Annotated in this window: 48 protein-coding genes (1 of these 48 cut by a window edge); 24 read left to right on the top strand and 24 right to left on the bottom strand. The window is 73.2% G+C overall.

Features of this window, described 5'->3' with window-relative positions; translation table 11 throughout:
- Positions 1-93 precede the first annotated feature (93 nt).
- Positions 94-1194 carry an NADH:flavin oxidoreductase/NADH oxidase gene (locus ACFRU2_RS06305; protein ID WP_382968288.1) on the bottom strand — a complete coding sequence of 367 codons (1101 nt, stop codon included), beginning with the start codon at positions 1192-1194 and terminating at the stop codon, positions 94-96.
- Between the two features lie 202 nt (positions 1195-1396).
- Between ACFRU2_RS06305 and ACFRU2_RS06300 the strand changes: the two genes are divergently transcribed.
- On the top strand, positions 1397-2488 hold the full coding sequence (locus ACFRU2_RS06300) for a WD40/YVTN/BNR-like repeat-containing protein (RefSeq protein WP_382968285.1): 1092 nt from the start codon (positions 1397-1399) through the stop codon (positions 2486-2488).
- A 23-nt stretch (positions 2489-2511) separates the two neighbouring features.
- On the opposite strand, the gene ACFRU2_RS06295 is transcribed toward ACFRU2_RS06300, so the two are convergent.
- Positions 2512-4137, bottom strand: a complete 1626-nt coding sequence (locus tag ACFRU2_RS06295) for a von Willebrand factor type A domain-containing protein (RefSeq protein ID WP_382968283.1) — start codon at positions 4135-4137, stop codon at positions 2512-2514.
- A gap of 334 nt (positions 4138-4471) precedes the next feature.
- On the opposite strand from ACFRU2_RS06295, the gene ACFRU2_RS06290 reads away from it, so the two are divergent.
- The 3 genes from ACFRU2_RS06290 to ACFRU2_RS06280 all read left to right on the top strand — a co-directional run bounded on the left by ACFRU2_RS06290 (position 4472) and on the right by ACFRU2_RS06280 (position 6849).
- Positions 4472-5035, top strand: coding sequence for a TIGR03086 family metal-binding protein (locus ACFRU2_RS06290; RefSeq protein ID WP_382968281.1), 564 nt, complete (start codon positions 4472-4474; stop codon positions 5033-5035).
- Between the two features lie 80 nt (positions 5036-5115).
- The gene (locus tag ACFRU2_RS06285; RefSeq protein WP_254381347.1) at positions 5116-5802 is read left to right on the top strand and encodes a uracil-DNA glycosylase; all 687 of its coding nucleotides are present in this window, start codon (positions 5116-5118) and stop codon (positions 5800-5802) included.
- 132 nt (positions 5803-5934) lie between these two features.
- The gene (locus ACFRU2_RS06280) at positions 5935-6849 is read left to right on the top strand and encodes a sirohydrochlorin chelatase (RefSeq protein ID WP_382968279.1); all 915 of its coding nucleotides are present in this window, start codon (positions 5935-5937) and stop codon (positions 6847-6849) included.
- A gap of 104 nt (positions 6850-6953) precedes the next feature.
- On the opposite strand, the gene ACFRU2_RS06275 is transcribed toward ACFRU2_RS06280, so the two are convergent.
- From ACFRU2_RS06275 to ACFRU2_RS06265, 3 genes are all read right to left on the bottom strand, one after another.
- Entirely contained in the window at positions 6954-8042 is a 1089-nt protein-coding gene (locus tag ACFRU2_RS06275; protein ID WP_382968276.1) for a lactonase family protein, read from the bottom strand.
- Positions 8043-8122: 80 nt separating this feature from the next.
- Positions 8123-9280, bottom strand: a complete 1158-nt coding sequence (locus tag ACFRU2_RS06270) for a nitric oxide synthase oxygenase (protein WP_382968274.1) — start codon at positions 9278-9280, stop codon at positions 8123-8125.
- A gap of 227 nt (positions 9281-9507) precedes the next feature.
- The gene (locus ACFRU2_RS06265; RefSeq protein WP_382968272.1) at positions 9508-9801 is read right to left on the bottom strand and encodes a hypothetical protein; all 294 of its coding nucleotides are present in this window, start codon (positions 9799-9801) and stop codon (positions 9508-9510) included.
- 136 nt (positions 9802-9937) lie between these two features.
- On the opposite strand from ACFRU2_RS06265, the gene ACFRU2_RS06260 reads away from it, so the two are divergent.
- The gene (locus ACFRU2_RS06260; protein ID WP_382968269.1) at positions 9938-10963 is read left to right on the top strand and encodes a LuxR C-terminal-related transcriptional regulator; all 1026 of its coding nucleotides are present in this window, start codon (positions 9938-9940) and stop codon (positions 10961-10963) included.
- Here the strand turns inward: ACFRU2_RS06260 and ACFRU2_RS06255 are convergent.
- The 4 genes from ACFRU2_RS06255 to ACFRU2_RS06240 all read right to left on the bottom strand — a co-directional run bounded on the left by ACFRU2_RS06255 (position 10937) and on the right by ACFRU2_RS06240 (position 15513).
- A complete protein-coding gene (locus ACFRU2_RS06255; RefSeq protein WP_250745087.1) occupies positions 10937-12448 on the bottom strand; it encodes an FUSC family protein in 1512 nt (503 codons plus the stop codon). The genes ACFRU2_RS06260 and ACFRU2_RS06255 overlap by 27 nt on opposite strands.
- A 313-nt stretch (positions 12449-12761) precedes the next feature.
- The gene (locus ACFRU2_RS06250; RefSeq protein WP_382968266.1) at positions 12762-13190 is read right to left on the bottom strand and encodes a universal stress protein; all 429 of its coding nucleotides are present in this window, start codon (positions 13188-13190) and stop codon (positions 12762-12764) included.
- 70 nt (positions 13191-13260) lie between these two features.
- Positions 13261-14859: an APC family permease gene (locus ACFRU2_RS06245; RefSeq protein WP_382968263.1), complete on the bottom strand. Its 1599-nt coding sequence runs from the start codon at positions 14857-14859 to the stop codon at positions 13261-13263.
- Between the two features lie 60 nt (positions 14860-14919).
- Positions 14920-15513, bottom strand: coding sequence for a histidine phosphatase family protein (locus tag ACFRU2_RS06240; RefSeq protein WP_382968261.1), 594 nt, complete (start codon positions 15511-15513; stop codon positions 14920-14922).
- A gap of 70 nt (positions 15514-15583) precedes the next feature.
- Between ACFRU2_RS06240 and ACFRU2_RS06235 the strand changes: the two genes are divergently transcribed.
- Positions 15584-16309 (top strand): YoaK family protein, encoded by a 726-nt coding sequence (locus tag ACFRU2_RS06235; protein WP_382968258.1) that lies wholly within the window; start codon positions 15584-15586, stop codon positions 16307-16309.
- Positions 16310-16367: 58 nt separating this feature from the next.
- Positions 16368-16967, top strand: coding sequence for an RNA polymerase sigma factor (locus ACFRU2_RS06230; protein WP_382968255.1), 600 nt, complete (start codon positions 16368-16370; stop codon positions 16965-16967).
- Here ACFRU2_RS06230 and ACFRU2_RS06225 read toward each other — a convergent pair.
- Entirely contained in the window at positions 16855-17913 is a 1059-nt protein-coding gene (locus tag ACFRU2_RS06225; RefSeq protein WP_382968252.1) for a MerR family transcriptional regulator, read from the bottom strand. The genes ACFRU2_RS06230 and ACFRU2_RS06225 overlap by 113 nt on opposite strands.
- Positions 17914-17948: 35 nt before the next feature.
- The gene (locus tag ACFRU2_RS06220) at positions 17949-19433 is read right to left on the bottom strand and encodes a cryptochrome/photolyase family protein (RefSeq protein WP_382968250.1); all 1485 of its coding nucleotides are present in this window, start codon (positions 19431-19433) and stop codon (positions 17949-17951) included.
- A gap of 300 nt (positions 19434-19733) precedes the next feature.
- On the opposite strand from ACFRU2_RS06220, the gene ACFRU2_RS06215 reads away from it, so the two are divergent.
- The gene (locus ACFRU2_RS06215; RefSeq protein ID WP_382968247.1) at positions 19734-20357 is read left to right on the top strand and encodes a hypothetical protein; all 624 of its coding nucleotides are present in this window, start codon (positions 19734-19736) and stop codon (positions 20355-20357) included.
- A 16-nt stretch (positions 20358-20373) separates the two neighbouring features.
- Here ACFRU2_RS06215 and ACFRU2_RS06210 read toward each other — a convergent pair whose 3' ends face one another.
- Positions 20374-21879, bottom strand: a complete 1506-nt coding sequence (locus ACFRU2_RS06210) for an SDR family oxidoreductase (RefSeq protein ID WP_382968245.1) — start codon at positions 21877-21879, stop codon at positions 20374-20376.
- A 177-nt stretch (positions 21880-22056) separates the two neighbouring features.
- Here ACFRU2_RS06210 and ACFRU2_RS06205 point away from each other — a divergent pair, with 177 nt between their 5' ends.
- The 8 genes from ACFRU2_RS06205 to ACFRU2_RS06170 all read left to right on the top strand — a co-directional run bounded on the left by ACFRU2_RS06205 (position 22057) and on the right by ACFRU2_RS06170 (position 30105).
- Positions 22057-23376, top strand: a complete 1320-nt coding sequence (locus ACFRU2_RS06205; RefSeq protein WP_382968242.1) for an NAD(P)/FAD-dependent oxidoreductase — start codon at positions 22057-22059, stop codon at positions 23374-23376.
- On the top strand, positions 23373-24164 hold the full coding sequence (locus ACFRU2_RS06200; RefSeq protein WP_382968239.1) for a DUF1365 domain-containing protein: 792 nt from the start codon (positions 23373-23375) through the stop codon (positions 24162-24164). Before ACFRU2_RS06205 ends, ACFRU2_RS06200 begins: the two co-directional genes overlap by 4 nt.
- On the top strand, positions 24161-25423 hold the full coding sequence (locus ACFRU2_RS06195; RefSeq protein WP_382968236.1) for a class I SAM-dependent methyltransferase: 1263 nt from the start codon (positions 24161-24163) through the stop codon (positions 25421-25423). Before ACFRU2_RS06200 ends, ACFRU2_RS06195 begins: the two co-directional genes overlap by 4 nt.
- Positions 25424-25479: 56 nt before the next feature.
- Positions 25480-26226 (top strand): DUF1295 domain-containing protein, encoded by a 747-nt coding sequence (locus ACFRU2_RS06190; protein ID WP_382969567.1) that lies wholly within the window; start codon positions 25480-25482, stop codon positions 26224-26226.
- 37 nt (positions 26227-26263) lie between these two features.
- The gene (locus ACFRU2_RS06185; protein ID WP_249764881.1) at positions 26264-26743 is read left to right on the top strand and encodes an Lrp/AsnC family transcriptional regulator; all 480 of its coding nucleotides are present in this window, start codon (positions 26264-26266) and stop codon (positions 26741-26743) included.
- A gap of 60 nt (positions 26744-26803) precedes the next feature.
- Positions 26804-27481 carry an HAD family hydrolase gene (locus tag ACFRU2_RS06180; protein ID WP_382968232.1) on the top strand — a complete coding sequence of 226 codons (678 nt, stop codon included), beginning with the start codon at positions 26804-26806 and terminating at the stop codon, positions 27479-27481.
- Between the two features lie 112 nt (positions 27482-27593).
- The gene (locus ACFRU2_RS06175; RefSeq protein ID WP_382968229.1) at positions 27594-28961 is read left to right on the top strand and encodes a cytochrome P450; all 1368 of its coding nucleotides are present in this window, start codon (positions 27594-27596) and stop codon (positions 28959-28961) included.
- 64 nt (positions 28962-29025) lie between these two features.
- Complete coding sequence (locus ACFRU2_RS06170; RefSeq protein WP_382968226.1) at positions 29026-30105, top strand: FAD-dependent oxidoreductase; 1080 nt, start codon at positions 29026-29028, stop codon at positions 30103-30105.
- Between the two features lie 291 nt (positions 30106-30396).
- Here ACFRU2_RS06170 and mltG read toward each other — a convergent pair whose 3' ends face one another.
- Both mltG and ACFRU2_RS06160 read right to left on the bottom strand, forming a co-directional pair.
- A complete protein-coding gene (gene mltG / locus ACFRU2_RS06165; RefSeq protein ID WP_382968223.1) occupies positions 30397-31236 on the bottom strand; it encodes an endolytic transglycosylase MltG in 840 nt (279 codons plus the stop codon).
- 63 nt (positions 31237-31299) lie between these two features.
- Positions 31300-33249: an ABC transporter ATP-binding protein gene (locus ACFRU2_RS06160; RefSeq protein ID WP_382968220.1), complete on the bottom strand. Its 1950-nt coding sequence runs from the start codon at positions 33247-33249 to the stop codon at positions 31300-31302.
- Positions 33250-33356: 107 nt separating this feature from the next.
- Between ACFRU2_RS06160 and ACFRU2_RS06155 the strand changes: the two genes are divergently transcribed.
- Together ACFRU2_RS06155 and ACFRU2_RS06150 are read left to right on the top strand one after the other, a co-directional pair.
- A complete protein-coding gene (locus ACFRU2_RS06155) occupies positions 33357-33854 on the top strand; it encodes a MarR family winged helix-turn-helix transcriptional regulator (protein ID WP_382968218.1) in 498 nt (165 codons plus the stop codon).
- A 116-nt stretch (positions 33855-33970) separates the two neighbouring features.
- The gene (locus ACFRU2_RS06150) at positions 33971-36907 is read left to right on the top strand and encodes an FAD-binding and (Fe-S)-binding domain-containing protein (protein ID WP_382968216.1); all 2937 of its coding nucleotides are present in this window, start codon (positions 33971-33973) and stop codon (positions 36905-36907) included.
- 19 nt (positions 36908-36926) lie between these two features.
- Here the strand turns inward: ACFRU2_RS06150 and ACFRU2_RS06145 are convergent, their stop codons facing one another.
- Positions 36927-38210: a sulfite oxidase gene (locus ACFRU2_RS06145; RefSeq protein ID WP_382968213.1), complete on the bottom strand. Its 1284-nt coding sequence runs from the start codon at positions 38208-38210 to the stop codon at positions 36927-36929.
- A 123-nt stretch (positions 38211-38333) separates the two neighbouring features.
- A complete protein-coding gene (locus ACFRU2_RS06140) occupies positions 38334-39590 on the bottom strand; it encodes a tryptophan 2,3-dioxygenase family protein (protein WP_382968210.1) in 1257 nt (418 codons plus the stop codon).
- Positions 39591-39852: 262 nt separating this feature from the next.
- On the opposite strand from ACFRU2_RS06140, the gene ACFRU2_RS06135 reads away from it, so the two are divergent.
- Both ACFRU2_RS06135 and ACFRU2_RS06130 read left to right on the top strand, forming a co-directional pair.
- Positions 39853-41715, top strand: coding sequence for an ABC transporter ATP-binding protein (locus ACFRU2_RS06135; RefSeq protein ID WP_382968208.1), 1863 nt, complete (start codon positions 39853-39855; stop codon positions 41713-41715).
- A complete protein-coding gene (locus tag ACFRU2_RS06130) occupies positions 41712-43493 on the top strand; it encodes an ABC transporter ATP-binding protein (protein ID WP_382968205.1) in 1782 nt (593 codons plus the stop codon). The genes ACFRU2_RS06135 and ACFRU2_RS06130 overlap by 4 nt, the downstream gene beginning before the upstream one ends.
- Positions 43494-43564: 71 nt before the next feature.
- Here the strand turns inward: ACFRU2_RS06130 and ACFRU2_RS06125 are convergent, their stop codons facing one another.
- Positions 43565-44260 (bottom strand): hypothetical protein, encoded by a 696-nt coding sequence (locus ACFRU2_RS06125; RefSeq protein WP_382968202.1) that lies wholly within the window; start codon positions 44258-44260, stop codon positions 43565-43567.
- Between the two features lie 61 nt (positions 44261-44321).
- Positions 44322-45113 carry a metal-dependent hydrolase gene (locus ACFRU2_RS06120; RefSeq protein ID WP_250745039.1) on the bottom strand — a complete coding sequence of 264 codons (792 nt, stop codon included), beginning with the start codon at positions 45111-45113 and terminating at the stop codon, positions 44322-44324.
- Between the two features lie 145 nt (positions 45114-45258).
- Between ACFRU2_RS06120 and ACFRU2_RS06115 the strand changes: the two genes are divergently transcribed.
- From ACFRU2_RS06115 to ACFRU2_RS06105, 3 genes are all read left to right on the top strand, one after another.
- Entirely contained in the window at positions 45259-47781 is a 2523-nt protein-coding gene (locus ACFRU2_RS06115; protein ID WP_382968199.1) for a DEAD/DEAH box helicase, read from the top strand.
- 106 nt (positions 47782-47887) lie between these two features.
- On the top strand, positions 47888-48790 hold the full coding sequence (locus ACFRU2_RS06110) for an acyl-CoA thioesterase (RefSeq protein WP_382968196.1): 903 nt from the start codon (positions 47888-47890) through the stop codon (positions 48788-48790).
- A 32-nt stretch (positions 48791-48822) separates the two neighbouring features.
- A complete protein-coding gene (locus ACFRU2_RS06105) occupies positions 48823-49236 on the top strand; it encodes a YchJ family protein (RefSeq protein WP_382968194.1) in 414 nt (137 codons plus the stop codon).
- Here ACFRU2_RS06105 and ACFRU2_RS06100 read toward each other — a convergent pair.
- Together ACFRU2_RS06100 and ACFRU2_RS06095 are read right to left on the bottom strand one after the other, a co-directional pair.
- Positions 49200-50060, bottom strand: coding sequence for a DUF6397 family protein (locus ACFRU2_RS06100; protein ID WP_382968191.1), 861 nt, complete (start codon positions 50058-50060; stop codon positions 49200-49202). The genes ACFRU2_RS06105 and ACFRU2_RS06100 overlap by 37 nt on opposite strands.
- 123 nt (positions 50061-50183) lie before the next feature.
- The gene (locus tag ACFRU2_RS06095) at positions 50184-50582 is read right to left on the bottom strand and encodes a roadblock/LC7 domain-containing protein (RefSeq protein ID WP_243340556.1); all 399 of its coding nucleotides are present in this window, start codon (positions 50580-50582) and stop codon (positions 50184-50186) included.
- A gap of 106 nt (positions 50583-50688) precedes the next feature.
- Here ACFRU2_RS06095 and ACFRU2_RS06090 point away from each other — a divergent pair, with 106 nt between their 5' ends.
- Positions 50689-51117, top strand: a complete 429-nt coding sequence (locus ACFRU2_RS06090; RefSeq protein WP_250745034.1) for a PPOX class F420-dependent oxidoreductase — start codon at positions 50689-50691, stop codon at positions 51115-51117.
- Positions 51118-51179: 62 nt separating this feature from the next.
- On the opposite strand, the gene ACFRU2_RS06085 is transcribed toward ACFRU2_RS06090, so the two are convergent.
- The 4 genes in view from ACFRU2_RS06085 to ACFRU2_RS06070 are tightly spaced (at most 11 nt apart) and all read right to left on the bottom strand, a layout consistent with a single transcriptional unit that may run on beyond the window.
- Positions 51180-51818 (bottom strand): ATP/GTP-binding protein, encoded by a 639-nt coding sequence (locus ACFRU2_RS06085; RefSeq protein WP_382968188.1) that lies wholly within the window; start codon positions 51816-51818, stop codon positions 51180-51182.
- A complete protein-coding gene (locus tag ACFRU2_RS06080; RefSeq protein WP_382968186.1) occupies positions 51818-52204 on the bottom strand; it encodes a DUF742 domain-containing protein in 387 nt (128 codons plus the stop codon). The genes ACFRU2_RS06085 and ACFRU2_RS06080 overlap by 1 nt, the downstream gene beginning before the upstream one ends.
- 11 nt (positions 52205-52215) lie before the next feature.
- Entirely contained in the window at positions 52216-52659 is a 444-nt protein-coding gene (locus tag ACFRU2_RS06075; RefSeq protein WP_243340590.1) for a roadblock/LC7 domain-containing protein, read from the bottom strand.
- Positions 52659-55359, bottom strand: the 3' portion of a protein-coding gene (locus ACFRU2_RS06070) for a nitrate- and nitrite sensing domain-containing protein (protein WP_382968184.1). 29 nt of this gene lie beyond the right edge of the window; 2701 of the gene's 2730 nt are visible here — the last part of the coding sequence; the start codon falls outside the window, past its right edge — the gene reads right to left on this strand; its stop codon occupies positions 52659-52661. The genes ACFRU2_RS06075 and ACFRU2_RS06070 overlap by 1 nt, the downstream gene beginning before the upstream one ends.

Here is a 55359-nt window from a genome sequence, read left to right as displayed (position 1 = left end):
GGCTGGATGAGCTTCCGTTGGATGGGAACCAGCGGAGGAGCGGGGCAGAATGGCGGGTGCGGCGTGGGACCCCCGTCCCCGCGCCGCACCGGTTCACCAGGAGCGGTGGTACTGCTCGGGCGTACGGATCTGCGCACCGAGCTCGGCGGCCGCGCGGCGGGCCCAGAACGGGTCGCGCAGCAGCTCCCGGCCCAGCAGCACGGCGTCCGCCTCGCCGTTGGCCAGGATCTTCTCGGCCTGCTCCGGCTCGGTGATCAGACCCACGGCGGCGACCGGGAGGGTGGTCTCGGCCTTGACCCGGGCCGCGAAGGGCACCTGGTAGCCGGGGCCGACCGGGATCGTCACTCCGGGGGCGAGGCCGCCGGTGGAGACGTCGAGGAGGTCCACGCCGTGCTGCTCGAGCAGCACGGCCAGCCGGACGGTCTCGTCCGCGGTCCAGCCGTCCTCTTCCAGCCAGTCGGTGGCGGAGATCCGGAAGAACAGCGGCAGGTCCTCGGGCCACACCGCCCGTACGGCGTCGACCACTTCGAGGGCGAGGCGGGTGCGGTTCTCGAAGGAGCCGCCGTACTCGTCGGTGCGCTTGTTGCTGTGCGGGGAGAGGAACTCGCCGATCAGGTATCCGTGGGCGCCGTGGATCTCGACGACCTGGTAGCCGGCGGCGAGCGAGCGCCGGGCGGCGGCCGCGAACTGCTCGACGACGTCCCGGATCTCACCGGCCGTCAGCTCGTGCGGGACCGGGTGGTCCGCGGAGAACGGCACGGGGCTCGGGGCGCTGGGCAGCCAGCCGTGCGCCTCGGGGCCGACGGGCTGTCCGCCCTTCCAGGTGCGGTCGGTGGAGGCCTTGCGGCCGGCATGGGCGATCTGGATGCCGGGGACCGCGCCCTGACCCTTGAGGAAGGAGGTGATCCGGCGCAGCGCCTCGACCTGGGTGTCGTTCCAGATGCCGAGGTCGTACGGGGAGATCCGCCCCTCGGGGGAGACGGCCGTGGCCTCCTGGATGATCAGTCCGGTGCCGCCGGTGGCGCGGGCCGCGTAGTGCGCGAAGTGCCAGTCGTTGGCCACGCCCGTGTCCAGACCGGTCGGCTCGGCGCTGTACTGGCACATCGCGGCCATCCACACCCGGTTCGGCACGGTGACCGAGCGGATGGTCCACGGCTGGAACAGCGCGGCGAAGGATACGGGGGCAGCACTCATGTGGGTCTCCAGAGGCGACTGGAAGCGCACCGGGGAACCGGCCGCTAAGTACGAGATTCACCGTACTACGAAATCTCTCGTAGTACGAGACCCTTCGTATGACCGGGCGGGCTCGCGCGCGGCACCCGGCCGCTGTCAGTGGCCGGGTGCAGACTGGCCGAGAAGCTGCCGTGCAGGACAAAGACGTCCGGAGGTGTCGGCCATGACCGACGTGGTACTGCTCGCGGGGACCCGCAAGGGACTGTTCATCGGCCGCCGGGACTCCGGGGGCACCTGGGAGTTCGGGGAGCCCCAGTTCAACGCCCAGGCGGTCTCCGCCGTCGCCATCGACCGGCGCGGCGCCGCGCCCCGGCTCCTGGTCGCCGGGGACAGCACGCACTGGGGGCCGTCCGTCTTCAGCTCCGACGACCTGGGCGCGACCTGGCGGGAGCCCGCCGCGGCCGCCGTGAAGTTCCCCGAGGACACCGGAGCCTCCCTGGAGCGGGTCTGGCAGCTCCATCCGGCCGGCCCCGAGGCCCCCGGCGTGGTCTACGCCGGGACCGAGCCGGCCGCACTGTTCCGCTCCACCGACCGCGGCGAGTCCTTCGAGCTGGTCCGCCCCCTGTGGGAGCACCCGACCCGGGACAAGTGGGTCCCGGGGGGCGGCGGCGAGGGCCTGCACACGGTGATCACCGACCCGGGCGACCCGGACCTGGTCACGGTGGCGGTCTCCACGGCCGGGGTGTTCCGGACCAGGGACGGCGGGGCGAGCTGGGCCCCGTCCAACCACGGGGTCTCGGCGGTGTTCCTGCCCGAGCCGGACCCCGAGTTCGGCCAGTGCGTGCACAAGATCGCCCAGGACGCCGGGGACACCGACCGGCTGTACCTGCAGAACCACTGGGGCGTCTACCGCAGCGACGACGCCGGGACCCGCTGGACGGACATCGGCGCCGGCCTGCCCTCCGACTTCGGCTTCGCGGTCGCCGCCCACCCGCACCGGCCCGACACCGCCTACGTCTTCCCGCTCAACGCCGACATCGACCGCGTCCCCGCGGAGCACCGCTGCCGGGTCTTCCGGACGCAGGACGCGGGCGCGACCTGGGAGCCCCTGACGAAGGGCCTCCCGGCCGGGGACCACTACGGCACGGTGCTGCGCGACGCGCTCTGCACGGACGACGCGGACCCGGCCGGGATCTACTTCGGCAACCGCAACGGCGAGCTGTACGCCAGCCACGACGACGGGGACAGCTGGCAGTTGCTGGCCGAGCACCTCCCCGACGTCCTGTGCGTACGGGCCGCCGTGCTGCACGGCTAGGCCCGTACCCGGGTGTGGGGCCCTCAGCCGGTGAGGCCGCGGGCCTGACGCACGGCCTGCGCCAGTTGGCGCACGGCCGGATCCTCGGTGCTCCCGGCCAGCCGGTCCGCATGCCCGGCCAGGCTCCCCAGCGGGACGGCGCCCGGCACCCGCTCCCAGCCGCCGTCGCGCTCGCGCAGGGCGGAGGCGAAGTAGGCGGCCACCGCGGTGACCTGGAAGCGCGTGGACGCCGCGGTCCACACGTCGCCGGACAGGGCCGCCGCCTCGATCTTGCCGGACTCCTCGTGCGGAGCGCGGGTGCGCGGGTCCAGCCAGCGCACCGTCGCCGTCGCCAGGTGTCCGGTGGCGCCGGGGCGCAGCCGTACCGCGTACAGGGCGGTCACGGAGTGGCCCGAGCCGACCTCTCCCCCGTCCACGGCGTCGTTCCTGAAGTCTCCGTCGGCGACGCGGCGGTCGTCGTAGCCGATCAGCCGGAACCGTTCGACGGTCTGCGGATCGAAGGCCACCTGCGCCTTCGCATCGCGGGCCCGCAGCTGCACCTGCGCCGGGAGGTCCTCGCAGAACACCTTGCGTGCGCCCTCCTTGTCGGAGACGTAGGCGGTGTGCCCGTCGCCCCGGTCGGCGAGCTGTTCCATGAAGGCGTCGTTGTACTCGCTGCCCACGCCCACGCCGAACAGGGTGATCCCGTGCTTGGTCCGGGCCTCGCCGATCCGCTTCAGGATGGTGTCGGCCGAAGTGGCGCCGGTGTTGGCCAGGGCGTCGGAGAGCAGGACGACGCGGTTGGTGGCCCCGGGCCGCAGCGACTCGACCGCGACCTCGTACCCGCGGGTGACACCGGCCTCCACGTTCGTCGAGTCGGCGGTGCGCAGCGCGCCGACCACCTCCTGGATCCGGTCACGGTTGCCCTCGACGCGGGTCATGGGCAGCCGGGTCTCGGCCTTGCCGCTGAAGGTGACGACGGCCACCGAGTCGTCCTCGCGGAGCTCGTCGGTCATCAGCTTCATGGACGTGCGGACGAGGTCGAGGCGGCCCGGCTCGGCCATGGAGCCGGAGACGTCCACGACGAAGGTGAGCGCCGCGGGCGGCCGGGCCTCGGCGCCGTCCGCCCCGCCGTTGCCGACCCGGGTGGCGAGGCCGACACGGACCAGCGACCAGTTCGCCTCGGCGGTTCGGGCCCCGTCCACGGTGACGGAGAAGCCGTCGCCGTCGGGTTCCTGGTAGTCCTGCCGGAAGCTGTTGACGAACTCCTCGGGGCGCACGGTGGCGGGGTCGGGCAGCTTGCCGTCCGCGAGGGTGCGGCGGGCGTACCCGTAGCTGGCGGTGTCCACGTCGAGCGCGAAGGTGGAGAGGTAGTCGGCGGGCGGTCCGGTGGGGCGCCGCCCGTCGCTCTCCCCTTCCGTGCTTTCTCCCCCGGGCCGGGTGGCGGACGGCCGCGGCTTGGAGTCGCCGCCCTTCCACTCCCCGTCGGCGCTGCGGTTCGAGCCGCCGCCTCCGCAGCCGGTCAGCAGGAGACCGCCGGCGAGGAGCGCGGCGGTCAGTCTGCCGTGGGTTCTGCGCCGACCCGGTCGGGCCCTGCGGGATGCGCCGGAGGCGCTGGGCGTGCGGAGCGTACTGGGCGTGCCGGGCGTGCGGTCCTCGTGGGGCTCCATACCGTCTCCCTCGAACGTCATCGGTGATGAATGTGACGTCCGGGACGGGGAGTTGGAGCAATCGAACCAGTTGCGAACAGGTATCGAAGCGACAACGGACGACCGGTGAGGCACGCGGGTGAGACCTGACGCCGCACGTCGCTCTATGCGGCCTGGCGAACGGCCTCGAGTCGGCTCCGCTGTTCCATTGCGGACAGAAGCTGTCCGCAAGTGCGTGCACTCTGGAGTGGCCGGTGCGGCTCCCCGGGATTCGACTGGGTGCCGGGGCCGACCGGCGAGCCCTGCGGTCGCGTGGTCGGCCGGGCTCTTCGCTCCCCCGAGGAAAGGTGCAACCGTGTCCCAGATCATGCTGCTGGAGAAGGCTCTGAACCACACCGCCGGGCTGCTGGGCAACGTCACGCCCGAGCAGTACGGCCGGCCCACCCCGTGTGAGGACTTCGACGTGCGGGCCCTGGCCAACCACCTGGTCGCCGGCAACCCCTACTACGTCACCCTCGCCCAGGGCGGCGGCCCCGACTTCTCCCTCTTCGCCCGCGACCAGATCGGCGACCGGCAGCCCGGTGACGTCTACGCGCAGGGCGCCGAGGAAGTCCTCGCCGCCTGGCGGAGCGAGGGCGCGCCGGCGCGGCAGATGCCGCTGCCCGGCGGCGGCACGGGTCCCCGGATCGTGGACCTGCACCTCCTGGAGGCCGTCCTGCACGGTTGGGACCTGGCCACCGCCACCGGCCAGGACCGCACCGGCGACCCCGCCGCCGTCCAGGCCGCCTTCGCCGGCTGGTACGGGAACTTCCCCGACGAAGTCCGCGCCGCCACCGGCATGTTCGGCCCCTCCAAGCCCGCCGCCGCCGACGCCCCGGCGGCCGACCGGCTCGCCGCGTACTTCGGCCGCACCGTCTGACCCGCCCGCCCGCCCCGGCACCCGGCGCCCGCCCGGGGTGTGGCGCCGGACGGCGGGCTGGGCCAGTAGAGTGATCGACCGTGGCAGCACGACCGTTGAACGAGATCGTCGAGCCGGGCTGGGCCCGGGCTCTGGAGCCGGTGGCGGCGCAGATCGCCGCGATGGGCGACTTCCTGCGCGCGGAGATCGCGGCGGGCAGGACCTACGTCCCCGCGGGCGCGAACGTGCTGCGCGCGTTCCAGCAGCCCTTCGACGAGGTGAAGGTGCTGATCGTCGGGCAGGATCCGTACCCGACGCCGGGGCACGCGATCGGCCTCTCCTTCTCCGTGGCCCCCGAAGTCAGCCCGTGGCCGCCGAGCCTGGACAACATCTTCCGCGAACTGCACGCCGATCTCGGCACGGGCCGGCCCCGGAACGGGGATCTGACCCCGTGGACCCGGCAGGGCGTCCTGCTGCTGAACCGGTCGCTCACCACCGCCCCGCGCAAGCCCAACGCCCATCGCGGCAAGGGCTGGGAGGCGGTGACCGAGCAGGCCATCCGCGCGCTCGCGGCCCGCGGCAAGCCCCTGGTGTCGGTGTTGTGGGGGCGCGAGGCGCGCAACCTCCGCCCGCTGCTGGGCGATCTGCCGGCCGTGGAGTCGGTGCACCCCTCCCCGATGTCCGCGGACAACGGGTTCTTCGGTTCCAGGCCGTTCAGCAGGACCAACGACCTGCTGGTCCGCCAGGGCGCGCAGCCCGTGGACTGGCGGCTTCCCGCCGCGGGGTGACCCCTTCCGCCAACCCGGGGTGACCGGAGGGCCGAACGGTATCTGACATTCCATGGATAAATACGGACAGATGCCGCCGGAGAAGGCCCTGCCCGAACACCCGGTTTCGATAAACCAGTAGCATGCGGCGCCATGAGCTCCCCCACTGGGCCCGCAAATGGCCTGCCCGTACGAATGCCGCGACCCCGCCAGACCGGACGGCACCGCCGGCCCGAGCCCGCGGTGGCGCCCGAGGGCGCGCCCGCGCTGGTGCTCGCCGTGCCCGGTGCCCCCTCCGCCGCCTCGCGTGGGATCGCGGAAGAGATCATCAGCATCGGCCGCTCCGAGCTGCCCGGCCTGGACGCCCGGGTCGGTTTCCTCGACGGTGACGACGCCACCGAGTTCCCGTCCCTGTCCGGCGTGCTGACCGCCGTCGCCCGCGACCGCGCCGCGCGCGCGGAGGCCGCCCGCGCCGCCGGGCAGGAGGTCCCCGCGCCGACCGGCCCGGACGCCGTGGTCGTTCCCCTGCTGGCCGGCCCCGACGGGGATCTGCTGCGCCGCATGCGCCAGGCCCTGATGGACTCCTCGGCCGCCGCCGAACTCGCCGACCCGCTCGGTCCGCACCCGCTGCTCGCCGAGGGGCTGCACGTGCGGCTGTCCGAGGCCGGTCTCGCCCGCGCCGACCGGGCCAGGCTCTTCAGCGTGACCACGGCCGCCGACGGCATCGTCCTGGCCACCACCGGTGGCGAGGAGGCCGTGCAGGCCGCGGGCATCACCGGCATGCTGCTGGCCGCCCGCCTCGCGGTGCCGGTGATGGCCGCCGCGCTGGACGAGGAGGGTTCGGTGGCCGCGATCGCCGACCAGCTCCGCCGCGAGGGTTCGACCCAGCTCGCACTGGCCCCGTACCTGGTCGGCCCGGAGGCCGCCGAGGGGCTCCTCGACACCGCCTGCAAGGAGGCCGGCTGCAGCGCCGCCGAGGTGCTCGGCGCGTACCCCGCGCTCGGCAAGCTGGCCGTCGCGCAGTACTCCGCCGCCCTCGGAATCACCCTGGGCGCCGCCGCCCACTGACCTCCCCGGCTCATGCCGTACGTACGAGGGCCCGCGCCCCGGACCGTTCCGAATCGAACGAGCCGGGGCGCGGGCCCTCGCGCGTACGGCGGTACGGCCCCGGTCTAGCCGAAGACCACGCAGGTGGCGGCGGGCACGGCCACCGAGCCGGCCCGGCGCGGCTCGCCCGTCACCCGGTCCACGTCGAACCAGGTGACGTCGCCGGAACGCTCGTTGGCCGCGTACAGCCGGCGCCCCGAGGGGTCGGCGGCGAGATCGCGCGGCCAAGTGCCCCCGCACGGCACGGTGCTCGTGAGCAGCGGCTTCTCCGCGCCGTCGGCGAGGGAGAAGGTGGCGATGGTGTCGGCCCCGCGGACGGCCGCCCAGACGAATCGGCCGTCCGGCGAGGTCACGACCGCCGAGGGATAGGCCGCGGCGGCCCCTGGAGCGCCCGTGGAAGCGACCGGAACCTCGTCGACCGGTTGGAGCTCACCCGATTCCCCGTTCCAGCGGCAGACGGTCAGCTGCGGCTCCAGCTCGTGCAGGACGTAGACCACCTCGCCGGAGGGGTGGAAGGCGAGGTGCCGGGGGCCGGTCCCGGCGCGCAGCGCGATCTCGGCGTGGAGCACCGGGGTTCCGGTGGCGGGGTCGAGCGCGCAGACCCGTACCGAGTCGGTGCCGAGGTCGACGCTGAGCACCCAGCGGCCGCCGGGGGCGGGCAGCACCTGGTGGGCGTGCGGGCCCTTCTGCCGGCCGGCGTCGGGGCCGGAGCCCTGGTGGAGGAGGACGGCGGCGGGTTCCCCGATCGAGCCGTCGGCGGCGAGCGGGAGGCTGCTGACGCTGCCCGAGGTGTAGTTGGCGGTCAGCAGCCGGCGTCCGGCCACGCTGAGGTGGGTGGGGCCGGAGCCGCCGACGGGGACGACCGCGCCGAGGGGAACGAGCCCCGCCGCGGCGGCCCGGAAGGCGCCCACGGCGCCCTCTGCACCCTCGCTCACGGCGTACAGCACGCCGGTGGCGGGGTCGTGGGCCAGGTACGAGGGGTCCGCGACGGCGTCCGTGGCCGAGAGCGGGGTCAGCGCTCCGGTGGCCGGATCCACGGCCGCGGTGGTGACACCGCGGCCGCCCCCCGAGGTGAACGAGCCGATCCAGGCCCGGTGTCCGCCGCCGTCGGCCGTACGGTCCGTACCGCCCACACCACTGTCCGCGTCGCCCACGGGAAGCCCCTCTCAGCCGTTCCGGATCCTCCCCCAGCTATTGCCGGGAGGTCCCCCTGTGAGCGACGGTACCAGGAGGTCTAGACCAAGTCCCGCCCTTGGGCCCGTTCCTGGGCACCGGGGTGGTGGACGTAGGCGGTCGAGCTCGGCCGGTCCTCGTAGGTGCGGTGGAAGACCGGGGTCGCGGACCCGGAGATGGGCGGCACGATCCAGGACCAGTCGGCGCCCACGTCACGGCCCTTGCGCTCCTCCTTCTCCAGGTGGGTCATGAAGCGCCGGGACTCCGTGTGGTGGTCGGCGATGGTCACCTTGGCCCGGTCGAAGGAGTGCAGCACCGCCCGGTTGAGCTCGACGAGGGCGCGGTCCTTCCAGAGGGAACGGTCGCTGGCGGTGTCGAGGCCCATGCGGCGGGCGACCGCGGGCAGCAGGTTGTAGCGGTCGGTGTCGGCGAGGTTGCGTGCGCCGATCTCGGTGCCCATGTACCAGCCGTTGAAGGGCGCCGCCGGGTAGTGGATGCCGCCGATCTCCAGGCACATGTTGGAGATCGCGGGTACGGCGTGCCAGCGCAGGCCCCAGTCCGACCAGCCGTCACCGCCCGCCGCTCCGTCGGGGTGCTCGATGGGCACCTCCAGCACGGCGTCCTGCGGGACGTCGAACCAGCGGGGTTTGTCGTCGACCCCCTGCACGACCAGCGGGAGGAGGTCGAAGGGGGTGCCGGGGCCGCGGGACCAGCCGAGGGCGAGCAGGGCGCTCGTGAGTTCGGCGTTGCGGGCGTCGCCGACGGTTATCGAGGGGTGGTCGCCGTAGCCGGCGTACCGGACCAGCTGTTCGCTCCAGATGACCGGGCCGGGACGGTCCGGGGTGTCGGGGGCGAAGACCGTGATGGTGGGCCGGACCCGGCCGCCGTTGGTCGCCTCGCGCAGGTGCTCGAAGCACTCTTCGGCGATCCCGTCGGCGTCGGTGATCCCGCGGCGGTCGCGGACGCGCAGCGAGTTCCAGTACAGCCTGCCTATACAGCGGTTGCTGTTGCGCCACGCGACGCGGGCGCCGTGCTCCAGCTCCTCGGGAGTGTGCCGGTACGTGCCCGTCTCGGCGAGCTCGGCCCGTACGGCGGCGAGCCGCTCGCGCGGATCACCCGCGTCCGCACTGCCGGCGTGCTCCCTGTGGAACAGTCGGATGAACTCCTCGGCCGCTTCCCACACCTGAGCGGTGCCGGAGCACTCTTGAAGTATTTCCATTCCGGGCGGTTACCCCCTGTCCGACCAGGTCCACCCCGCGCGCCATGGAGAGGCGCCATGCCGGATGAATGTGCAATGAACAATCACCCGTTGTACACGCCGCAGGTCAGCGGCGTACGGAAGGCGCGCCCGGAACACTCCTCCGTGTGATCTTCATCGATCGGCCTGCGGACGGGACCGGGACGGACGTACCATCCGCGGCATCGCCGGACGCTCGGACCGGAGGCTCAGAGGCGGTCGGCGCGGTCGGCGTCGTGGATCACGCGGACCGCTGCGGTGGCGGCGACCACCGCGGAGCGGGCGGAGCCCAGCGCCTCGCGGGCCGCGTCCAGGCCGCCTTCACGGGAGAGCAGGGCCGAGGCGTCGGCGGCGCAGTCGATCAAGTGCAAGGCCACCCTGGCGAGTTGCTCGTCGGATCCGTACGCCTCGTCCACGGCCTTGCGCGCCCGGGCCAGCATGTCCAGCGCCTCGGTCGGCCCCGTCGGCGGAATCCTGCGTTCGGAACGAATGTTTTGGTTCACCGTCGCCACTCCCGCCACCGGTCATGTGGGTCATTTCGCGATTACCAGGCAGGAAGGATCCTGCCGTTCCCCTCCCCCGCCGCCAACGGGCCGGGGCATCCTGATCTTGCATTGCCGGAACAAGAAGGGGGTCCAGATGAACACCAACACCGCACATCCCGACATGGACGGCTGCACGTCGGTCTGCGGCGACTGCGCGGCCGCCTACCGAAGGGCATTACGCGAGGGCGGCTTATCGGGGACCGTTCCGAGCTGCCTGATCGCTTTCGGGCTGCTGCGGAAACTGGAGGGCTCCCCCGAACACCTCCCGGTACCGCCCTCGGTCGCCGCGATCACCCTCGCGCGGCCGATCAAACGGGCCATCCTGGACCAGCGGGCAGCCCTCGACACCCTGATCGCCTCCCTCTCCCCGCTGGACGCCGTCTACCGGCACGAACGTCAGCGCCACAGGGCCCACGCACAGCCCCTGATCGGCCGCGAGGTCATCGACACCGCCGTCCAGGGAGCCCTGGAGACCTGTACGGAGGAACTGCTCAGTGCCCATCCCGAGGGCGGCCGGCCCTCCGGGGCGCTGGCCGACGCACTGCCCCGCGATCTCGCCCTGGCCGGCCGGGGAGTCCGCCAGCGCACGATCTACGGCCACACCGTCCGCGCGCACGGCCCGACCCTCGCCCACATCGAACGGGTCACCCAGGAGGGCGCCGAAGTGCGGACGGTGGGCGAGAGGTTCGAGCGGCTGATCGTGTGCGACCGGTCGGCCGCCTTCATCGCGGTCCTCGCCGAGAGCGGAACGGAGGCGTACGCCCTGGAAATCCGCGAACCCGGCCTGATCCAATACCTCACGAAAACCTTCGAGGCCGTGTGGGAACGGGCCGTCCCCGTCGAGTTCGACACGACGGGACAACGCCCTCCCCGGCTCACCGACGAAATCCAGCGCGCGATTCTCGACCTCATGGTGAAGGGGCATACGGACGAGGCCATTTCCAAACGGCTCGGCCTGAGCACCCGCACCATCGGCGCACACATCAAACGCGCTTCGACCCGCTTCGGAAGCCGCAGCAGGGCCGAACTCGGCTTCAGTCTCGCGAAGGCCGGAGTCCTCGACGCCGGCCGGGACGCGCCCGGCATCCCGGGGTCAGGCGCCCACCAGCGGGGAGCGTGACGCACTGCGCAGGGGTCCGTCGAGCTGGGCGAGGAGCCGCTCCAGACCGTGCAGGTGCGCCAGCGCGGGCCCCGAGGCGGGCCGCGCGGGGTTCACGGCCGCTCCGGCCGGCCGGAGCTCCGCCTCCGCTGCGCGTTCCGCTTCCGGCGTCAGCAGGGCTTCCACCGCGGCCTCCACGCGCCAGCACGCCGCAGCGAGCCGAGCGTCGTGGCTCGCGTCCGGGTCCGCCGCCACCGAGACCAGCCCGCGGACCTCCACGGCGCACTCGTCGAGCAGCGCCAGCACCCGGCGGGCCCTGGCCTTGCGGCCCCGGTAGGGGCTCAGCGGGTGCACGAGCGGAGCCAGGGAGAGCCGTACCCGGCCCAGGAACAGTTCCAGCTCCGCGGCGTGCGGCGCGGGGTCGGCCACCGGGGAGCCGGCGAGCCGGGCCGCGGCCTCGGCCGTGCAGGTGCGCACGCAGCGCAGGGCGCGCTGGATCCACATGTCGTTCGTCGCGTGGGTGGTCACCGGGAGCACCAGGATCACGGCCAGCCCGGCGCACACCGCGCCGACGGCCGTCTGCTCCAGGCGCAGCACGAGCAGACCCGGATCGAGTACGCCCAGCAGTCCGTAGAGCAGGCCGGCCATCACCGTGACGGCCAGCATCATCCAGCTGTAGGACACGGCGGCGGTGTAGAAGATCCCGAAGACGCAGAGCGCCACCAGGGCGGCCGTGGGCGCCGGCGCCCCGTTCAGCGGGATGGCGATCAGCAGGCCCGCCCCGATCCCGAACACCGTGCCCACGACCCGGCGGAAGCCGCGGACCAGGGTCTCGCCGCGCGAGGTGGTGTTGACGAAGATCCACCAGGTGGTGCCGACGGCCCAGTACCAGCGGTCCTCCGACAGGGCCTGGCCGATGCCCAGCGCGACCGCACAGGCTGCGGTGGCCTGGAAGGCCTGGCGGGTGGTCGGCCGGGCCAGCCCGGTCCCGGGCGGCGCGGGCGGTACGGCGGCGGGCGGGACCCGGCGCTCGATCGGCCACAGCACGAACCGCACGGCGCCGGCCGACAGGAGGGCCAGCGCGACGGCCGCGTAGAGCTCGGGCAGCTGCCCGGGCCGGGCGTGCAGGAACTGCGTGATGAAGAAGTTCATGAACGCGAAGATCCCGAGGGCGTGGCCGCGCGCCCCCCACCTGCGGGCGTAGACCCCGGCGAACACCACGGCGACGAACACCGCGTCGCGGGCCAGGGGGACGCCGTGCAGGGTGGTGGCCAGGGCTAGCACGGGGAAGCCGGCGGCCGGCAGCAGGGCGGTGGTCACCCGCTGGGCGCGCACGGTCGAGTCGGTCACGGTGAAGAGGGCGAGCAGGGCGGCCAGTCCGCCGGTGATCGACGCGACGAGCGAGAGCCCGCAGAGCTCGGCCACGGCCACGGCGAGAGCGACGCCGATGACGGCGCGGGACGCGTTCCTGAGTCTTGCGCGCCCCGGATCCGGAGCCACGAACATCCTCTTCACGGCGGTGTGCCGCCCCCCTTGCGATGGAGCACGCCGGGCCCGCGTCCGCCCGGGGGTGGTGGGCGGTGGACGGGCACGGCGAAGGCGCCCCGGTCCGGAGCGGCTTCGTTGCCGTCCGGCGCTGCGTGGCGCCGTAGATACATGGATACGACACAGATAAGCATTCGCGGGGGCAATGGCTCAACTCAGCCTGCTCCCACTGGGCCAATGGCACAGGAACCGACGGCGATCTTCGGCCATGGGAAGACCAACGGACCCGCCCGGCGGCGTACCGCGGTTCGCGTCCCGGAAGCGGAGCGGCGGGTCAGTCCCCGGAAGCGTGCTCGGTCGGGACGCACAGGACCGGGACCGGGGAGAGGTGCAGGAGCTTGTGCGGGGTGGATCCGAGCAGGGCGCCGCGGATCGGGCTGTCGCCCCAGCTCCCCACGATGATCACCCGGGCGTCGTGCCGTTCGGCGGCGTCGAGCAGCGCCTGGGCCGGCTTCGCGTCGGCCACCTCGACCGTGGACGGTACTCCCGCCTCGTCGGCGGCCTCCACGGCCCGGGCGAGCGCGCTGCGGCCGGCCTCCCGGACGGCCTCCTGGTGCGCGCGGTACTCCTCACCGGTGAGGCCCGGGGCGGCGGCCCCGTAGACGAGGACGAGCGGCTCGCCGAAGGCGGTGGCCACCTCCAGGGCCACGCGCAGGGCGCGCTCGGCGCCGGGCGACTCGTCGTACCCGAGGACGACGGACATCGGGGCTCCTCTCCGGCTTCCGGCCGGTGCTGCGGGGCTGTGGGGCGGTGGGGCCGTCGGGCTGTGGCGTTCAGGGCTTCGGGGCGGCCGGGCTCCGGGACTTCTTGGGCGCGTGGACGAGGGCCGGGTCGGCGACGCCGCGCCGCTCCTGCCAGAAGCGGCCGTCCCTGATCCGCCAGAAGCACATGACGAGGACGCCGACGACGGCGATGCCGATCCCGATGACCAGCGGCGGGCCGAGCCCGAACCAGGAGACGCCGCTCGCGGAGTTCTCCGGGTCGGACATGTCGTTGACCGACTGCACGAGCAGCCAGATCAGCAGGCCGGCGCCGAGCACCGGGCCGAGGCCGATCAGCAGGAAGTTGTGCATGCTCTCCAGGAGGTGACGGCGGTAGTAGACGGCGCAGGCCAGGCCGGTGAGCGCGTAGTAGAAGGAGATCAGCAGGGAGAGCGCGGTCAGCGAGTCCAGGAGGGCGTTCTCGCTGATCTGGTTGACGGCGAGGTACCAGGCGATGGCGATGCCGGCCACCCACCAGGTGCTCACGTCCGGGGTCCGGAACCGGGGGTGGATGTGCGAGAGCTTCGGCGGCAGCGCGTGCCGGCGGGCCATGGACAGGGCGGTGCGGGAGGCGGGGATGATCGTGGTCTGGGTGGAGGCGAGGGCCGAGGTGCAGACGGCGAGCAGGACCATCCAGTCCCAGCCGCCCATGACCTCGTGCGCGAGGACCGCGAAGACGGCCTCCTCCTCGCCGGCGTTCTCGGCGAGGAACTTCGTCCCGGCGTAGCCGACGACCGCGAAGCCGACGGACAGGTACGTCACCAGCAGGACGACGGTGGACCAGATGCCGGCCTTGCCGGGTGCGGTGGCCGAGTTCTCCACCTCTTCGGTGAGGTTGACCGCCGACTCCCAGCCCCAGTAGATGAACACGCCGAGCAGCAGGCCGCCGGTGAGGGCGGCGCCGCCGGCGCCGAAGGGGTTGAGCCACTCGAGCGCGGGTCTGGTGCCGTCGAGGCTGCTGGTGCCGGCGTAGACGCGGTAGAGGGCGACAACGGCGAAGACCAGCAGGAAGAAGACCTGGGCGAGGATCAGGACGTCCTGGAGCCGGGCCGACATCTCGGTGCCGATGACGCAGACCGCGGTCATGGCCAGGATCACGACGACGGTCAGGCTCTGGCGCAGTGCCTCGTTCGCGGCCCAGCTGTCGAGTCCGGCGGCGAGCAGGCCGAAGTGGACGGCCACGTCGGCCAGCGAGCCGATGACGAGGACGCCGGTCATCGCGATGGCCCAGCCGCCGAGCCAGCCCGCCCAGGGGCCCATGGCGCGCGTCACCCACGAGAAGGTGGTCCCGCAGTCCTGGTCGACCTTGTTGAGGTAGTAGAAGGCGGCGGCGATCAGCAGCATCGGGACGAAGGAGGCCAGCATGACGCCGGGTGCGTAGATGCCGGCGAGCGCGACGATCGGCCCGATGACCGCGGCCAGGGAGTAGGCGGGCGAGGTCGAGTTCAGGCCGATGACGAGCGCGTCGAGGAAGCCGATGGCGTTGGCCTTGAGCCCCGGTTCCGCGACGGCGGAGTCGCCGGCGGCGGGGTCCGTGACAGCCCTCGCTCCCGGTTCCGGCGCCGGTTCCGGGGGCTCAGGGGGCACGCCGTCCGAGCCATGGTGGGCCATGTACGCATCGTCACGCAGACGGGGCCCGCGCGCGAGGCGGGAGCGCCAGGGGCGGGAGCGTCAGGGGCGGGTGTTCCAGCCCGCGATCACGGGCAGGCCGTGCTCCGTGGACAGCATGCTGAAGGTGCCCGTACGGAGCAGGAAGAGGCGTCCCGCCTCCGGAGGCAGTCCGAGGTAGCGGGCGGTCAGCACCCGCAGCAGGTGCGCGTGGGCCACCAGGACGACGTTGCCCCGGTCGGCGCGCAGCACCTCGCCCGCCCGGGCGAGCACCCGGTCCGCGCGGGCGCCGACCTGGGCGGCGTTCTCGCCGGGGTGCTCCTCGTCGCCGGGCGGCACCCCGTCGGTCCACAGGGACCAGTCGGGGCGCTCGCGCAGGATCTCGGGGGTGGTGATGCCCTCGTAGCCGCCGTAGTCCCACTCGTACAGGTCGGGGTCGGCGACCGCGCCGGTCAGCCCGGCGAGCTGTGCGGTGGCGGCGGCCCTGCGCAGCGGGCTGGTCAGGACCAGGGCGGGCTTGCGGTCGCGGAAGTACGGGAAGAGCGAGATCGCCTCCTCGACCCCGCGCGGGGCCAGCGGGATGTCCGTGCGTCCGGTGTGCCGTCCGGACGCGCTCCAGGCCGTCTCGCCGTGCCGCACCAGCAGAAGATCGCTCACCCTTCGGACCCTAATCCCTGCGGCATGTCGGCGCCGGACGAGCGGGCCGGACCTGTCAATGTCGGGGCTCATGAGCCCGGGTTTCCGTACGAAGCGACCTCCGCTGACCCTCCTGCTGCTGGTGCTGACCGCGGTGACCGGACTGATCGAGGCGGTCAGCCTGCTGGCGCTCGGGCCCGTCTTCACGGCCATGCAGACGGGCAACGTGCTGTTCCTGGCCTTCGGCGTGGCCCATGCGGGCCCGGTGCCCGCGCTGGCGCCCGCCGTCTCGCTGTGCGCGTTCGCCCTGGGGGCGGCGTGCGGGGCCCGGCTGGAGGCCTTCGTGGAGGGCCGGGGCCGGCGCTGGTTCGTGACCGGGCTGTCGGCCGAGGCGGTGCTGGTCCTGGCGGCCGCAGCCGCCGGATGGGGGGTGGCGCCCCGCTTCGGAGCTCCCGACGCCCGACAGCTGGTGGTCTCGGCGACCCTGTCGATGGCGATGGGGATCCGGAACGTGACGAGCCTGCGGGTGAACCTGGCCGGGGTGCCGACCACCCTGGTGACCCGTTCGCTGACCTCCTTCCTCGGCGGCTCGGTCTTCGGGCAGGACCGGGCCTTCGGGTACGGGACCGCGGCCTGGGTGCGGCGGGCCTCGTCGGTCGGCGCGATGTTCGCGGGCGGGCTGGCCGGGGCGCTGCTCGTACGGACCGGCTGGTCGGTGGGGTGGCTGCTGCTGCCGGCCGCCGTACTGGTCCTGGCGGTGGCGCTGGTGTACCTGACCCAGCCGCTGATGCATCCCGGCGGGGAGGCCTCGGTCTAGAAACGATGCGGAAACGGTGCAAGTTGGCCGCGGATGCCGTTCTCGCGAGGCTCGGGGCATGGACGACCAGGACGACACCCGGCTGGCTGCGGGGTTCGCGGCGGGCGACGAGCAATGCGTGGCGGCGGTCTACCGGCGCTGGCGGCCGCTGGTGCACGGGCTCGCCGTGCGCTCGCTCGGCGACGAGCGGGAGGCCGAGGACGTGACCCAGCAGGTCTTCCTCGCCGCGTGGCGGGGCCGCGGCGGGTACCGGCCCGGGCCGGGCGGTCTCGGGGCCTGGCTGACCGGCATCACCCGGCACAAGGTGGCCGACGCCCTGGAGGCCCGCACCCGGCGGGCCCGGGTGGTCCGGGCCGCCGCGCGCGTCTGCGCGCAGGCCCGGCCGGAGCCGGAGCCGGGCCCGGAGCGGGCCGTGGAACGGGTGCTGCTGCTCGGCGAGCTGGCCCGGCTGCCCTCGGCGCAGCAGCGGGTCCTGCGGCTGGCCTTCTACGCGGACCTGACCCAGTCGCAGATCGCGGACCGCACCGGGCTCCCGCTGGGCACCGTCAAGAGCCACATGCGGCGGGCGCTGCACGTCCTGCGGCAGTCCCTCGCGCCGTCCCTCGAACGGTCCCTTGACCAGTCCCTTGAACGCCGGGTGCCACAACCGATTCGATGACGGCCAGCCCCGAGCGGAGCCCGAAGAGCCGCTCGGCGCGGGCGGGCGGGGCCGCGGCCGCGGCGCCCCAGCCGGGCCCGGCGAGCAGCAGCGCCGAGTGGCCGCGGGCGCCGCGCGGGCCCCACTCGATGCCCGCCACCGACCTGGCGAGCGAGGCGTCCGCGGTCGTACGGGACTGCGCCCACAGGACGACGGCCCGCGGACCCGTCCGCCGGACGGCCTCGCACAGGGCGTCTGCCGGCAGGGCCGCCCCGAACATCCGCACCGGCAGGGCGCGTTCGCCGAGGGCGGCGGCCAACGCTTCCATCGGCAGGCTGTGTTGCTCCCCGGGCGTGCAGGCCAGCAGCACGGGCGGGGCCGGGATCGGCTCCGGGGCGGGCCGGATCCGGTGCAGGGCCGCGGAGACGTACCAGGACAGCAGGTGCTCGACCTCGACGTAACGCTCCCCCGCCGTGGCCCACTTGCGGCCCACGGCGTGCAGGGTCGGCGCGATGACCTCCTCCCAGGCCGTGACCGGGCCCAGCTCCGCGAGCACGGCCGCCAGCAGGTCCTCCACGGCCGGCGCGTCCAGTCGTACGGCGGCCCGCGCGAGCCCCCTGCATTCCGGTCGGACGTCCCCGAGGCGCAGCGCGCGGGGCCCGCCGGGGGCCGGGGCGGCGGGATCGGCGGCGGGCGGGTCCTCCGGGGTGACTCCCCGGGCCACCCGGGCGGCTTCGGACGGGGGTGCGCCCTGGGCGGTGAGGCGGCACATCAGTTCCAGCCGGGCGATGTCCTCGGGGGTCCAGCGCCGGTGCCGGCCCGCTTCGCGGCGGTCCGGGCCGATGGCGTAGCGGCGCTCCCAGGAGCGCAGCGTGGTCGGGGAGACACCGAGGCGACGGGCGACGGCCCCGGTGCCGAGGGCGACGGGCGGGGGCTGCGGCCGGGTCTGCGGGGGGTCGGGCTCCACCGTTCCACCGTACGGCGCGGAGGGCGGACGGGGGGTCACGGGGATCCCCGGCGTCCCGCGGATCCCGGGCGCCCCGCGGATCCCGCGCGTCCCGCGCGTCCTGCGGATCCAGCCACCGAAGCCGACCCCTGCCCCTCTCCCTCCCTGGATTCCGACCCCGCCTCGCGGCCGACGCGGAAGCGGTCGAGGCCGTCTGCGAGGCCGACCAACGGGTCGGGGTAGTCATAGGCCGCCCGTTCCAGGCCGGGGAGCCGCCAGGGCTCGTGCACGCGCGGTGCGGGGAGTCCGGCCAGCTCGGGGACCCAGCGGTGGACGTAGCCGCCGTCGGGGTCGTACCGCAGGCCCTGGCGGACCGGGTTGAGGACCCGGTTGGGGCGGGTGTCGGTGCCGGTGCCCGCCACCCACTGCCAGTTGAGCTGGTTGTTGGCGAGGTCGCCGTCGACGAGGAGGTCCATGAAGTGGCGGGCTCCGACGCGCCAGTCCACGTACAGGGTCTTGGTGAGGAAGCTCGCGACCAGCAGCCGGCCGCGGTTGTGCATCCAGCCCTCGTGGGCCAGTTGGCGCATGGCCGCGTCCACGACCGGATAGCCGGTGCGCCCCTCCTTCCAGGCCAGGGTCTCCTCCTCGGCGGCGGGGCCGGTGCGCCAGCGGTCGCCGCGGTCCCGGTAGTCCGCGGCGGCGGCCGCGGGCCTGGCCGCGAGCACCTGGTGGTGGAAGTCGCGCCAGCACAACTGCCGTACGAAGGCCTCCGCGCCGGGGCCGCCGGCAGCGCGGGCCCGGTGGACGGCCTCGGTGGGCGAGAGCGTGCCGAAGTGCAGGTGCGGGGAGAGCCGGGAGGTGGCGTCGCCGGCCAGGTCGTCGTGGGTCTCGGGGTAGCGGTCGATGCCGGAACGCAGCCACCGGGCCAGCAGCCGGCGCGCCTCGGACTCCCCGCCGGGGGCGAGGCCCGGGGAGGTGCCGGTGACGGCGGCGCGCTCGGGCAGGGGCTCGGAGCGGATCGCGTCGGGCACCGGGACGGCGCGGGGCGCGGGAGCGGCGGCCCGCAGCGGGTGCTCCGACCAGCGGCGGTGGTACGGGGTGAAGACGGCGAAGTGGTCCGACCCGGACCCGCTGGGAGTGACCGCCCCCGGGGCGACCGCGGTGATCACGGCGTCGTGGACGTGGAACCGCCTGCCCTCCGCTTCGAGGGCCTCGCGCAGCCGCTCCTCGCGGGCGTGGGCGTAGGCGCTGACCCCGGCCGCCATGTGCACCTCGTCGGCATCGGCCTCCCGTACGAGGGCCATGGTCGCGGCGACCGGGTCGCCGGACCGTACGACGAGGCGGCCGCCGCGGGAGCGCAGCCCCGCGTCGAGCTCGGCGAGGCAGTCGGCGAGGAAGGCGAGCCGGTTGGGCGGGGCGGCGACGGCCGGGTCGCGCACGAAGAGCGGCACGACCTGCGCCGAGGAGGACAGGGCGGCCCGCAGCGGCGGATGGTCGTGCAGCCGCAGGTCGGAGGTGTAGAGGACCACCGCGACGTTCATGGGGTTCGCTCCGCGTGAGGGGGGACGTGGGGACGGGGACGGGCTGTCGTGAGGTACTTCGCCGTCAGTGCCCCTCGCGGATGCGGCGGCACTGCCGATGAGGCCCGTTTGCGTGAACTCGCCTTAACTGAACGGAATATGACGTTCTGTCACAGATTCGTGACATGGAACGGACGCGTCCCCGCCATTCGCTTTCTAGATTCGTCACAGCAGCCCGCCCGGACTCGTGACCCCACACCGAGCACGCGGCACGCGGCCCTCCAGTTCCCACCAGGCCCTTTTCACTTCACGGAGCCGTTCATGTCCTTCCGCACCTCCCGCCGCACCGCCGCCCGTACCGCCGCCGCCCGAACCGTCGCCCTTACCACCCTCCTCGCCGGAGCGGTACTCGCCCCGGCCGCCGTCGCCTTCGCCGACAGCACGTCGACCCCGGCGAAGTGCGTGGTGGTCAAGGAAGCGTGGATCGGCGCCGGTACCGATGCCGTGATGACCATCGCCCCCTCCGGGCCGACCGTCTCCTTCAAGGACGCGGGAGACGGCAAGGTGTTCCCCGAGCGCCTCGACCGCACTCACCCGAAGCTGCCCGCGAGCGCCGGCTTCCTCGCCGAGATCCTCGACCCGAACGGCCCCGCCCCGAAACTGCGCACGAACATGGAGGGCGGCGGTCACAAGGCGAGCGTCAAGGACTTCCCCAAGCTCCCCAAGGGCTGCACCTTCGACTACGCCACGGGCACGGGCACCGGGAAGGGCACCGGCAAGGGCCAGACCAAGGACGTGCCCAAGGGCGGCGTCGCCGCCGGTGCGGAGTACGAGCAGGGCTCCGGCCCGTCGCCGATCGCGGTGGGCGCCGGGGCGGCCGCGGTGACCGCCGCGGGTCTGGGCTTCGTCGTCATGCGCCGCCGGGCGGCCTCGGCCGGCCGCTGATCCCCCGTCCACGGGGCTACGCCGCACCCTCGTCGCCATCGCCCGCGCGCTCCGCCGCGCGGGCGATGTTGCGTGCCATGCCGCCGAAGACGACGGCGTGGAACGGTGACACGCTCCACCAGTACAGGTGGCCGAGCAGGCCGTGCGGATGGAACAGCGCCCGCTGGCGGTAGCGGGATCCGGTCTCCCCCGGGGACGGCGGATCGGCGTGCAGTTCCAGCCAGGCCAGCCCCGGCAGCCGCATTTCGGCGCGCAGCCGCAGCAGCCGGCCCGGTTCGATCGCCTCCACCCGCCAGAAGTCCAGGGAGTCCCCCACCCGCAGCCGCGCGGCGTCCCGGCGGCCGCGCCGGATGCCGACTCCGCCGACGAGCCGGTCCAGCCAGCCCCGTACGGCCCAGGCGAGCGGGAAGGAGTACCAGCCGTTCTCCCCGCCGATGCCCTCCACCACCCGCCACAGCGCCGCGGCCGGCGCCTCGACGGTCAGCTCCCGGCGGTCGGTGTAGAGGCTGCCGCCGGCCCAGTCGGGGTCCGTGGGCAGCGGGTCGCTGGGCGCGCCCGGGACGGCGGCGGAGGACCAGCGGGTGGTCACCCGGGCCTCGCGGATCCGCCGGAGGGCCAGCGCGAGGGCCTCGTCGAAGCCGATGGGCGCGCCCGGCGGGTCCGGGACGTGGACGGCGATGTCGTGCTCCGCGCAGACCACCTCGTGCCGCAGGGATTCGGCGAGCGGCCGGGCCAGCGCCCTCGGCACCGGGGTGACCAGGCCGATCCAGTGACTGGACAGCCTCGGGGTGAGCATCGGAACCCGCAGGATGAGGCGGGCGGGCAGCCGGGCCACGACGGCGTAGCGGCGCATCATCTCCTCGTACGTGAGCACGTCGGGCCCGCCGATGTCGAAGGCCCGGTTCACCTCGGGCGCCATGCCCGCGCTGCCGACGAGGTAGCGGAGCACGTCGCGGACGGCGATGGGCTGGCAGCGGGTGCCGACCCAGCTGGGGGTGACCATGACGGGCAGTCGTTCGGTCAGGTAGCGCAGCATCTCGAAGGAGGCGGACCCGGACCCGATGACGACGGCGGCGCGCAGCACCGTCGCCGGAACGGATCCGGCGAGGAAGACCTCACCGACCTCGGCGCGGGAGCGCAGGTGCGGTGAGAGGCTCCGGACGGGGAGGTCCGCGGGGGTGAGGCCGCCGAGGTAGACGATGCGGCCGACCCCGGCGGCGTGGGCCTCGTCCGCGAAGGCCCGGGCGGCGTCCCGGTCGCGTTCCTCGAAGCCGGATCCGGTGCCGAGGGAGTGCACGAGGTAGTAGGCGACGTCGATGCCGGTCATCGCCCCCGCGAGGGACGAGGGGTCGGTGACGTCTCCCCGGACGGTCTCGACGTCCCCGGCCCAGGGGTGGTCGCGCAGTTTTTCCGGGGTGCGGGCCAGGCAGCGGACCCGGTGCCCGGCGTCCAGGAGTTCGGGGACGAGGCGTCCGCCGATGTATCCGCTGGCCCCGGTGACCAGGCAGTTCTTGCCCGTCATGGCTTGTCTCCGCTCTTCGCGCGCTGCTCTTCGGTACCCCCGCCCCCGCCTTCCGATTCGCCGCGGCGCGCCGGAACGGATGCGGGATTCCCCCGGACGGCACATCCAAGACCCCCCTCGGCTCCGAAGAAGGGGTGCCGGGGTGCCCCGGGTGACGGGGTGACGAGGAGGTACACGATGACCGAGCGAGGGGCGCCGCGCCCGCGGACGGCCGTGATCGGCGGGGGCGTGTCGGGGCTGACGGCGGCGTACGTCCTCGCGCGCTCGCACGAGGTGACCCTGTACGAGGCGGACGACCGGCTGGGCGGGCACGCGCACACCCACGAGCTCAAGGGGCCGGACGGGGTGGTGCGCGCGGTGGATTCGGGGTTCATCGTGCACAACGACCGCACCTACCCGCATCTGCTGCGGCTCTTCGCCGAGTTGGGGGTGGCCACCCGGCCGACGACGATGAGCCTGTCGGTCCGCTGCGAGGGGTGCGGGCTGGAGTACGCGGGTGCGCGCGGGCCGCGCGGGCTCTTCGCCCGGCGCCGGTCCGCCGTGAACCCGCAGTTCCTGCGGATGCTGGCGCGGATACCGGAGTTCCACCGGCGGGCCAGGAGCCTGCTGGCAGCCACGGCCACAGCCGCAGCCACGACCACCGGCACCGGCACCGGCACCGGCACCGGCGAGATCACCCTGGCCGAGTTCCTGGAGCGGGGCCGCTTCGGGGCCTACTTCACCGCGCACTTCGCGATCCCGCTGGTCGCCTCCGTGTGGTCCTGCCCGCCCGACACGGCGCTCGGGTACCCGGCCCGGTACCTGTTCCGGTTCCTGGAGCACCACGGCATGCTGTCGGTGGGCGGCTCGCCGAGCTGGCGTACGGTCGAGGGCGGCTCGGCGCGCTACGTGGAGCGGGTCCGCGAACGGCTGGACGCCGTGTACCTGGCCGCTCCGGTACGGGCGCTCGCGCGCACCCCGCAGGGCGTGTCCGTCACCACCGCCGGCGGGGCCACCGACCTCTACGACGCGGTGGTCGTCGCCGTCCACGCCGATCAGGCGCTGCGCCTGCTGGCCGACCCGACGGACGCGGAACGCGCCGCGCTCGGCGCCTTCCGCTACTCCCGTAACCGGACGGTGCTGCACACCGACACCTCGGTGCTGCCGCGCACGCCCGGCGCCCGGGGCTGCTGGAACTACCGGCTGTCGGGGTGCCGGCCGGCCGATGCGCACGTACGGGTCAGCTACGACATGAACCGGCTCCAGGGACTGGACGGGCCCGAGCCGTACGTGGTCACGCTGAACGCGGGCGACACGGTGCGGCCGGAGTCGGTCCTGGCCGAGATGGAGTACGAACACCCCGTCTACAGCACGGAGTCGGTGGCGGCGCAGCGGCTCCTGCCGGCCCTGTCGGGGCCGGTGACGGCCTTCGCCGGCGCCTATCACGGGTGGGGGTTCCACGAGGACGGCTGCCGCTCGGGCGTGGAGGCCGCCGCCGCGCTGGGGGTGACCTGGTGAGCCGCCGGCGGAGCGAGGCCGGCCCTGCGGAGCCCCGTCTCTACCTGGCCGACGTCCGCCACGTCCGGTCCGGCGGGAACGGCTACCGGCTCCGGCACCGGACCTACCTGTGGCTGGTGGACCTCGACCGACTGCCCCGCCTCCCGAGGGCGTTGCGGCCACTGGCCCGGTTCGAGGCCCGTGACCACTTCGGCGGCGGCGCCCCCTCCATCCGGGCCGGACTGGACGCGTTCCTCGAGGCGCGCGGCGCCGGACTCCCGGCGGGTTCGCGGGTGGTGATGCTGGCGCACGCCCGGGTGTTCGGCCACGTCTTCAACCCGCTGACCGTGTACTGGTGCCACGGTCCGGACGGTTCCCTGCGGCAGGTGGTCGCCGAGGTGCACAACACCTACGGCGAACGGCACTGCTACCTGCTCCCTCCGGAAACGGCCCGGGGCGCCCGGAGCGCCCGGAGCGGCCCCGACGTCGCCGCCGTCCCCAAGGAGTTCTACGTCTCCCCCTTCCTCAGGGTGGAAGGCGCCTACCGGATGCGGCTGCCCGAGCCGGACGAACGCCTCGCCCTGACCGTGCGGCTGGCCGGCGGTACGGACGGCGCCCGCCTGACCGCGACCGTCCGCGGCGCACGCCGCCCGGCCGGCGCCCGCGGACTGCTGCGCGCCGCCCTGCGCCGGCCCTGGTCCACCGCCGCCGTCAGCGTCGGCATCCGCTACCACGGCGTCCGGCTGTGGCTGCGCGGGCTGCCGGTCCGCCCGCGACCCCGACACGTACCCCAGGAGGGCCTGAAGTGAGCACTTCGACCACCACCACCGCCGCAGCCCCGGCCGTACCGCCGTGCTCCCGGGCCAGGGCCGCCGTCGGGCGGCTGCTGATCCGCCGGGCCCTGGACCGGCTGCCGCTCCAGGTCCGGATGGGCCCCGACGGGACCCTGGGGCGGGGCGGTCCCGCGATGGCGGTGTACGACCCGGACGCCTTCGAACGCCGGATCGCGGCCGAGGGACTGATCGGCTTCGGCGAGTCGTACCTGGCCGGGGAGTGGGACGCGCGCGACCCGGTCGCCGTCCTGACCGTGCTGGCGGGGCACGTGACGGGGCTGGTCCCGGCTCCGCTCCAGCGGCTGCGCGGCCTGTGGGCCTCCCGCCACCCGGTCTCGGAACGCAACACCCCGGACGGCTCGCGGACGAACGTCCAACGCCACTACGACCTGTCCAACGAGCTCTTCGCCGAGTTCCTCGACGCGACGATGACCTACTCCTCGGCGGTGTTCCGCACCCTGCCCGCCGGCCGGGAGGAGCTCGCCGAGGCCCAGCACCGCAAGATCGACATGCTGCTGGACCTGGCGGGGACCGGTCCCGGCACCCGGCTGCTGGAGATCGGCACGGGCTGGGGCGAGCTCGCCGTCCGGGCGGCCCGGCGCGGTGCGCACGTGGTCACCCTGACCCTGTCGCGGGAGCAGCGGGAGCTGGCCCTGCGCCGGATCGCGGCCGCCGGGCTGTCCGACCGCGTCGAGGTGCGGCTGTGCGACTACCGGGAGGCCGAGGGGAGTTACGACGCCATCGTGAGCGTCGAGATGATCGAGGCGGTCGGCGCCGAGTACTGGCCGGTGTACTTCGCCACGCTGGACCGGCTGCTGGCGCCGGGCGGGCGGGTCGCGCTCCAGGCGATCACCATGCCGCACGAGCGGATGCTCGCCACCAGGGACACGTACACCTGGATCCACAAGTACATCTTCCCCGGCGGCATGCTGCCGTCGGTGCGGGTGGTGGAGGAGATGGCGCGCTCGCACACCGGGCTGCGGGTGATCCGCTCCGAGGCCTACGGGGCCCACTACGCGCAGACGCTGCGGCTGTGGCGGGAGCGCTTCGCCGAGCGGGCCGACCGGGTGGCGGAGCTGGGCTTCGACGCGGCGTTCCGGCGGATGTGGACCTTCTACCTGGCCTACTGCGAGGCCGGGTTCGCCTCGGGCTACCTGGACGTGCACCAGTTCCTGCTGACGGCCGAGGGCGCCGGCAACGCGGCGGCGCCGCCCCGGGGCGGTGGTACCCGGTGAACTGGGGCGCCTTCGGACTCAACCTGGCCGTCTCGGCGGGGGCGGCCCTCGCCGTCATGCTGGCCGCCTTCGCCGTCGGGGTCCGCCTGCGCCGGCACCGCGGGGTCGACGTGGCCTGGGGCCTGGGCTTCGTCTCCGTCGCGGTGACCACGTACGCACTGTCGGGCGGCCGGCACCCGCTGCCGGCGGTCCTGGCGGTGGTGTGGGGCCTGCGGCTGTCCGGGCACATCGCGTGGCGGGGCCGGGGGCACGGCGAGGACCCGCGCTACGAGCGGATGCTCGCCAAGGCTCCGGGCCGCCGGAACGCGTACGCGCTGCGCATGGTCTACCTGCTCCAGGCGGGCCTGGTCTGGCTGGTCTCGCTGCCCGTGCAGGCGGCGGCGTACGCGACCGGGAGCCCGGGCGCCCTGGCGGTGGCGGGCGCGGCGCTGTGGCTGTGCGGGCTGCTCTTCGAGGCGGTCGGCGACCACCAGCTGGCCCGGTTCAAGGCCGATCCCGCGAACCGGGGACGGATCATGGACCGGGGCCTGTGGTCCTGGACCCGGCACCCGAACTACTTCGGCGACTTCTGCGTGTGGTGGGGGCTGTCCCTGACCGCCTGGACCTCGGGCGGAGCGGCGGCGGTGTCGGTGGTCTCCCCGCTCGTGATGTCGTACCTGCTGATCGGCGGCAGCGGGAAACGGCTTTTGGAGCGGCACATGGCGGAGCGCCCCGGCTACGCCGCGTACCGGGCGCGGACCAGCGGATTCCTGCCCCTGCCGCCCGGGCGGGCGCGGCGCCACCGCAGGTCACAGGGGGTTTGATCCGGGACGCACGAGGTCGCGTTGGTACAGTCGCGGCATGGCGGTGGACGAGCTCGACACACGGATCCTGCGCCTGCTGATCGAGCAGCCGCGCACCAGCGTCCGGGAGTACGCCCGGATCCTCGGCGTCGCGCGCGGCACCCTCCAGGCCCGGCTCGACCGGCTGGAGCGCACCGGGGTGATCACCGGAACCGGCCCCGTGCTCTCCCCCGCCGCGCTCGGGCATCCCGTCCTGGCCTTCGTGCACATCGAGGTCACGCAGGGGCATCTGGACGAGGTCGGCGACGCACTGGCCTCCGTGCCGGAGATCATCGAGGCCTTCTCCATCACCGGCGGCGGGGACCTGCTGACCCGGGTGGCCGCCCGGGACAATGCGCATCTCGAGGACGTCATCCAGCGGCTGATCCGGCTGCCCGGCGTGGTGCGCACGCGGACCGAGGTCGCGCTGCGCGAGCGGGTGGCGCACCGGCTCCTCCCCCTGGTCGAGTCCGTGGGACGAGCGGCACGGAAACCCTAAGAATGCTGACAAGATGGTAGGGACAGGACAAGACAGGCACCGGCAGGACGGGCACAACGGATGATCTCCGTCATATTCGATCTCGACGGCACCCTCGTGGACAGCGAGCCGAACTACTACGAGTCCGGGCGACGCACCCTGGAGCGCCACGGGGTCCCCGATTTCACCTGGGATCAGCACTCCCGGTACATCGGCATCGGCACCCTGGAAACCCTGGAGATCCTCCGGGACGAGTACGGGATCGCGGCCCCGGTGGAGCAGTTGCTCGCCGAGCAGAACGCCGCCTATCTGGAGCTCGCCCGGACCCACACCGAGGCCTACCCCGAGATGAGCGCCTTCGTGCGGCGGCTGCACTCCGAGGGCGTTCCGATGGCGGTGGCCTCGGGCTCCTCGCGCGAGGCGATCGACGCGGTCCTGTCGGGCACCGGGCTGGACACGCTGCTGACCACGGTGGTCTCCGCCGAGGAGGTCGCGCAGGGCAAGCCCGCCCCGGACGTGTTCCTGGAGGCGGCGCGCCGGCTGGGCGCGGACCCCGCCGACTGCGTGGTCGTCGAGGACGCGGCGCCGGGCGCCCTGGCCGCGCACGCGGCGGGCATGCGGTGCGTGGCGGTCCCGTACGTGGCGGCCACCGCCGACGACCCGGCCTTCGCTGCGGCCGGGCTGCTCTTCCCCTCCGGGCAGAGGGAGTTCAGCGCGGAGAGCGCCTACAGCTGGCTCACCGCCGCACGGGCGGCCTGAGCCGTCCGGACGGGGACGCCCCGGGTCGGCGGCCTTCTCCGGCGGCCTTCCCGGGCGGCCCGGGGTCCGTCGCGCTCTGGCGCCCTGGGGGCGGCGCTGTCACCATGCCGGGGTGACCGCCACCCTGACGCCCCCGGGCTCCGAGCGCGGACCGCGCCGCTGGCCCCTGGTGGGGAACCTGCCCGCCTTCGCCCGCGATCCGCTGGCCTTCTTCGAGTCGCTGCGCGACGAGTACGGGGACTGGGTGCCCTGGGCGCTCGGCCCGCAGCGCAACGTCCTGGTCTCTCTGCCGGAGCACGCCGGTGAGCTGCTCGGCGCCGTGGAGTCCACCTTCAAGCCGACCGAACTGGGCTGGGCCTTCAGGCAGTTGCTGGGCAACGGGGTGGTCGTGGCCACCGGCGAGGACTGGCGGCGCAAGCGGGCGCTGGTCCAGCCCTCGGTGCGGCCGCGCCAAGTGCGCGCGTACGCGGGCACAATGGTGGAGTGCGCCGACGCGCTGGTCTCCGGCTGGAGCGCGGGCGCACGGATCGACGTGCACCGGGAGATGGCCGGACTCACCCAACGCATCGCGGTACGGACCCTGTTCGGGAGCGATGCTGCGGGCCGGGAGGCGCCCATCAGTGCGGCCATGGCCACCGCGCAGCGCGAACTGGGCGCGGAGTTCAGGGGCGTGACGATGTTCCTGCCGCCCTGGGTGCAGACTCCGGGACGGCGCCGGATGCGCGCGGCCGTGGACGTCCTCGACCGCGAGATCGAGCACGTCATACGGGAGCACGAGGCGGCCTCGGCGGCCGGCGAGGAGCGCGACGACCTCCTCAGCAGGCTCCTCTCCGCCCGCGACGAGGACGGCGGGCCGCTGTCGCGCACGGAGCTGCGGGACGAGTCGATCACCCTGTACATCGGCGGCCACGAGACCACGTCGACCACCTTGACCTGGGCCTGGCAACTGCTCTCGGGGGCACCGGAGGCCCGCGAACGGCTGACGGAGGAGCTGGACCGGGTGCTCGGCGGCCGGCTGCCGACCTACGAGGACTACGCGCGGCTGCCCTGGACCCAGCAGGTGGTCAAGGAAGCGTTGCGGATCTACCCGCCGATCTGGCTGATCTCCGCGGTGGCCGGGGAAGGCGCCACGCTCGGCGGCCGCCCGGTCCCGGCCGGCCTGTCGGTGTGGATCAGCCCGTGGTCGATGCACCGGGACGAGCGGTGGTTCCCGGAGCCGGAGGCCTTCCGCCCCGAGCGCTGGTCCGCCGATGCGACCGCCGCCCACCGGATCCCGGAACACGCCTGGTTCCCCTTCGGCGGCGGCCCGCGCGCCTGCCTGGGCGCCCGCTTCGCCCTGGTCGAGGCCGCCCTGGTCCTGGCCGTCGTGGCCCAGCGCTTCCACCTGGACAGCGGCCCGACCCGAGCGAGGGTCCTCCCGGGCCTCACCCTCCAGCCCCGGGACCCGGTCCTGGCCACCCTCCGCACGCACCGCTCCTGACCGATCGCGTCCCGACGGGAGAGGGGCCGGGAAGATCTCGGCTTCGCCGCCAGTTGGTAGAACCGTGAACGATTTCGCGGTGCAGGACGTGGATGTCGACGTGGTCGTCGTGGGTGCGGGACAGGCGGGGCTGTCCGGCGCCTACCACCTGGCGCGGGCGGGCATCCGCCACGTGGTCCTGGACCACGCGCCGCGCCCGGGCGGCGCCTGGCAGTTCCGCTGGCCCTCGCTCACCTACGGCAAGGTCCACGGCATGCACGCGTTGCCCGGGATGGAACTCACCGGCGCCGATCCGCTGCGGCCCTCCTCCGAGGTGATCGCGGAGTACTTCGCCGCCTACGAGGACCGCTTCGGCCTGCACGTGCGCCGGCCCGTGGACGTCACCGCCGTACGCGACGGGGCGGACGGCCGGCTGGTCGTGGAGTCCCGGTCCGGGACCTGGTCGGCGCGGGCACTGATCAACGCCACCGGGACGTGGGACCGGCCGTTCTGGCCGCGCTACCCGGGACAGGAGCTCTTCCGGGGCCGCCAGCTGCACACCGCGAACTACCCCGGGCCGGGCGAGTTCACCGGAGCCCGGGTCATCGTCGTGGGCGGCGGCACCTCGGCGGTGCAGCACTTGCTGGAGATCGCCGAGGTGGCGGCGGAGACCACCTGGGTCACCCGGCGGTCCCCGGTGTTCCGCGACGGGAGCTTCGGCGAGGAGCAGGGCCGGGCGGCGGTGGCCCTGGTGGAGGAACGGGTGCGGCAGGGGCTGCCGCCCCGGAGCGTGGTCAGCGTCACCGGGCTGCCCCTGAACGAGGCGGTCCGGGGCGGGCTCGAGTCGGGCGTCCTGGACCGCCGGCCGATGTTCGATCACCTCACGAGGACGGGGGCCGCCTGGTCGGACGGCAGCCGGGTGGAGGCGGACGTGATCCTGTGGGCCACCGGGTTCCGCCCCGCCATCGACCACCTGGCTCCGCTGCGCCTGCGCGAGCCGGGCGGCGGCATCCGGCTCGACGGCACCCGCGCGGTCCGTGACGAGCGGATCCACCTGGTCGGCTACGGCCCGTCGGCATCGACGATCGGCGCCAACCGCGCAGGCGGCGCCGCGGCCCGCGAGATCCACCGCCTCCTCACCCGCACCGGGGCCGGCATCCGCTGAAGGCCGACCCGTAGTCGATCTTCGGGAGGGGTCGACACAAGGTCAGCTCACCCCCACTCCGACCTGTCGGCCAGGCGGCGGTACCACCAGTGCTGCGTGCGCCACCGGCGCCGGTGCACGAACGGGTCCGGAAGAGTACGGCGCAGGAACACCGCGTCCAAAGGCTTCACGAGTCGGCAGAGCTCTGCGCGGGCTCGTTCAGGCAGCCTGTCCAGAACCTCCTCCAGCACGTCACGCACGTGCCATGGGGATCGTGCGGGACGGCCTTCGCGCCGGTGCGCCCTGGCCGGCTCAGGTCGCGCGTGACGCCGCGCGGAGGCGGTTGAAGTCGGCCACGTGGCGTTTGTGTTCCTCGTACGTCGACGAGAAGCGGGTGTCTCCCTGCTTCACGGTGACGAAGAAGAGCCAGTCGCCGGGGGTCGGGGCCACCGCGGCCGCCATGGCCTGCAGGCCGGGGCTGTCGATGGGTGTGGGCGGCAGGCCCTGGCGTTCGTACGTGTTGAAGGGGCTGTCGATCTTCGTCTCGCTCAGCTTGGTGTCCACCGTGGAACGGTTCAGCGCGTAGTTGATGGTGGAGTCCATCTGGAGCGGCATCGATTTCGCCAGCCGGTTGTGCACCACCCGGGCGACCTTGCCCATGTCCCCGCGGGTCTCGGCCTCCGCTTCGATGATGCTCGCGAGGGTGGCCGTCTGGTACGGGGTCATCCCGTGGGCCTTGCCGCCGTCGGCCACGGCCTTGGTGGCGAGGCTCTTGTTGGCCGTCTCGACCATGTAGGTGAGCAGGGAGGCCGGGGTGGACTGCGAGGTCACGGGATAGGTGGCCGGGAAGAGGTACCCCTCCGGGTTGCCCTTCGCCTCGGCGGGCAGGGGCAGGGCGGTCGTGGCGACCGCGGCCTTGGCGGAGCCGGCCGGGAGCTTCAGTTCACGGTCGATGGCGGCGTAGACCTGTGCGGCCCGCCAGCCCTCGGGGATCAGCAGCGGGCGCGGCTTCTCGGGCGCCCGCTCCCCGGGGAACAGGGGGATCAGGAGGGCTGCCCCGAGTCCCAGGACGGTGCCGAGGAAGAGCGCCAGCCTGCCCCGGCGGGTGAGCCGGGAACGGCGCGGTGACGGCGGCCGGTTCTCATGACGCATGCGGGCACGCTAACCCGCGAACCGCCAGATTCCCGGCATCCCACCCGTGTTCCGGTCATACGATCACACGTTCACCGGGGTCGGCTCGGTGCCGCGCAGGGTGTCCGGCTTGAACGTCCCGGGCTTGAGCAGATCCGCCGTGCGCATCTCGGAACCGAGCCCCCCGAGGAGCCCGCCGGACGCCGGAGCCTCCGGCTTGAGTGCACTCTCCCGGTCGCGCCGGACGAGGGCGGCGTACCGGCCGTCGGCCTGTAGCAGCTCCTCGTGGGTGCCGCGCTCCGCAATCCGTCCTCCGTCGAGCACCACGATCTGGTCGGCGTCGCGGACGGTGGAGAGGCGGTGGGCGATGGTGATGGTGGTGCGGCCCTGGGAGAGGTTGTCGATGGCGCGCTGCACGGCGTGCTCGGTGCGGGTGTCCAGGGCGCTGGTGGCCTCGTCGAGGATCAGCACCGGCGGGTCGCGCAGGATGGTGCGCGCGATGGCCAGGCGCTGCTTCTCTCCGCCGGAGAACCGGTAGCCGCGCTCGCCGACCAGGGTGTCGTATCCGTCGGGCAGGGACTCGATGTGGTCGTGGATCTGGGCCGCGCGGGCCGCCTCCGCTATCTCCTCGTCGGTGGCGTCCGGCTTGGCGAAGCGCAGGTTGTCGGCGACGGAGGCGTGGAAGAGGTAGGTCTCCTGGGAGACCACGCCGATGGAGCGGGCCAGCGAGTCGAAGTCGAGGTCGCGCACGTCCACGCCGTCGAGGGCGACCCGGCCGCCGGTGACGTCGTAGAGCCGGGGCACGAGGTAGCTCAGCGTGCTCTTGCCGGACCCGGTCGGGCCGACCACCGCGAGGGAACCGCCGGCCAGGACCGTGATGTCGATGCCCGTCAGGGTGGGGCCGCTCTTGGCGTCGTAGGCGAAGTGGACGTCCTCCAGGCGGACCTCGCCCTTGGCGCGGTCGAGGCGGACGGGGTCCTCGCGCTCGGTGATGTCCACCGGCAGGTCGAGGTACTCGAAGATGCGGGCGAAGAGCGCCAGGGAGGTCTGGATCTGGACGCCGGTCGACAACAGGCTCACGGCGGGCCGGAACAGGCCCTGCTGGAGGGTGACGAAGGCGACGAGGGTGCCGACCGAGAGCGAAGGGGCTCCGGTCTGCAGCGCTATGCCGGCGGCCCAGTAGATGAGCGCGGGCATGGCGGCCATGACGATGCCGATGGTGGACATCCGCCAGCGCCCGGCCATGCTGGAGCGCACTTCGAGGTCGACGAGCTTCTCGGACTCCTCCGCGAAGGAGGTGGTGAGCGAATCGGCGCGGCCCATCGTGCGGCCGAGCAGGATGCCGCTGACCGACAAGGACTCGGTGACCGTCGCGGCCATCGCGGCCATCTGCTTCTGGCGCTGCGCGGTGATCTTCTTGCGCTCGCCGCCGACGCGGCGGCTGATCCACACGAAGACGGGCAGCAGGGCGAGCGAGACGAGCGTGAGCCGCCAGTCGAGCGCGAGCATCGCGACGACGGAGGCGATGACGGCCGTCGCGTTCGAGACGAGGGAGGTCGCCGTGGAGGTGACCGTGGCCTGCATGCCGCCGATGTCATTGGCGATGCGGGACTGCACCTCGCCGGTGCGCGTACGGGTGAAGAAGGCCAGCGGCATCCGCTGGAGCTGTGCGTAGACGGCGGTGCGCAGATCGTGCATGACGCGCTGGCCGACGGTGGTGGATATCAGGGTCTGGAGCACGCCGAAGATGCTGGTGACGACCGCGGTCGCGATCATGCCGAGGGCGAGCAGGCTGAGCAGCCCGGTACGGCCCTGCGGGATCGCGACGTCGAGGACCTCCTTCAGCAGGAAGGGGGTGGCGACTCCGACCAGCGAGGAGGCGGCGACGAGGATGCCGACGACGGCGAGGCGGCCCCGGTAGGGCCGGAAGAGACCGACGATGCGGCGCAGCTCGCGCGGGCGCTCGTCCGGCGCGGGGCCGCTGGGGTCGAGGGATTCTTTCGAGGGTTCCCACTCGAGTTCTTTGGGGCGCATGGGCCTCCTTCATGACAGGTGACGAGACTCGAATGAGCATAGCTCATTGTTACCTATACTCACAATGAATCTGGTCCTGATATCGTTCCCATTATGAGGACCGCAGCATGAGCACCGCTTCCGAGACCGACAGCAGCCAGGGCGCCGGCGGCACCGACAGCGCCGACACGACCGACGGCGTGCTCGCCGAGCAGCTGCTCCGCCTGACCCGGCGGCTCCACCGCATCCAGAAGCGCCATCTGGAGCCGCTCGGCATCACCCCGGCCCAGTCCCGGCTGCTGCGCACCGTCGCCCACCTCTCCACGGTGCGGCCGCCCCGGATGGCGGACCTCGCCGCCCGCCTGGAGGTGGTGCCCCGTGCCGTGACCACGCTGGTCGACGGCCTGGAGAGCGCCGACTGCGTCCGCCGCGTGCCGGACCCGGCGAACCGCCGTGTCATAAGGATCGAGCTCACCGACACCGGCCGCGCCACGCTGCGCCGCCTGCGCAACGCGCGAACCGGAGCCGCAGAGGAGATCCTGGCTCCATTGACCGCCGATCAGCGCGAGGTGCTCGGCGGTCTGCTGAACGCTCTGGCGGACGCTCCGACGGAGCACGGCTGCTGACGGGCGACGGTCCGGCCGGAACCGGTCCGGGGCTGCGCCGAACGAGTGAGATCGACTGAGTCGGATCGATCGACCGAGTGGGATCGACCGACACGGCGCGAGTTGAGGGGCTGCAGATGCCACTGCTGGAACCGAAGCCGGGGGCCCTGCGCCCGCGCACGCTCAGCGGCCCCGCCCCCGACCGGGTGCCGGACCGCGCCTCGACGGGCACCCCCGAGCCGCTGCGGAGCGAGCTGGCCGAGCTGCTGGGGGCCGACAAGGTGCTCTCGGGCGTCTCCGACCTGGTCCGCTACGCCTCCGACGCCTCCCCGTACCGGTTCCTGCCGCAGGTCGTCGTGATCGCGGAGGACATCGACGACGTCTCCGCCGTGCTGTCCTACGCCCACGGCAAGCAGCGCGAGGTGGTCTTCCGGGCCGCCGGGACCTCGCTCAACGGTCAGGCCCAGGGCGAGGACATCCTCGTCGACGTGCGCCGCCACTGGGCCGGTGTCGAGGTGCTCGAGGAGGGCCTGCGGGCCCGGATCCAGCCCGGCACCACGGTCGTGCGCGCCAACGCCGCGCTCGCCCGGCACGGCCGGATCCTCGGCCCGGACCCGGCCAGCGCCATCGCCTGCACCCTCGGCGGAGTCGTCGCGAACAACGCCTCGGGCATGACCGCGGGCACCACGAGGAACTCGTACCGCACCCTGTCCTCCCTCACCTTCGTGCTGCCGAGCGGCACCGTGGTGGACACCGCCGATCCGCTCGCCGACGAGGAGCTGGAGCACGCCGAGCCCGCCCTGTGCCACGGCCTGATGGAGATCAAGAAGGAGATCGAGGCCGATCCCGAGCTCGTCGCCCGGATCCGGGCCAAGTACGAGATCAAGAACACCACCGGCTACCGCCTCGACGCCTACCTCGACGGCGCCACCCCGGTGGAGATCCTGCGCGGGCTGATGGTCGGCTCCGAGGGCACGCTCGGCTTCATCGCCGAGGTCGTCTTCGACACGCTGCCGCTGGACCGCGAGCTCACCAGCGCCCTGCTCTTCTTCCCCTCGCTGCCCGCCGCGGCCGCCGCCGTACCGCTCTTCAACGAGGCGGGGGCACTGGCCGTCGAGCTGATGGACGGCAACACCCTGCGCGCCTCGGTGAGCGTCGCGGGCGTCCCCGCCGACTGGGCCGGGCTGCCCAAGGACACCACCGCGCTGCTGGTGGAGTTCCGGGCTCCCGACGAGGCCGGCCGCGCGGAGTACGAGCGGCGGGCCGCCGCGGTGCTGGCCGGGCTGGACCTGGTGGCCCCGGTGGACTCGGTGACCAATGCCTTCACCCGCGACGCCAAGACCATCTCCGGCTACTGGAAGGCCCGCAAGGCCTTCGTCACCGCCGTCGGCGGCGCCCGCGCCTCCGGCACCACCCTGATCACCGAGGACTTCGCGGTCCCCCCGTCCCGGCTGGCCGAGGCCTGCGAGGCGCTCCTCGAACTCCAGGCGGAGCACGGCTTCGACGCGGCCGTCGCCGGGCACGCCGCCCACGGCAACCTGCACTTCCTGCTCGCCTTCGACGCCGCCCGGCCCGCGGACGTGGAGCGGTACGCCGCGTTCATGGATGCCTTCTGCCGGCTCACCGTGGAGCGCTTCGACGGCTCGCTGAAGGCCGAGCACTCCACCGGTCGCAACATGGCCCCCTTCCTGGAACTGGAGTGGGGACCCCGGGCCACCGAGATGATGTGGCGGACCAAGCGGGTCGTCGATCCGGACCTGGTGCTCGCCCCGCGGATCCTCCTGGACCGCGATCCCACGGCGCACCTGCGCGGCCTCAAGACGATCCCGCAGGTGGAGGCGGTCGCCGACCCCTGCATCGAGTGCGGGTTCTGCGAACCGACCTGCCCCAGCGAGGATCTGACGACCACCCCGCGCCAGCGCATCGTGCTGCGCCGGGAGATGATGCGCCAGCAGCCCGGCTCCCCCGTCCTCGACGGCCTGCTCGACGCCTACGGGTACGACGCCGTGGACACCTGCGCCGGCGACTCCACCTGCAAGCTCGCCTGCCCCGTCGGCATCGACACCGGCGCCCTGATGAAGGACTTCCGCCACCGCCGGCACAGCCCGCGCGAGGAGCGTGCGGCCGAGCTCGCCGCCCTGCGGTTCGGCGCCGTGGAAGGGGCCGCGCGGCTGGCCGTGGCCGCCGCCGACAAGATCACCAACGCGGTCGGGGACGGGATCCTGGAGGCCGTGACGGGGGCCGCGCGCAGGATCGTACGGCCCGATCTGGTCCCGGAGTGGCTGCCGCAGGTCCCCGGCGCCGCGGCCCGCACCCTGCCCGTCACCCGGCGCGGGGGCGCCGCCGCGGTCTACTACCCGGCCTGCGTCAACCGGATCTTCGGGGGCCCCGACGGTGCCTCCGGGCCCTCCCTGCCCGAGGCCGTGGTGGCGGTGTCGGAGCGGGCGGGCAGGCCGGTGTGGATCCCCGGGGACGTCCGGGGCACCTGCTGCGCGACGATCTGGCACTCCAAGGGGTACGACGCCGGCAACCGCGTGATGGCCAACCGGATCGTGGAGGCCGCCTGGGGCTGGACGGCCGGCGGACGACTGCCGCTCGTGGTCGACGCGTCCTCCTGCACCCTGGGCATCGCCCACGAGGTGGTCCCGTACCTGACGGACGACAACCGCTCGCTCCACGCCGAGCTGCGGATCGTCGACTCCATCGTCTGGGCGGCCGAGGAGCTCCTGCCGCACCTGGAGGTCCGGCGCACGGTGGGCTCGGCGGTGCTCCACCCCACCTGTTCGATGCGGCACCTCGACGACGAGGCACACCTGCGGGCCGTGGCCGAGGCCTGCGCCGACGAGGTGGTGGTCCCGTACGACACCGGGTGCTGCGCCTTCGCGGGCGACCGAGGCATGCTGCACCCGGAGCTGACGGAGTCGGCGACGGCGCGCGAGGCCGCCGAGGTGACGGCGCGGCAGTTCGACGCGCACCTGTCGGCGAACCGGATGTGCGAGGTGGGCATGGACCGGGCGACGGGCCGCAGCTACTACTCGGCGCTGCTGGAACTGGAGCGCGCCACCCGGCCCTAGAAGGGGTGTCTTGCCGAGGTCAGACCACGCTCACGGGGTGGCGCACCACCGCGTCGAACAGGTAGCCCTGCGTGTTGTGGGCCGTGGTGGCCGGCTGGGTCCGTCCGGTGGTGTCGGTGGCCCGCGCCAGCAGTGCGGTCGGGCCGGTGGCCCGTGGGGTCCACGGCAATGACCAGCGCACCCAGCTGCCCCGGCGCGGGACGTCGTGCAGCCGGGCCCGCTGCCAGTGGTCCCCGCCGTCGGTACTGACCTCCACCCGGTGCACGGGCGCCGCGCCCGACCACGAGCGCCCGGTCAGCAGCCGCGTCCGGCGGACGGGCACGGTCGCGCCGAGCTCCAGTTCGAAGGCGCTCTTGATGGTCTGGCGGGTCAGCGGGGCGCTGCCCTGCGGCGGCTGGTCGGGCCCGAACAGCCGGTACAGGTCGGTGTTCCACGGTGTGTAGAGGGGCTGCCCGCTCACCTCGATGTCCCCGACCCACTTGATCGAGGAGATCCCGATCCAGTTCGGTACGACCACGCGGACCGGACCGCCGTGGTCGGGCGGCAGCGGCTCGCCGTTCATCTCGTACGCGAGGATCACGTCGTCGAGGGCCTTGGAGACGGGCAGCGGGCGCCGCACCCGGCCCAGGTTCACCCCGTTCGTGACGACCTCGTCGTCCAGCCCGCGGGGCAGCACGTCCACGGCCCCGCGGGTCAGGCCCGCCTGCCTCAGGACGTCGGACAGCCGGGCACCGCGCCAGCGGGCCACACCGATCGCGCCGAGGGTCCACGCGGTCCCGCTCACCTGCTGGCCCTGCTGGGTGGTGTAGAAGCTGCGGCCGTTGCCCGCGCACTCGATGAACAGGGTCCGTTCGACCGCCGGCAGCGCGCGCAGCCGGTCGTAGGAGAACTCCACCGGCCCGCCGGACAGGGCGTCGCCCCACACCTTCAGCCGCCAGTCGTTCGCGTCGAGGCGCGGGGTGACGGTGTGGTTGCGTACGAAGAACCGGTCGAGGGGGGTCAAGGAACCCGTGCCGCGCAGGGCGGCGAAGTTGGTCTCCGCGTTGGTGCCCCGGATGGTGAACAGCTCGGGCGGCAGCGGCTTCACGGTCCCGGGCAGTGCGGCAGCGGCGGTCGTCGCACCGCCGGTGCCGGCCGCGGCGGTTCCGGCGGCGCCCAGTCCCAGCGAGCCGGCCGCGGCTCCCGCCGCGAACAGCTTGAGCAGGTCCCGGCGGTCCACCCCGGCGGAGCGGGCGCGGTCGCGCGCCCACTGCTTCAGGCGCACGCGGTCGTACTGGCTCTCGTCCGACAGGTCGAGGGGCATGGCGGGGCACTCCTTGGTCGTGATTCCCGACGGACCGTAGAAGCCCGACCCCATCTGCGGGAACCTCCTCGTCCCGATGGCCACGAACCTGCAACACGGCCGCAATGACCGCCGGTTCGCGTATCAGTGGCCGGCGTCCAGTTGCCAGAACAGTCGGTTTTCCAGGCATTGTGTGAGGTAGGGGACTCCGTCGGTGTAGCCCGAACCGTGGGCGTCGCCGAGCATGCGGGCGGCCAGACCTCGATGTGCCGACTTCCACCGCTGGTGCCCACGCTCCAGACGGCTGATCGCCATGTCGAGGCGGTTCCACCGCTCCCCGTCGACGCGCCCTTCGTTCCGGAGATCGAGATAGGCCCGGGTGACGGTGTCGTGGCCGGGATCTTGCACCTCGGCCCGTACGGCGGGCACGCTCGTGAATGCGGACGACTCCAGGCGCGGTACGGGCGGAACACCACACAGGCTCTCGAACCGTTTGTACTGTTCGGACTGAATGGCGCTGGCACCCTGGGTGTACTGGCGGAAGGCGGAGAACTGTTCCGCCCTCATCGTGGCCACGACGCGGAAGAGCGTCGCGGCCCGCTCGAACATCGCAACCGCATGCTCCACGAGCTCCACGGCCCTTTCCGCATTCCCTGCGCGCAGCGCCCCGATCGCGTTCTTCATGGATTCCGCTATTGCGGTGAAATGCATTTCGTGGGTCTGGAGGACGCGGATGAAGAAGTATTCGTCGTGAACGACGGAGACGGGCTGGACGGTGACGTCGAACCACCGGCCGCGATCCGTCGCCGGCGGCCGGGGCAGGCGATCGGCAAGACCTTCGAGGCGGGACCGGGGAGCGTGCGCCAGCCGCGACGGAAGGCCGTCGGCCTCCGGCCGATCGAACCCCGGCCGATCGAACCCCGGCCGATCGAACCCCGGCCGATCGAGCCCCGTCACGAGCCGCAGGGCATGCCTCAAGCGCGTGCTCAGCGTCGGCGCATCCGGCCGGTCCCGCCCGGGGCCCTCGGGCGACCCGGCTGCCGCCTCGATCTCGAAACGCACCACGTCGGCCATCAGCAGGGTCGACATCCGGTCCGCGCTCGGCGCGGCGTTCCGATCGTCCATGAGGAGTTCCAGGACCGGCAGCGCGAGGTAGGTCCGGTTATGAAAACGCCCCTCGTGCTTGTCGAGGGCGCAGTCGAGAAAGGCGCTGAGGAACGGGCGGTTCGCCCCGTGCCGTCGCCCGATGTCACTCAAGCGACGAAGCGTTTCATTCGAAAGGAAATGCTTCCCTGTCAGCCGAACCTGTTCCGTCACGGACCGGGCGAGTGAGATGCCGTCGCATTCCTCCGGCATTCGGTCGGCTGCCGCCCAGCGCGTGATCTCGGGGTGTGTCGCCATGCGTATCTCCCAAGCCGTCCTGCGGAGTGAAGGGTCGCTTTCCACTAGGCATGATCGAAAGACCGCACGTCATGTCTCGGGAATTCGTGCCTTGACAGCGGACGCCGAACCCGCTCCGCCACGCCCGGCCGCCGGGTGTGCGGCAGCCGGGTGCGCAGACCCTGCTGCGAAGGGCCGCGGCCCACGGAAAATCGATTGCCCCGGGCCGGTCCGGAACGCGAACCTTGCACGGTTTGGAACACTCGACCAGTCATGGGGCGTCATGCAGATCAGCGATCTTCCGTATCCGGACCCAGGGGTACCCGATGCTCGCTCCGGCCCCCGCTTCCTCTGGTGGCTGGGACGGGGCCAACTCGGCGGACAGGCCAAAAGCCTGTGCTGGGGGCTCCTGCACTTCGGCGGCGTCGCGGGGCTGCCGTACACCGTGGGCCTGGGCATCGACGCGGTCGTGAACCGCGACGGCTCCCGACTGCTGTGGGTCGGCGGCCTGATCGCGCTGCTCGGCGTCGCGATCTCGGTCGGCGACGCGATGCTGCACCGTACGGCCGTCACCAACTGGATCACCGCCGCCGCCCGGGTCCAGCAGCTGCTCGCCCGCAAGACCGCCGAGCTCGGTTCCGCCCTGACCCAACGGGTCGCGGCGGGCGAGGTCGTGGCCGTGTCCACGGGCGACGTGGAGAAGATCGGCTGGTTCGTCGAAGCGGTCTCCCGCTTCCTGGCCGCCGCCCTGACCCTGGTCATCGGCTGTGTCGTCCTGCTGTTCTACGCGCCCACCATCGGCGTGGTCGTGGCCGTCGGCATGCCGGTGCTGGCCCTGGCCGTCCTGCCGCTGCTGCCGCGCGCCACCCGGCGCGCCGACATCCAGCGGGAGAAGGCGGGCAAGGCCACCGAACTGGCCTCCGACACCGTGGCGGGGCTGCGGGTGCTGCGCGGCATCGGCGGCGAGGAGCTCTTCCTCGGCCGCTACCGCGAGGCCTCGCAGCAGGTCCGCGAGGCAGCGGTGCACAGTGCCCGGATGTGGGCGCTGATCTCCGCGATCCAGGTGCTGCTGCCGGGCGCGCTGCTGGTCACGGTGGTCTGGTACGGGTCCGCGCTCGTCCTGGACGGCCGGCTGGACGTCGGCGAACTCGTCGCCGCCTTCAGCGCGGTGGCGACCATGCTCTACCCGCTGCGGCACTTCGAGGAGATCGCCATGGCGTACTCCTTCTCCCGTCCCTCCGCCAAACGGGCCGCCCGGGTGCTGTCGCTGACCCGGACCGGCGCACAGGCGGAGGCCGGGGCCGAGCCGGAGGCGACTGCGGAGCCCGTCGTCGCCACCGAGGCGGTGCGGGCCCCGGCCTCCGGCGGGGACCTGTACGACCCGGAGACCGGGCTGCTGGTCCCGGCGGGCCGGTTCACCGCCGTGGTCTGCGGGGACCCCGACCTGGCGGGCCGGCTCGCCGAGCGCCTGGGCGGGCACCCGATGGACGCGGCGGCCGGGCCCTCCGTCCTCCTGGGCGGGGTCGCGCTGGACGAGCTCGCGCTCGGCACCGCGCGCGAGCTGGTCCTCGTACAGGACAAGGATCCGGTCCTGCTGTCCGGGACGCTGCGCGAATTGTTCGACGTACCGGCGTCCGGAGCGGTCGTACCGTCCGCGGCGCTCGCGGCGGCCCAGTGCGCGGACGTGCTGGACGCCCTGCTGCAGTCCGCCCCGGACGGGGTGGACGACCCGATGGACGCCCGGATCACCGAGCGCGGCCGCTCGCTGTCCGGCGGGCAGCGCCAGCGGCTGGCGCTGGCGCGGTCCCTGGTGACCGACCCCGAAGTGCTGGTGCTGGACGAGCCGACCTCGGCGGTCGACTCGCACACCGAGGCGCGGATCGCGGAGGGGATCTCGGCGCTGCGCTCCGGTCGCACGACGGTGGTACTGGCTTCCTCACCGCTGCTGCTGGACCGCGCCGACCGGGTCGTCCTGATCCACGAGGGCAAGGCGGCGGCGAGCGGCACGCACCGCGAGCTGCTGCACGGCGACCCGCGCTACCGGGCGGTCGTCACCCGCGAGACCGAGGAAGAACAGCGGACCGCGGAAGAACAGCGGCTCCCGCGGCTGGAATCCGTACTGACAGAGATCGAGGAATCCGCATGATCGGCGTGGCGCCGCCGCACTACGATCCGGCCGCCCCGGAAACGGCCGCGACCCTGCCCGTGGGCAGCTCCGCGACGGTACGGGGCTACGTGCGCGGCCTGTTCCGCCGCCACCGGCGGGCCTTCCTGGTCCTGGTGGGGGTCAACACGGTCGCGGTGATCGCCTCCATGGTCGGCCCGTACCTGCTGGGCCAGGTCGTGGACCGGCTCTCGGAAGGGGCCCGCGAACTCCATCTGGGCCGGGTGGGGCTGCTGTTCGCCCTGGCGCTCGGCATCCAGACCGTGTTCGTGCGGCTGGTCCGGCTGCGCGGGGCGATGCTCGGCGAGGAGATGCTGGCCGATCTGCGCGAGGACTTCCTCGTGCGGTCGGTGGGCCTGCCGCCGGGCGTCCTGGAGCGTGCGGGAACCGGTGACCTGCTGTCGCGGATCACCACGGACATCGACCGGCTGGCCAACGCGATGCGCGAGGCCGTGCCGCAGCTGGCCATCGGCGTGGTGTGGGCGGGCCTGCTCTACGGGGCGCTCGCGGTGACCGCACCGCCGCTGGCGCTCGCCGCGCTGGTGGCGCTGCCGGTGCTGGTGGTCGGCTGCCGCTGGTACTTCAAGCGGGCCCCCCGGGCCTACCGTTCCGAGGCGGCCGGGTACGCGGCGGTCGCGGCCGTGCTCACCGAGACGGTGGACGCGGGCCGAACCATCGAGGCGCACCGCCTCGGCGGGCGCCGGATCGAGCTGTCGGAGCGGCGGATCAAGGAGTGGACGGCGTGGGAGCGGTACACGCTGTTCCTGCGGACGGTCCTCTTCCCGGTCGTCAACGTCACCTACGTGACGATCCTCGGCTCGGTGCTGCTGATCGGCGGGTACTGCGTGATCCAGGGCTGGATGTCGGTGGGGCAACTGACCACGGGCGCCCTGCTGGCGCAGATGATGGTCGACCCGATCGGTCTGATCCTGCGCTGGTACGACGAGCTCCAGATCGCGCAGGTCTCGCTGGCCCGGCTGGTGGGCGTGAGGGAGATCGAGCCCGACGCGGGCGACGCGGGTGTCTCCCCGGACGGCAGGGACGTCCGGGCGGACCAGGTGCACTTCGGGTACCGCGAGGGCGTCGACGTACTGCACCAGGTGTCGATGTCGGTGCCGCCGGGGACCCGGATGGCCCTGGTCGGGCCCTCGGGCGCCGGCAAGTCCACCCTGGGCCGGCTCCTGGCGGGCATCTACGCGCCGCGGACCGGCGAGATCACCCTCGGCGGGGCGCAGCTGTCGCAGATGCCCGCGGAACGGGTGCGCGAGCACGTGGCCCTGGTCAACCAGGAACACCACGTGTTCGTGGGCTCCCTGCGGGACAACCTGCGCCTCGCGCGCACGGAGGCCGGGGACGGCGAGCTGTGGGCGGCGCTCGGCGCCGTCGACGCGGAGGACTGGGCGCGGGCGCTGGACGCCGGCCTGGACACCGAGGTCGGCTCGGGCTCGGCGGCGCTGACCCCGGCGCAGGCGCAGCAGATCGCGCTGGCCCGGCTGGTGCTGGCCGATCCGCACACGCTGGTGCTGGACGAGGCCACCTCGCTGCTGGACCCGCGCGCGGCACGGCACTTGGAACGCTCGCTGGCCCGGGTGCTGGACGGCCGCACGGTGATCGCGATCGCGCACCGGCTGCACACCGCGCACGACGCGGACGTCATCGCGGTGGTCGAGGGCGGCCGCATCACCGAGCTCGGCTCGCACGACGCCCTGGTCGAGGCCGGCGGCGCGTACGCCGCCCTGTGGCGCTCCTGGCACGGCTGATCCGCCCGGCGCCATGACCGTACGAGGCCCCGTGCCGCCGCGGCTGCGGTGGTACGGGGCCTCGCGCCGTGCTAACTGGTCCAGGGCAGGCGGACGGCCTCGAGCTCGGGGTCCGCGAGCAGCGCCTCCACGAGCGGACGGGGGCCACAGACCTTGGAACCCCAGAGGTCGTAGTCGGTGAGGACGACCCAGGAGCGGTCCGCGGCCCACAGGTTGGAGGGCGTGTAGAGGACCTCGGGGTTGTCGAAGAGGGCTCCGGCCGCTCCCAGCCGACCCGAGCGGACGTGCTTGGTTTCGAAGTCCTGCATGACCAAGGGGTTGTAGTAGGCCAGGCAAGGGGTGTCCGCTCCCTGCGGACTGTGTGCGGTGAGGAAGCGGATCAGCTGGTCCCACGTGGTCCGGTCGAGACTTCCCTCGGCGGGCCACTCGATGGTGCCGATGCGGTGCCTCTGGCTCTTCGCCGACGGGAAGCAGCGGAAGCCGGGATAGACGCCCTGCGGCACGACCGGATCGCCGAGGCGAACGGCCAGCTCTGCCCAGCGCAGCCGCTCCCAGCCCGGGCCCGGGTGCTCGTCCCTGCCCTGTCTGTCGTTGGCCGACTCCCCGGCGGTCTCTCCTCGCGCGTACATGCCGCCGAGCACCCAGGCGGCGTCGGGCAGGCCCGGTACCTCGTAGCCGGTGAGGCCGTCGTCATCGGCCAGTCCTGCGAGCCAGTCGGTGGCTGTGGCGGGCACGAGCGGCCACAAGCCGCGGATGTCATCGGGCATCCGGCCAGGCTACGGCGCCGGTCGGGCGGTCGGGCGGTCGGGCCATCAGATGGTCCGGGCGTCAGAAGAAGCCGAGGGCCGAGGCTCCGCCGACTCCGCCGAGCAGCATGAAGACCGGCATGAGGACCTTGAGCTCGACCCAGCTGCCGGCGCGGAAGCGCATCATCTTCGGCGGGCCGATCGGGTACCAGCGCTTGCCCGCGATGGGCAGGGGCCACAGGATCGGGCAGCCGGAGACGGTCAGCGCGTCGCCGATGTCGTGGACCAGGGCGCCGAGCACGATGGGCAGGCCGAGCCACAGGTATTCCTGGCCGGGGGCGGTGAAGAGCCAGTCGGAGCCGTTGCCGGGCTGGTCGAGCACGCCGGCCAGTATCCAGGCGCTGGTCGCGCCGAGCAGCCAGACCAGGACGTCGCTGGACATGCGGGCGGCCCGCCACAGCAGGCCTTCGACGGCGAGGACCAGGTGGATGAAGAGGAGCGCGAGGACGCCCCACCGGTCCGCGGTGACGGCGATCGCTGAGGAACCGGCGCCGATCAGGACGGCCCAGAGCCAGGTGTGGGTCAGGGTGCGGTGGCCCCCGGTGCGGCGGGCGTCGCGCGGGGCCCGGGTGGCTTTGTAGACCCCGTAGGAGATCTTGTCGACCACCTCGCACAGGCCCCGGGAGAGCGGACCGAAGGCGCGGGAGATCGTCGCCGACTTGTGGTCCAGGTCGGGGGCGAGGGCGGCTCCGGCGCAGATCAGCGCGCCGACGACGAGGACGGGCCAGGGCATCGGGTGCCCGTAGGCGGCCGCCGCGGCGCCCACCCCCAGCCAGGCCGCTGCCCCGGACAGTGAGTGCGCCGGACCCATCATGGTCGTTCCCCGCCCCGGTGGTGTGCTGGTCGGGCCCTGTTGACGGTGTCGTTCGGGCCGCATCGACGGCACAGCGTACCGTCGATGATCTTCCTTCTGTCCGCCGGTTCCCTGATCCGGGGGGAAGCCAGGCAAGATGGGGGGTGTGACCCTCATTGATCAGCTCCCGCCGAACGCCGACCCCGACGCCCTCTTCGAGGCTTTCTCCTCGTGGGCGGAGGACCAGGGCATCACCCTGTACCCGGCTCAGGAGGAGGCGCTGATGGAGGTGGTCACCGGCGCGAACGTGATCCTGTCCACCCCGACCGGCTCCGGCAAGAGCCTGGTGGCGGCGGGCGCGCACTTCACGGCCCTGGCCCAGGACAAGGTCACCTTCTACACCGCGCCGATCAAGGCGCTGGTCTCGGAGAAGTTCTTCGACCTGTGCAAGCTCTTCGGCACCGAGAACGTCGGCATGCTGACCGGCGACGCCTCGGTGAACTCGGACGCCCCGGTGATCTGCTGCACCGCCGAGGTGCTGGCCTCGATCGCCCTGCGCGACGGCAAGTACGCCGACATCGGCCAGGTCGTGATGGACGAGTTCCACTTCTACGCGGAACCGGACCGCGGCTGGGCCTGGCAGATCCCGATCCTGGAGCTGCCGCAGGCGCAGTTCGTCCTGATGTCGGCGACGCTCGGCGACATGAAGCGGTTCGAGGAGGACCTGACCCGGCGCACCGGCCGGCCCACCTCGGTGGTCCGCTCCGCGACCCGGCCCGTCCCGCTGTCGTACGAGTACGTCACGACGCCGATCACCGACACCATCACCGAGCTGCTGGAGACCCGGCAGGCGCCGGTCTACATCGTGCACTTCACCCAGGCCCAGGCGGTCGAGCGGGCGCAGTCGCTGATGAGCATCAACATGTGCACCCGCGAGGAGAAGGACAAGATCGCCGAGCTGATCGGCAACTTCCGCTTCACCACCAAGTTCGGCCAGAACCTCTCGCGGTACGTCCGCCACGGCATCGGCGTGCACCACGCGGGCATGCTGCCCAAGTACCGCCGCCTGGTGGAGAAGCTGGCCCAGGCCGGTCTGCTGAAGGTCATCTGCGGCACCGACACCCTCGGCGTCGGCGTCAACGTCCCGATCCGCACCGTGCTGTTCACGGCGCTGACCAAGTACGACGGCACCCGGGTCCGCACGCTGCGCGCCCGCGAGTTCCACCAGATCGCCGGCCGCGCCGGCCGGGCCGGCTTCGACACCGCCGGCTATGTGGTGGCCCAGGCGCCCGAGCACGTCATCGAGAACGAGAAGGCCCTCGCCAAGGCGGGCGACGACCCGAAGAAGCGCCGCAAGGTGGTCCGCAAGAAGGCCCCCGAGGGCTTCGTGGCCTGGTCGGACACCACCTTCGAGAAGCTCATCGCCGCCGACCCGGAGGCGCTGACCTCGCGCTTCAAGGTCACCAACATCATGCTCCTGTCGGTCATCGCCCGGCCCGGCGACGCCTTCAAGGCGATGCGCCACCTGCTCGAGGACAACCACGAGCCGCGCAAGGCCCAGCTGCGCCACATCCGCCGGGCCATCGCCATCTACCGCTCGCTGCTGGACGGCGGTGTCGTCGAGAAGCTCGACACCCCGGACGCCGAGGGCCGCACGATCCGGCTGACGGTCGACCTCCAGCAGGACTTCGCGCTGAACCAGCCGCTGTCCACCTTCGCGCTGGCCTCCTTCGACCTGCTGGACCCGGAGTCCCCTTCCTACGCGCTGGACATGGTCTCGGTGGTGGAGTCCACGCTGGACGACCCGCGCCAGATCCTGGCCGCCCAGCAGAACAAGGAACGCGGCATGGCCGTGGGCGCGATGAAGGCCGACGGGGTCGAGTACGAGGAGCGGATGGAGCGGCTCCAGGAGATCACCTATCCCAAGCCCCTCGAAGAGCTGCTCCTGCACGCCTACGACGTGTACAGCAAGAGCCACCCGTGGGTCCGCGACCACCCCGTCTCCCCGAAGTCGATCATCCGCGACATGTACGAACGCGCGATGACCTTCACCGAGTTCACCTCGTACTACGAGCTGGCGCGCACCGAGGGCATCGTGCTGCGCTACCTGGCGAGCGCCTTCAAGGCGCTGGACCACACCATCCCCGACGACCTCAAGTCCGAGGACCTCCAGGACCTGATCGAGTGGCTCGGCGAGCTGGTCCGCCAGGTCGACTCCAGCCTGCTCGACGAGTGGGAGCAGCTGGCGAACCCGGAGGTGGAGACGGCGGAGCAGGCCCAGGAGAAGGCCGACCAGGTCAAGCCGGTCACCGCGAACGCCCGCGCCTTCCGCGTCCTGGTCCGCAACGCGATGTTCCGCCGGGTCGAGCTGGCGGCCCTGGACCACGTCAACGTGCTGGGCGAGCTGGACGGCGACTCCGGCTGGGACGCCGACGCCTGGGGCGAGGCCATGGACGGCTACTGGGACGAGTACGACGACCTGAGCACGGGCCCCGACGCGCGCGGCCCCAAGCTGCTCCAGATCGAGGAGGACCCGGCGCACGGCCTGTGGCGCGTCCGGCAGACCTTCGCCGACCCCAACGGGGACCATGGCTGGGGCATCAGCGCCGAGGTGGACCTCGCCGCCTCCGACGAGGAGGGCCGGGCGGTCCTGCGCGTCACCTCGGTCGGCGAGCTCGGCCAGCTCTGACCTCCTCCCGGCTCCGTCCGGGCGGGCACCCGACCCGTAACCGACCCCCGACCCGCAACCGGCCGGCGCCTGCCCGGCCGCCGGGCCCGACAGTGGAGATCCTCTGATGACGAACCCCGCCGAGAGGCTGGTCGATCTGCTCGACCTGGAGCAGATCGAGGTCAACATCTTCCGGGGCGCCAGCCCCCAGGAGTCCCTCCAGCGCGTCTTCGGCGGCCAGGTCGCCGGCCAGGCGCTGGTGGCGGCCGGCCGCACCACGGAGGGCGACCGGCCCGTCCACTCCCTCCATTCGTACTTCCTGCGCCCCGGCATCCCCGGAGTGCCGATCGTGTACCAGGTGGAGCGGGTGCGCGACGGGCGCTCCTTCACCACCCGCCGGGTCACCGCGGTCCAGCAGGGCAAGACCATCTTCAATCTGACCGCCTCCTTCCATCAGCCGGAGGAGGGCAGCATCGAGCACCAGCTGCCTCCCCGCCTCGACTTCCCGCACCCGGACACGCTTCCGAAGGTCGTGGACGAGATCCGCGAGCACCTGGGCACGCTGCCGGAGGCGCTGGAGCGGATGGCCCGCCGCCAGCCCTTCGACATCCGCTACGTGGACCGGCTCCGCTGGACCCCCGAGGATCTCAAGGACGCCGATCCGCGCAGCGCGGTGTGGATGCGCGCCGTCGGCCCGCTGGGCGACGACCCGCTCGTGCACACCTGCGCCCTCACCTACGCCAGTGACATGACCCTCCTCGACGCCGTGCGCATCCCCGTGGAGCCCCTGTGGGGCATGCGCGGTTTCGACATGGCCTCCCTCGACCACGCCATGTGGTTCCACCGGCCGTTCCGGGCCGACGAGTGGTTCCTGTACGACCAGGAGTCGCCCATCGCGCACGGCGGCCGGGGCCTGGCACGCGGCCGCATCTACGACCTCGAGGGCAAGCTGCTGGTGTCGGTGGTCCAGGAAGGTCTCTTCCGCCCGTACGGCGCCAAGGCCTCCAAGCCGGCCGTGTCCCCGCAGTAGTCCCTCCCCTCCCCGAAGAACTGAGTGCTTCCATGCCCACTCCGGCTCCCGCTCCAGCAGTCCCCTGCCCCTGCGGGCTGCCCGCCGCCTACTCGGAGTGCTGCGGCCGCTTCCACTCCGGCGAGCGGCAGGCTCCCACCGCCGAGCTGCTGATGCGCTCCCGCTTCAGCGCCTTCGCCGTCGGCGACACCGCCTATCTCCTGCGCTCCTGGCACCCGTCGACCCGGCCGGGCGTGCTCGACCTGGATCCCGGGCAGCGCTGGGAACGGCTGGAGATCCTGGCCACCGAGCGCGGCGGGATGTTCGAGACGGAGGGCTCGGTGGAATTCCGGGCGCACTACCGCGAGGGCCGGCACACCGGCTCCCTGCACGAGCACAGTTCCTTCGCCCGGGACAACGGGGCCTGGGTCTACGTGGGCCCCCTCTCCCCCGTCGACTTCGACTGACCCCTCGCTCCGGTCAGGGCGAAGTCGAGGCTGGTGCGGTACCAGCCGGTCTCGTCCGGTGACCCGGCCCGCAGCAGCCGGGTCGCCACCTCGGCGGCCGCCGGAACCTGCGGGTGCCCGTAGGGCAGGGGCGGGGCGAGCGCCCCGAGCAGGATGCGCTCCGCCGCGTCGGGCACGATCGCGCGCACGTCGTCCTCGGGGAGCACGGAGGCCAGTACGGCAGCCCGCTCCCAGGGGTCGGCGGTCCGTCTCAGCAACAGCCCGACGTGCCGTTCGCGCCACTTCCGGGGGCGCAGATCGGCCCTGGCCGCCATCAGCTCCCGGTCCGCCGACGGGGCGCTCCCCCGCAGCATTCCGGGCTCGCGGGCAGCGAAGTCCCGTAGATCCGCGGTCAGATAGAGCCACACCACCGCCCGGTAGCGGTTGATCCGGTATCCCACCGGAGTGAGGTGGCCGCAGCGTGCGAGCCGGGTGAACCGGCTGGGGCCGACCCCAAGAACCGCGGCTGCCGCCTCCGCACCCGCGACCGTCTCCACCCGCTCGCGCAGCGCGTCCGGGAACCCCTCGGCCGACCGGACCCGGTCGAGCTCGGTCCGGGTGTACCGCGCGGCCCCGGCGGGCCCCTGGGGTCCCGCCCGCACCAGACCCAGCTGCACGGCGCGGGCGAACTCGCTGCGGCTCAGCCCCAGTTCCTCGGCGGCTCGCCCGCCGCCGATCAGCCCGGCGACCTCTGCGCACCCTGCGGGCACAGACTCCACCGTCTGCGCCGCCTGCACCATCGGTGTCATCTGTGCCATCTGCGTCGCCTGTGTCATCTGCGTCATCACGCTCTCCCCACCAGAGTGATTACTGTGTGTGAAGAACGTAACTCAGAGCTACGACATCCCGCAGCGCCTGTGGACAACCCGGAAAGCGCGCAATCACCGCCCCCTCAGCCGCCGCCCTCCCTAGCCGCCGGTGATCCGCCGCTCCGCGACACCCAGGTGCTCCCCCACCCGGTTGACCAGCAGCGTCATCTCGTACGCCACGTGCCCGATATCGGCCTCGGAGGCGCTCAGCACGCACAGGCAACTGCCCGCACCCGCCGCCATGACGAACAGGACCCCGTCGTCGTACTCGACCATCGTCTGACGGACCTCACCCGCCCGGAAGTGCCGCCCCGAGCCCTTCGCCAGGCTCTGCAGCCCCGCCGCGACCGCCGCCAGGTGCTCCGCGTCCTCCCGTGCCAGTCCCGCGCTCGCGCCCGTCACCAGGCCGTCGTTGGAGAGCACCACCGCGTGCCGCACCTGCTGCACCCGCCGCGTCAAGTCGTCCAGCAGCCAGTCCAGCTGCTTGTCCAGCGCCATATACAGTCCCTCCCCGTCGACGCGGCCGAACCGGCCGCGCCCCACCCCGCATAGTCGTGCCGCCAGCCTTCCCCACCAGCGGCTTTCCGGCAAGGAGGATGGACCCATGGTGAAGAAGATGACTCAAGAGGAATGGCGGGCGTTCGTCTCCCACTCCACCCGCACCGGGAAACTGTCCACCGTCCGCGAGGACGGAAGCCCCCACATCGCTCCCATCTGGTTCGTTCTCGACGGCGACTCCTTCGTGTTCAACACCGGGAAGGACACCGTCAAGGGGCGCAATCTGGCCCGCGACGGCCGCGTCGCCCTCTGCGTGGACGACGACCGGCCCCCCTTCTCCTACGTCGTCCTCCAGGGCCGGGCCGAGATCAGCGAGGACCTGGACGCGATGCTCCCCTGGTCGACCAGGATCGGCGCCCGCTACATGGGAGAGGAGCACGGCGAGGCCTTCGGCCGCCGCAACGCCGTTCCCGGCGAGCTCCTCGTGCGCGTCTCCATCGACAAGGTGATCTCGGCTGCCGGCGTGGCCGACTGACGGCATCCGCCGCACGAATCCCGCACCGCCGACCCCGCAACACCGCCACGCCGCGGGCCGGTTCACACCGAATCGGCCCGCGGCTCCACCGACTCCAGCAACCGCGCCGTGTGCACCCGTCCCGCGTACTCCACCAGCCGGATCAGCACTTCCTTCCCCGAGTCCTTGTCCCGTGCGTCGCACAGCACCACCGGCGTCCCCTGATCCAGGTCCAGCGCCCGCGCGACCTCGTTCGAGGCGTACCGCCGCGCGTTCGCGAAGCAGTTGACGGCCACCACGAACGGGATCTTCCGGTGCTCGAAGTAGTCCACGGCCGGGAAGCAGTCCTCCAGCCGCCGCGTGTCGGCGAGGACCACCGCGCCCAGCGCCCCCTGGGACAACTCGTCCCACAGGAACCAGAACCGGTCCTGCCCCGGGGTCCCGAACAGGTACAGCGACAGCCCCGACCTGATCGTGATCCGCCCGAAGTCCATCGCCACGGTGGTCGTCGTCTTCTGGTCCACGCCGCCCGTGTCGTCGACGAGCTCACCGGCCTCGCTGAGCAGCTCCTCCGTCCTCAGGGGCCGGATCTCGCTGACCGAGCCGACCAGGGTCGTCTTGCCGACGCCGAAGCCGCCCGCCACGAGTATCTTCAGCGCGAGCGCGGCCAGTTCCTCGCCGCCCTCGGCGGCCGGCGCCGGCCCGTTGTGGTGCAGTCCCATCACAGAGCTCGCAATCCCTCGATGACTTCACGCAGAATCCGCTCGTCCGGCAGCTGTGCGGGCGGCACCGGCCGGCTGACCTTGACGTGCCCGGCCTCCAGCAGGTCCCCGAGCAGGACGCGCACCACGCCCACGGGCAGGTCCGCGTCCGCCGCGAGTTCGGCCACCGACTGGGTTTCGTCCCGGCACAGTCCGAGCAACGCCCGGTGCTCCGGTTCCAGCAGCGACTCGGCCGCCTCGTCCGTTCCCGCCGGGTCCACGGCCACCAGCGCGATCAGGTCGAACCGGACCCCGTGGGGTCCCGGCTTCGTGCGCCCGCCGGTCATGGCGTACGGACGGACGAGCGGGCCCGCGTCGGCGTCGTACCACCGGCCGTTCGTGCTCAAGGCGGCCGCCCTCAACCGGCGGCCGGCGGGCGCGCCGCGAACCGGGCCGGGGTGTACAGGTGCTCGCCGACCCGCTTGACCAGCCGGGCCATCTCGTAGGCGATGAGCCCCATGTCGGCGCCGGCCCCGCTGAGCACGGCCAGGCAGGAGCCGTCTCCGGCGGCCGCCACGAAGAGGAAGCCCTCGTCCATCTCCACCATCGTCTGGCGCACGCCCCCGGCGTGGAAGTGCCGGCCCGCGCCCTTGGCCAGGCTGTGGAAGCCGGAGGCCACGGCCGCCAGGTGCTCGGCGTCCTCCCGGCTGAGCGCGCTGGAAGCCCCCACCGCCAGGCCGTCGTTGGACAGGACCACGGCGTGCCGTACCTCGCGCACCCGGACCACGAGGTCGTCCAGGAGCCAGTCGAGTTCGCCCGACCTGCGGACGCCGTCGAGGTCGATCCTCTGATGTTCGATCATCACCGTGCTCCTTCGCCTTCGCCAGTACTGCCTGTGCCGCCCATGCCGCCCATGCCACCCGCGTCGCCCGCGCGGCCCGGACCGTCCGCGTCGGCTTCGCCGCTCGCCTGCGTGCCCCGCACCCAGCCCGCCCGGTACGCCGCCATCCGCTCGCGCGCCTGCTCGGGGCTGCGGCCGGGCGGTGCCTCCGCCCCCCGGACCCCGGCCGGGGCCTTGGGAGCGGGGGCCTCGCGCAGCTGCGGAACGAGGCTCGCCTGCCGGACCCGGCGCGGCAGTTCGGTGACCGAAGCGGCCGGACCCGAGCCGGCCGGGCCCGAGGGGCCCGATGGGCCCGATGGGGTCGCCGGAGCCGCCGTGACCGCCGGGGCGGGCGTACGGGGAACCGCGCCCGCGGAGCCGCGCGGCCGCAGCGGGGCCACCGGGGAGGGACGGGGCTCCTCGCGCACGGGGCTCCGGTCCGGGACCGGGACCCCGCGCACGTCGTCCCGTACGACGCTGATGGCCTGGGACGGCTCCCGGTAGCGCTCCCGGAGCGGTTCGGCGACCGGATCCGGCAACGGCGCAGGGGCCGGGGCCGGAGCTGCGCCGTGCTCCTCCTCGGGGTGCGGGGAGGCGGCCGTCAGGGCGCCCTGGAGCAGGGAGTTGGGGAGAAGCACCACCGCGGTGGTGCCGCCGTACGGTGACATGCGCAGGTGCACCTTCACCCCGTGGCGGGCCGAGAGGCGGCTGACCACGAAGAGCCCGAGCCGGTCGCTGTCGAAGAGGTCGAGGGCCTCGGATTGCTCGATGCGCCGGTTGGCCTCCTGGAGGGATTCGCGGCCCATGCCGAGTCCGCGGTCCTCCACCTCCAGGACGTAGCCGGCGCCGACGGGTTCTCCGCTGACCCGGACCTTGGTGTGGGGCGGGGAGAACTGGGTGGCGTTCTCGATGAGTTCGGCCAGCAGGTGGGTGAGGTCGGCGACGGCTCCGCCGACGACGGCGGCCTCGGCGAGCTGGCGGACCTCGACGCGCGGGTAGTCCTCGATCTCGGAGACGGCGGCCCGTACGACGTTCGTCAGCGGGATCGGCATCCGCCAGGCGCGTCCGGGAGCGGCGCCCGAGAGGATGATCAGGCTTTCCGCGTGCCGCCGCATGCGGGTGGTGAGGTGGTCGAGGCGGAAGAGGTCGCCGAGCTCGTTCGGGTCGTCGGCGCGGCGTTCCATCGAGTCGAGCAGGGTGAGCTGCTTGTGCACCAGGACCTGGCTGCGCCGGGCGAGGTTGACGAAGACCCCGCTCACGCCGCTGGCCAGTTCGGCGCGTTCGACGGCGGCGCTGAGGGCGGCCCGGTGGACCGTGGCCAGTGCCTCGCCGACCTGGGCGATCTCGTCGTCGGCGGCCGGTCCCCGCGGGGTCTCGGCGGCCACGTCGATGTCCTGCCCGGCCCGCAACCGGTCCATGGCCTGCGGGAGTTTGCGGTGGGCGATCTCCAGCGCGGTGTTGCGCAGCGAGACCAGTTCGACGACGAGGGCCCGGCCGATGCGGACCGAGATGACGAGCGAGGCGGCCACGGCGGCCAGGCCCAGGAGGACGGCGGCTCCGGCGGGACTCAGCGCACCCGCGCCGAACGGGTCGGTGCGGTCGGCGGATGCCGCGTGGGCGGCGTCCGCGATCTCCCGCATCGAGCCGGCGACGGAGGTGTAGGCCGCCTCCCAGCCGGGGGGCGGGCCGGCGGTCCCGGCACCGGCCGCGGCGGCCAGCGCCCGGTCCTCGGCCCCGGTGAGGTCGGCGTAGGCGGCGCTCTTGGCCACGGACTGCCAGGCGTCCTGCTGTGCGCCGGGCAGGTCCCGGGCCGCGGTGGCCGTCAGGGCCCGACGGGTCTCGACCGCGCCGGTCAGCCGGCGAAGCGTTTCGGCGGTGCGCGGCCCCGGCGCCGTCAGCAGGGCGTCCTCCCTCGACAGCTGTTCCCCGGCCCGCGCGAACTCCAGCAGGACCCGGGCGTCGACGCCCAGTTCGGCGTCCTGGCCTCCTCCGGAGAGGGCCCCGCCGACCTCCAGCGCCGCGTCGATCACCCGGGTGTACGTCGCGTACGCCGCTTCCGGGGTGGCCCGGTGCCCGGCGACGTCCTTGCGCGCCGGCCCCAGTCCCTCGGCGGCGGCGACGAACTCGCGCAGCCGGATGACGATGTCGGAGCGGTAGTCGCCGGAGTCGGCCACGGTGTTGCGGTCGCCGAGCCGCAGGGCCCGTACGGCGCCGTCGGTGCGGCGTGCCTGTTCGTCCAGGGCGGCGGCCTGGCCGGGTGCCTGGGCGGCGGCCGCCTGGCCGGCGGTGGGGTCGGCCAGCAGCCGTACGGCCGTACGCCGTTCGGCCTGCAGGGCGGTGACGGCGGCCTCGACCGGTGCCCGGAGCTCACGGTCGACGCGCTGGGCGCGGCTGAGGCGGGCGACGTCCTGGGCCGCGTCGACGGTCGCGAAGGCCCAGAGGGCGAGCAGGGAGACCACCGGCACCATCAGCAGCGAGACGATCTTCGCTCGGACGGTGGCGGGGCGCAGCCGCAGGCGCGGACCGCGGCCACCGCCCCCGGCCCCGCCGGGTATGGCCCCGAGCACGTCGGAGGCGGCGCGCTCCGCCTGCTCCTCGGCGGGCGGTCCGGCGTGCGCCCGGCGGCCCGGCCCCTTGCCGCGACCACCCGCCGGCGCGGGCGCGGGCGGCCGCGACGCCGCT

The sequence above is a fragment of the Streptomyces sp. NPDC056883 genome (assembly GCF_042788835.1).
Taxonomy (GTDB): Bacteria; Actinomycetota; Actinomycetes; order Streptomycetales; family Streptomycetaceae; genus Streptomyces; species Streptomyces stoeckheimensis.
The sequence above is the reverse complement of the archived record's forward strand: the minus strand, read 5'-3'. Positions and strand labels throughout refer to the sequence as shown.

Coding starts and splice junctions, on each gene's coding strand:
- ACFRU2_RS06305 (WP_382968288.1), bottom strand. CDS start 1,194: ATGAGTGCTGCCCCCGTATCCTTCGCCGCGCTGTTCCAGCCGTGGACC.
- ACFRU2_RS06300 (WP_382968285.1), top strand. CDS start 1,397: ATGACCGACGTGGTACTGCTCGCGGGGACCCGCAAGGGACTGTTCATC.
- ACFRU2_RS06295 (WP_382968283.1), bottom strand. CDS start 4,137: ATGGAGCCCCACGAGGACCGCACGCCCGGCACGCCCAGTACGCTCCGC.
- ACFRU2_RS06280 (WP_382968279.1), top strand. CDS start 5,935: ATGAGCTCCCCCACTGGGCCCGCAAATGGCCTGCCCGTACGAATGCCG.
- ACFRU2_RS06270 (WP_382968274.1), bottom strand. CDS start 9,280: ATGGAAATACTTCAAGAGTGCTCCGGCACCGCTCAGGTGTGGGAAGCG.
- ACFRU2_RS06260 (WP_382968269.1), top strand. CDS start 9,938: ATGAACACCAACACCGCACATCCCGACATGGACGGCTGCACGTCGGTC.
- ACFRU2_RS06255 (WP_250745087.1), bottom strand. CDS start 12,448: ATGTTCGTGGCTCCGGATCCGGGGCGCGCAAGACTCAGGAACGCGTCC.
- ACFRU2_RS06250 (WP_382968266.1), bottom strand. CDS start 13,190: ATGTCCGTCGTCCTCGGGTACGACGAGTCGCCCGGCGCCGAGCGCGCC.
- ACFRU2_RS06245 (WP_382968263.1), bottom strand. CDS start 14,859: ATGGCCCACCATGGCTCGGACGGCGTGCCCCCTGAGCCCCCGGAACCG.
- ACFRU2_RS06235 (WP_382968258.1), top strand. CDS start 15,584: ATGAGCCCGGGTTTCCGTACGAAGCGACCTCCGCTGACCCTCCTGCTG.
- ACFRU2_RS06230 (WP_382968255.1), top strand. CDS start 16,368: ATGGACGACCAGGACGACACCCGGCTGGCTGCGGGGTTCGCGGCGGGC.
- ACFRU2_RS06220 (WP_382968250.1), bottom strand. CDS start 19,433: ATGAACGTCGCGGTGGTCCTCTACACCTCCGACCTGCGGCTGCACGAC.
- ACFRU2_RS06215 (WP_382968247.1), top strand. CDS start 19,734: ATGTCCTTCCGCACCTCCCGCCGCACCGCCGCCCGTACCGCCGCCGCC.
- ACFRU2_RS06210 (WP_382968245.1), bottom strand. CDS start 21,879: ATGACGGGCAAGAACTGCCTGGTCACCGGGGCCAGCGGATACATCGGC.
- ACFRU2_RS06205 (WP_382968242.1), top strand. CDS start 22,057: ATGACCGAGCGAGGGGCGCCGCGCCCGCGGACGGCCGTGATCGGCGGG.
- ACFRU2_RS06190 (WP_382969567.1), top strand. CDS start 25,480: ATGCTGGCCGCCTTCGCCGTCGGGGTCCGCCTGCGCCGGCACCGCGGG.
- ACFRU2_RS06185 (WP_249764881.1), top strand. CDS start 26,264: ATGGCGGTGGACGAGCTCGACACACGGATCCTGCGCCTGCTGATCGAG.
- ACFRU2_RS06180 (WP_382968232.1), top strand. CDS start 26,804: ATGATCTCCGTCATATTCGATCTCGACGGCACCCTCGTGGACAGCGAG.
- mltG (WP_382968223.1), bottom strand. CDS start 31,236: ATGCGTCATGAGAACCGGCCGCCGTCACCGCGCCGTTCCCGGCTCACC.
- ACFRU2_RS06160 (WP_382968220.1), bottom strand. CDS start 33,249: ATGCGCCCCAAAGAACTCGAGTGGGAACCCTCGAAAGAATCCCTCGAC.
- ACFRU2_RS06155 (WP_382968218.1), top strand. CDS start 33,357: ATGAGCACCGCTTCCGAGACCGACAGCAGCCAGGGCGCCGGCGGCACC.
- ACFRU2_RS06150 (WP_382968216.1), top strand. CDS start 33,971: ATGCCACTGCTGGAACCGAAGCCGGGGGCCCTGCGCCCGCGCACGCTC.
- ACFRU2_RS06145 (WP_382968213.1), bottom strand. CDS start 38,210: ATGCCCCTCGACCTGTCGGACGAGAGCCAGTACGACCGCGTGCGCCTG.
- ACFRU2_RS06140 (WP_382968210.1), bottom strand. CDS start 39,590: ATGGCGACACACCCCGAGATCACGCGCTGGGCGGCAGCCGACCGAATG.
- ACFRU2_RS06135 (WP_382968208.1), top strand. CDS start 39,853: ATGCAGATCAGCGATCTTCCGTATCCGGACCCAGGGGTACCCGATGCT.
- ACFRU2_RS06130 (WP_382968205.1), top strand. CDS start 41,712: ATGATCGGCGTGGCGCCGCCGCACTACGATCCGGCCGCCCCGGAAACG.
- ACFRU2_RS06125 (WP_382968202.1), bottom strand. CDS start 44,260: ATGCCCGATGACATCCGCGGCTTGTGGCCGCTCGTGCCCGCCACAGCC.
- ACFRU2_RS06120 (WP_250745039.1), bottom strand. CDS start 45,113: ATGATGGGTCCGGCGCACTCACTGTCCGGGGCAGCGGCCTGGCTGGGG.
- ACFRU2_RS06110 (WP_382968196.1), top strand. CDS start 47,888: ATGACGAACCCCGCCGAGAGGCTGGTCGATCTGCTCGACCTGGAGCAG.
- ACFRU2_RS06105 (WP_382968194.1), top strand. CDS start 48,823: ATGCCCACTCCGGCTCCCGCTCCAGCAGTCCCCTGCCCCTGCGGGCTG.
- ACFRU2_RS06100 (WP_382968191.1), bottom strand. CDS start 50,060: ATGACGCAGATGACACAGGCGACGCAGATGGCACAGATGACACCGATG.
- ACFRU2_RS06095 (WP_243340556.1), bottom strand. CDS start 50,582: ATGGCGCTGGACAAGCAGCTGGACTGGCTGCTGGACGACTTGACGCGG.
- ACFRU2_RS06090 (WP_250745034.1), top strand. CDS start 50,689: ATGGTGAAGAAGATGACTCAAGAGGAATGGCGGGCGTTCGTCTCCCAC.
- ACFRU2_RS06085 (WP_382968188.1), bottom strand. CDS start 51,818: ATGGGACTGCACCACAACGGGCCGGCGCCGGCCGCCGAGGGCGGCGAG.
- ACFRU2_RS06075 (WP_243340590.1), bottom strand. CDS start 52,659: ATGATCGAACATCAGAGGATCGACCTCGACGGCGTCCGCAGGTCGGGC.